The sequence below is a fragment of the Streptomyces sp. NPDC005181 genome (assembly GCF_040608395.1).
In the GTDB taxonomy this organism is placed as follows: Bacteria; Actinomycetota; Actinomycetes; order Streptomycetales; family Streptomycetaceae; genus Streptomyces.
In genome coordinates, this window is sequence record NZ_JBEXID010000008.1 from 1 (window position 1) to 56,259 (window position 56,259).

At 70.0% G+C, this 56,259-nt stretch carries 51 protein-coding genes, 1 tRNA gene and 2 pseudogenes (1 of these 54 only partly in view); 24 read left to right on the top strand and 30 right to left on the bottom strand.

From position 1 onward, the window contains the following. Positions 1-650: 650 nt before the first annotated feature. Both ABZV38_RS07800 and ABZV38_RS07805 read left to right on the top strand, forming a co-directional pair. Entirely contained in the window at positions 651-911 is a 261-nt protein-coding gene (locus ABZV38_RS07800; RefSeq protein WP_356325671.1) for a winged helix-turn-helix domain-containing protein, read from the top strand. A 111-nt stretch (positions 912-1,022) separates the two neighbouring features. Then, positions 1,023-1,814, top strand: coding sequence for a DMT family transporter (locus ABZV38_RS07805; protein ID WP_356325673.1), 792 nt, complete (start codon positions 1,023-1,025; stop codon positions 1,812-1,814). 64 nt (positions 1,815-1,878) lie between these two features. Here the strand turns inward: ABZV38_RS07805 and ABZV38_RS07810 are convergent, their stop codons facing one another. The 5 genes from ABZV38_RS07810 to ABZV38_RS07830 all read right to left on the bottom strand — a co-directional run bounded on the left by ABZV38_RS07810 (position 1,879) and on the right by ABZV38_RS07830 (position 6,685). Next, the gene (locus ABZV38_RS07810; RefSeq protein ID WP_356325675.1) at positions 1,879-2,673 is read right to left on the bottom strand and encodes an SDR family NAD(P)-dependent oxidoreductase; all 795 of its coding nucleotides are present in this window, start codon (positions 2,671-2,673) and stop codon (positions 1,879-1,881) included. After that, on the bottom strand, positions 2,670-3,833 hold the full coding sequence (locus ABZV38_RS07815) for a serine hydrolase domain-containing protein (protein ID WP_356326060.1): 1,164 nt from the start codon (positions 3,831-3,833) through the stop codon (positions 2,670-2,672). The genes ABZV38_RS07810 and ABZV38_RS07815 overlap by 4 nt, the downstream gene beginning before the upstream one ends. A 277-nt stretch (positions 3,834-4,110) precedes the next feature. Further along, a complete protein-coding gene (locus ABZV38_RS07820; RefSeq protein ID WP_356325678.1) occupies positions 4,111-4,878 on the bottom strand; it encodes an ABC transporter ATP-binding protein in 768 nt (255 codons plus the stop codon). After that, entirely contained in the window at positions 4,875-5,636 is a 762-nt protein-coding gene (cbiQ, locus tag ABZV38_RS07825; RefSeq protein ID WP_356325680.1) for a cobalt ECF transporter T component CbiQ, read from the bottom strand. Before cbiQ ends, ABZV38_RS07820 begins: the two co-directional genes overlap by 4 nt. Continuing rightward, positions 5,636-6,685 carry an energy-coupling factor ABC transporter permease gene (locus tag ABZV38_RS07830; protein ID WP_356325682.1) on the bottom strand — a complete coding sequence of 350 codons (1,050 nt, stop codon included), beginning with the start codon at positions 6,683-6,685 and terminating at the stop codon, positions 5,636-5,638. The genes cbiQ and ABZV38_RS07830 overlap by 1 nt, the downstream gene beginning before the upstream one ends. 203 nt (positions 6,686-6,888) lie before the next feature. On the opposite strand from ABZV38_RS07830, the gene ABZV38_RS07835 reads away from it, so the two are divergent. Next, on the top strand, positions 6,889-7,254 hold the full coding sequence (locus ABZV38_RS07835) for an SsgA family sporulation/cell division regulator (protein ID WP_356325684.1): 366 nt from the start codon (positions 6,889-6,891) through the stop codon (positions 7,252-7,254). A 130-nt stretch (positions 7,255-7,384) separates the two neighbouring features. On the opposite strand, the gene ABZV38_RS07840 is transcribed toward ABZV38_RS07835, so the two are convergent. Both ABZV38_RS07840 and ABZV38_RS07845 read right to left on the bottom strand, forming a co-directional pair. Beyond that, entirely contained in the window at positions 7,385-9,616 is a 2,232-nt protein-coding gene (locus ABZV38_RS07840; protein WP_356325686.1) for an MMPL family transporter, read from the bottom strand. Between the two features lie 116 nt (positions 9,617-9,732). Beyond that, positions 9,733-10,305: a TetR/AcrR family transcriptional regulator gene (locus ABZV38_RS07845; RefSeq protein WP_356325688.1), complete on the bottom strand. Its 573-nt coding sequence runs from the start codon at positions 10,303-10,305 to the stop codon at positions 9,733-9,735. A gap of 188 nt (positions 10,306-10,493) precedes the next feature. Here ABZV38_RS07845 and ABZV38_RS07850 point away from each other — a divergent pair, with 188 nt between their 5' ends. Beyond that, positions 10,494-13,772: a S41 family peptidase gene (locus tag ABZV38_RS07850; protein ID WP_356325690.1), complete on the top strand. Its 3,279-nt coding sequence runs from the start codon at positions 10,494-10,496 to the stop codon at positions 13,770-13,772. Between the two features lie 265 nt (positions 13,773-14,037). On the opposite strand, the gene ABZV38_RS07855 is transcribed toward ABZV38_RS07850, so the two are convergent. The 4 genes from ABZV38_RS07855 to ABZV38_RS07870 all read right to left on the bottom strand — a co-directional run bounded on the left by ABZV38_RS07855 (position 14,038) and on the right by ABZV38_RS07870 (position 17,722). Next, positions 14,038-14,232, bottom strand: a complete 195-nt coding sequence (locus tag ABZV38_RS07855; RefSeq protein ID WP_356325692.1) for a hypothetical protein — start codon at positions 14,230-14,232, stop codon at positions 14,038-14,040. Between the two features lie 87 nt (positions 14,233-14,319). Continuing rightward, a complete protein-coding gene (locus ABZV38_RS07860; RefSeq protein ID WP_356325694.1) occupies positions 14,320-15,249 on the bottom strand; it encodes an SDR family oxidoreductase in 930 nt (309 codons plus the stop codon). Beyond that, positions 15,246-16,190, bottom strand: coding sequence for an alpha/beta fold hydrolase (locus tag ABZV38_RS07865; RefSeq protein WP_356325695.1), 945 nt, complete (start codon positions 16,188-16,190; stop codon positions 15,246-15,248). The genes ABZV38_RS07860 and ABZV38_RS07865 overlap by 4 nt, the downstream gene beginning before the upstream one ends. Next, on the bottom strand, positions 16,187-17,722 hold the full coding sequence (locus ABZV38_RS07870) for an NAD(P)/FAD-dependent oxidoreductase (RefSeq protein WP_356325697.1): 1,536 nt from the start codon (positions 17,720-17,722) through the stop codon (positions 16,187-16,189). The genes ABZV38_RS07865 and ABZV38_RS07870 overlap by 4 nt, the downstream gene beginning before the upstream one ends. 169 nt (positions 17,723-17,891) lie before the next feature. On the opposite strand from ABZV38_RS07870, the gene ABZV38_RS07875 reads away from it, so the two are divergent. Both ABZV38_RS07875 and ABZV38_RS07880 read left to right on the top strand, forming a co-directional pair. Continuing rightward, positions 17,892-18,554, top strand: coding sequence for a MerR family transcriptional regulator (locus ABZV38_RS07875; protein ID WP_356326062.1), 663 nt, complete (start codon positions 17,892-17,894; stop codon positions 18,552-18,554). Positions 18,555-18,617: 63 nt separating this feature from the next. Then, the gene (locus tag ABZV38_RS07880) at positions 18,618-18,899 is read left to right on the top strand and encodes a DUF2087 domain-containing protein (protein WP_356325699.1); all 282 of its coding nucleotides are present in this window, start codon (positions 18,618-18,620) and stop codon (positions 18,897-18,899) included. Here the strand turns inward: ABZV38_RS07880 and ABZV38_RS07885 are convergent. After that, complete coding sequence (locus tag ABZV38_RS07885) at positions 18,889-19,704, bottom strand: exodeoxyribonuclease III (protein ID WP_356325701.1); 816 nt, start codon at positions 19,702-19,704, stop codon at positions 18,889-18,891. The two genes, ABZV38_RS07880 and ABZV38_RS07885, sit on opposite strands and share 11 nt — an antisense overlap. A 50-nt stretch (positions 19,705-19,754) precedes the next feature. Between ABZV38_RS07885 and ABZV38_RS07890 the strand changes: the two genes are divergently transcribed. Next, complete coding sequence (locus ABZV38_RS07890; protein ID WP_356325703.1) at positions 19,755-20,240, top strand: GNAT family N-acetyltransferase; 486 nt, start codon at positions 19,755-19,757, stop codon at positions 20,238-20,240. A gap of 18 nt (positions 20,241-20,258) precedes the next feature. Here the strand turns inward: ABZV38_RS07890 and ABZV38_RS07895 are convergent. Continuing rightward, a pseudogene (locus ABZV38_RS07895) lies at positions 20,259-20,795 on the bottom strand (alpha/beta fold hydrolase); the annotation flags it as partial. On the opposite strand from ABZV38_RS07895, the gene ABZV38_RS07900 reads away from it, so the two are divergent. The 4 genes from ABZV38_RS07900 to ABZV38_RS07915 all read left to right on the top strand — a co-directional run bounded on the left by ABZV38_RS07900 (position 20,730) and on the right by ABZV38_RS07915 (position 24,487). After that, entirely contained in the window at positions 20,730-21,227 is a 498-nt protein-coding gene (locus ABZV38_RS07900) for a hypothetical protein (protein WP_356326073.1), read from the top strand. The pseudogene ABZV38_RS07895 and the gene ABZV38_RS07900 sit on opposite strands and share 66 nt — an antisense overlap. A 102-nt stretch (positions 21,228-21,329) precedes the next feature. Further along, the gene (locus ABZV38_RS07905; protein ID WP_356325705.1) at positions 21,330-22,376 is read left to right on the top strand and encodes a PP2C family protein-serine/threonine phosphatase; all 1,047 of its coding nucleotides are present in this window, start codon (positions 21,330-21,332) and stop codon (positions 22,374-22,376) included. 372 nt (positions 22,377-22,748) lie between these two features. Beyond that, complete coding sequence (locus tag ABZV38_RS07910; protein WP_356325707.1) at positions 22,749-23,174, top strand: hypothetical protein; 426 nt, start codon at positions 22,749-22,751, stop codon at positions 23,172-23,174. Between the two features lie 77 nt (positions 23,175-23,251). Continuing rightward, entirely contained in the window at positions 23,252-24,487 is a 1,236-nt protein-coding gene (locus tag ABZV38_RS07915; protein WP_356325709.1) for an IS30 family transposase, read from the top strand. Between the two features lie 358 nt (positions 24,488-24,845). Here the strand turns inward: ABZV38_RS07915 and ABZV38_RS07920 are convergent, their stop codons facing one another. Continuing rightward, the gene (locus tag ABZV38_RS07920; protein WP_356326064.1) at positions 24,846-26,351 is read right to left on the bottom strand and encodes an ISL3 family transposase; all 1,506 of its coding nucleotides are present in this window, start codon (positions 26,349-26,351) and stop codon (positions 24,846-24,848) included. Between the two features lie 137 nt (positions 26,352-26,488). Between ABZV38_RS07920 and ABZV38_RS07925 the strand changes: the two genes are divergently transcribed. Beyond that, positions 26,489-27,718: a site-specific integrase gene (locus ABZV38_RS07925; RefSeq protein WP_356325711.1), complete on the top strand. Its 1,230-nt coding sequence runs from the start codon at positions 26,489-26,491 to the stop codon at positions 27,716-27,718. A gap of 73 nt (positions 27,719-27,791) precedes the next feature. Here ABZV38_RS07925 and ABZV38_RS07930 read toward each other — a convergent pair. The 7 genes from ABZV38_RS07930 to galU form a co-directional block, all read right to left on the bottom strand. Continuing rightward, positions 27,792-27,865 (bottom strand) — tRNA-Ala (locus tag ABZV38_RS07930). Between the two features lie 88 nt (positions 27,866-27,953). Continuing rightward, a complete protein-coding gene (glpR, locus tag ABZV38_RS07935; protein ID WP_356325713.1) occupies positions 27,954-29,126 on the bottom strand; it encodes a gephyrin-like molybdotransferase receptor GlpR in 1,173 nt (390 codons plus the stop codon). 167 nt (positions 29,127-29,293) lie between these two features. Then, positions 29,294-29,896: a GNAT family protein gene (locus tag ABZV38_RS07940; protein ID WP_356325715.1), complete on the bottom strand. Its 603-nt coding sequence runs from the start codon at positions 29,894-29,896 to the stop codon at positions 29,294-29,296. A gap of 17 nt (positions 29,897-29,913) precedes the next feature. Beyond that, positions 29,914-30,531 (bottom strand): MogA/MoaB family molybdenum cofactor biosynthesis protein, encoded by a 618-nt coding sequence (locus ABZV38_RS07945; protein ID WP_356325718.1) that lies wholly within the window; start codon positions 30,529-30,531, stop codon positions 29,914-29,916. Then, positions 30,528-31,028 carry a cyclic pyranopterin monophosphate synthase MoaC gene (gene moaC, locus ABZV38_RS07950; protein WP_356325720.1) on the bottom strand — a complete coding sequence of 167 codons (501 nt, stop codon included), beginning with the start codon at positions 31,026-31,028 and terminating at the stop codon, positions 30,528-30,530. The genes ABZV38_RS07945 and moaC overlap by 4 nt, the downstream gene beginning before the upstream one ends. Before the next feature lie 124 nt (positions 31,029-31,152). Continuing rightward, a complete protein-coding gene (gene glp / locus ABZV38_RS07955; RefSeq protein ID WP_356325722.1) occupies positions 31,153-32,463 on the bottom strand; it encodes a gephyrin-like molybdotransferase Glp in 1,311 nt (436 codons plus the stop codon). A gap of 4 nt (positions 32,464-32,467) precedes the next feature. Next, positions 32,468-33,370, bottom strand: coding sequence for a UTP--glucose-1-phosphate uridylyltransferase GalU (gene galU, locus ABZV38_RS07960; protein ID WP_356325724.1), 903 nt, complete (start codon positions 33,368-33,370; stop codon positions 32,468-32,470). A 106-nt stretch (positions 33,371-33,476) separates the two neighbouring features. Between galU and ABZV38_RS07965 the strand changes: the two genes are divergently transcribed. Further along, entirely contained in the window at positions 33,477-34,058 is a 582-nt protein-coding gene (locus ABZV38_RS07965; protein ID WP_356326066.1) for a 5-formyltetrahydrofolate cyclo-ligase, read from the top strand. A 51-nt stretch (positions 34,059-34,109) separates the two neighbouring features. On the opposite strand, the gene ABZV38_RS07970 is transcribed toward ABZV38_RS07965, so the two are convergent. Further along, complete coding sequence (locus ABZV38_RS07970; RefSeq protein WP_356325726.1) at positions 34,110-36,863, bottom strand: penicillin acylase family protein; 2,754 nt, start codon at positions 36,861-36,863, stop codon at positions 34,110-34,112. Between the two features lie 216 nt (positions 36,864-37,079). Between ABZV38_RS07970 and ABZV38_RS07975 the strand changes: the two genes are divergently transcribed. The 6 genes and pseudogenes from ABZV38_RS07975 (at position 37,080) to ABZV38_RS08000 (ending at position 43,011) form a co-directional block, all read left to right on the top strand. Next, a complete protein-coding gene (locus ABZV38_RS07975; protein ID WP_356326068.1) occupies positions 37,080-38,609 on the top strand; it encodes a potassium/proton antiporter in 1,530 nt (509 codons plus the stop codon). A 312-nt stretch (positions 38,610-38,921) separates the two neighbouring features. Then, positions 38,922-40,205, top strand: a complete 1,284-nt coding sequence (locus ABZV38_RS07980; RefSeq protein ID WP_356325728.1) for an MFS transporter — start codon at positions 38,922-38,924, stop codon at positions 40,203-40,205. 66 nt (positions 40,206-40,271) lie between these two features. After that, positions 40,272-40,616, top strand: coding sequence for an FmdB family zinc ribbon protein (locus ABZV38_RS07985; RefSeq protein WP_356325730.1), 345 nt, complete (start codon positions 40,272-40,274; stop codon positions 40,614-40,616). 92 nt (positions 40,617-40,708) lie between these two features. Then, positions 40,709-41,542: an S-methyl-5'-thioadenosine phosphorylase gene (locus ABZV38_RS07990; protein WP_356325732.1), complete on the top strand. Its 834-nt coding sequence runs from the start codon at positions 40,709-40,711 to the stop codon at positions 41,540-41,542. Between the two features lie 238 nt (positions 41,543-41,780). Next, a complete protein-coding gene (locus ABZV38_RS07995; protein WP_356325734.1) occupies positions 41,781-42,359 on the top strand; it encodes a hypothetical protein in 579 nt (192 codons plus the stop codon). 141 nt (positions 42,360-42,500) lie between these two features. Continuing rightward, positions 42,501-43,011 (top strand): annotated as a pseudogene (locus ABZV38_RS08000) (MscL family protein). 1 nt (position 43,012) lies between these two features. Here ABZV38_RS08000 and ABZV38_RS08005 read toward each other — a convergent pair. Genes ABZV38_RS08005 through ABZV38_RS08030 form a run of 6 tightly spaced genes read right to left on the bottom strand, consistent with a single transcriptional unit; the run spans position 43,013 to position 48,266 of the window. Beyond that, the gene (locus ABZV38_RS08005; protein WP_356325737.1) at positions 43,013-43,240 is read right to left on the bottom strand and encodes a hypothetical protein; all 228 of its coding nucleotides are present in this window, start codon (positions 43,238-43,240) and stop codon (positions 43,013-43,015) included. Between the two features lie 21 nt (positions 43,241-43,261). After that, positions 43,262-43,648 (bottom strand): DUF6755 family protein, encoded by a 387-nt coding sequence (locus tag ABZV38_RS08010; RefSeq protein ID WP_356325738.1) that lies wholly within the window; start codon positions 43,646-43,648, stop codon positions 43,262-43,264. Further along, the gene (locus ABZV38_RS08015) at positions 43,645-44,367 is read right to left on the bottom strand and encodes a Rieske (2Fe-2S) protein (RefSeq protein ID WP_356325740.1); all 723 of its coding nucleotides are present in this window, start codon (positions 44,365-44,367) and stop codon (positions 43,645-43,647) included. Before ABZV38_RS08015 ends, ABZV38_RS08010 begins: the two co-directional genes overlap by 4 nt. After that, positions 44,364-44,966 carry a 4Fe-4S dicluster domain-containing protein gene (locus ABZV38_RS08020; protein WP_030926646.1) on the bottom strand — a complete coding sequence of 201 codons (603 nt, stop codon included), beginning with the start codon at positions 44,964-44,966 and terminating at the stop codon, positions 44,364-44,366. The genes ABZV38_RS08015 and ABZV38_RS08020 overlap by 4 nt, the downstream gene beginning before the upstream one ends. Before the next feature lie 7 nt (positions 44,967-44,973). After that, a complete protein-coding gene (locus ABZV38_RS08025; protein WP_356325742.1) occupies positions 44,974-47,283 on the bottom strand; it encodes a molybdopterin oxidoreductase family protein in 2,310 nt (769 codons plus the stop codon). Beyond that, on the bottom strand, positions 47,280-48,266 hold the full coding sequence (locus ABZV38_RS08030) for an MFS transporter (RefSeq protein WP_356326070.1): 987 nt from the start codon (positions 48,264-48,266) through the stop codon (positions 47,280-47,282). Before ABZV38_RS08030 ends, ABZV38_RS08025 begins: the two co-directional genes overlap by 4 nt. 336 nt (positions 48,267-48,602) lie before the next feature. Here ABZV38_RS08030 and ABZV38_RS08035 point away from each other — a divergent pair, with 336 nt between their 5' ends. The 3 genes from ABZV38_RS08035 (at position 48,603) to ABZV38_RS08045 (ending at position 51,844) form a co-directional block, all read left to right on the top strand. Then, positions 48,603-49,793: a low temperature requirement protein A gene (locus tag ABZV38_RS08035; protein WP_356325744.1), complete on the top strand. Its 1,191-nt coding sequence runs from the start codon at positions 48,603-48,605 to the stop codon at positions 49,791-49,793. A 10-nt stretch (positions 49,794-49,803) separates the two neighbouring features. Further along, positions 49,804-50,913, top strand: coding sequence for a P1 family peptidase (locus tag ABZV38_RS08040; RefSeq protein WP_356325746.1), 1,110 nt, complete (start codon positions 49,804-49,806; stop codon positions 50,911-50,913). Positions 50,914-51,070: 157 nt separating this feature from the next. After that, entirely contained in the window at positions 51,071-51,844 is a 774-nt protein-coding gene (locus ABZV38_RS08045; protein ID WP_356325748.1) for a DUF6227 family protein, read from the top strand. A gap of 130 nt (positions 51,845-51,974) precedes the next feature. On the opposite strand, the gene ABZV38_RS08050 is transcribed toward ABZV38_RS08045, so the two are convergent. After that, positions 51,975-53,531 carry an MFS transporter gene (locus tag ABZV38_RS08050; protein WP_356325750.1) on the bottom strand — a complete coding sequence of 519 codons (1,557 nt, stop codon included), beginning with the start codon at positions 53,529-53,531 and terminating at the stop codon, positions 51,975-51,977. A 61-nt stretch (positions 53,532-53,592) separates the two neighbouring features. Here ABZV38_RS08050 and ABZV38_RS08055 point away from each other — a divergent pair, with 61 nt between their 5' ends. Next, positions 53,593-54,564, top strand: a complete 972-nt coding sequence (locus ABZV38_RS08055; RefSeq protein WP_356325752.1) for a transcriptional regulator — start codon at positions 53,593-53,595, stop codon at positions 54,562-54,564. A gap of 101 nt (positions 54,565-54,665) precedes the next feature. Here the strand turns inward: ABZV38_RS08055 and ABZV38_RS08060 are convergent, their stop codons facing one another. Next, a complete protein-coding gene (locus ABZV38_RS08060) occupies positions 54,666-55,664 on the bottom strand; it encodes a sigma-70 family RNA polymerase sigma factor (RefSeq protein WP_356325753.1) in 999 nt (332 codons plus the stop codon). A gap of 148 nt (positions 55,665-55,812) precedes the next feature. Between ABZV38_RS08060 and ABZV38_RS08065 the strand changes: the two genes are divergently transcribed. Beyond that, on the top strand, positions 55,813-56,259 hold the 5' portion of the coding sequence (locus ABZV38_RS08065; protein ID WP_356325755.1) for an N-acetyltransferase family protein. It continues 93 nt past the right edge of the window; only the first 447 of its 540 coding nucleotides appear in the window; it begins with the start codon at positions 55,813-55,815; its stop codon lies beyond the right edge, outside the window.

Here is a 56,259-nt window from a genome sequence, read left to right on the forward strand (position 1 = left end):
ACCGCCGCCGCGACGACCCACTCCCCGCACGACTCCGTCCCTGGAAACACGCCGTCCAAGAACGATCACTCACTCAAGATCTGCTGCTGTAGTACGCGCTGGCCTCTACCAGCGGCGGAACAAGGCCGTGGCACGTTTCGCTCGCATTCCGGCCCCACCCCATGAACAGAGCCCCACCCTGGACACTCTCCGGGGCGGGGCTCTTAGTCGTTTACAGGGGCTATCGGCGCTTACGCACCAGCCACCGAATGAGCAGCACGGGCAGCGCAATTACTCCGGCTAGTACCGCCAGGCCGACGACTATCAAGATCAGTTCCACGAAGGTCATGCGCGCCGCTCCGTCTCTACTGCGGCGTGTGCCTGCTCGTCAGCGTCCCACACGGCACCTAGCGCGTTCCGGTGGTGTCCGCCATGCCCATTGCCCCGCATGCAGCTGTTGAATTCCGCCGAGTGGCCGGGGCGTACCGCTCCGCAGGTGTCGCTACTCTGCTCCATAGGTGATCCTCCGTTGATCACTTAGGCCCCTGGTTAGCGCTTTCATCGCTGCCGGGGGCCGCTTGGCTTCCCCACTACTTTATGCCGAGCTGGGTGCACCTGGGTACCCCAGGCTACGGCTCGCTCTACCCGCTGACAGCCCGCACGATGTGGGTATGTCCCGAGATCTCGACCCGACGAAAGCCAAATGGCCTCAGATCAGCGCAGCGATAGAGCGTGATATCCGCGCTGGAATCCTGGCACCGGCCGCCCAAATCCCCGGGGCGGTTGCGCTGAGCGGGTTGTGGGGCGTGTCGCTCACGGTGGCACGTAAGGCGCTGGCAGACCTGCGAGCGAAGGGGCTCATCCGTACTGAGAACGGTGTGGGGACGTTCGTCGCTGACACGCTGCCAGCCAAGGGCACGTACGTGCTGTGACGCGCTGACAGGCCCAACTAGCTTGCTGAGTACGGGAGTTGGGTCCCGCCGGCCGAGGGGCTGCGCTGCCCGTGCTCGGAACACTGCTATGGTCCGTGTTGGTAGTCCCCAGTGTTCGGACACGCCATCCAGGACCAGCTGCTCTCCTTCACCCTGATCTCCGGGGGCGGGGCACTGCTCGGCGCGGTCACCGCCTGCTTCGTACCGCTGCCGGCTGCGCAGGCGTGGCCGTATCTGATCGTCTCGGCGATCCTGCACGTCGCCTACATGGCGCTGCTGATGCGGTCGTTCACGCTCGGCGACTTCGGCCAGATGTATCCGATCGCACGCGGCACCGCGCCCCTGGTGGTGACGGTGCTCGCGGCGGTCTTCGTCGGCGAGCGGCCGGACGGCTGGGCGACGGCGGGGGTGGCGGTCGCCTGCGCCGGGCTCGTCGGCGTCGCGCTGTGGGGCATCCGGGGCTCGCAGACCCGCCCGCACTGGCCGGCGATCACCGCCGCGCTGGCGACGGGTCTGGCGATCGCCGGCTACACGACCGTCGACGGGGTGGGGGTCCGGGCCTCCGGCACCTCACTCGGCTACATCGCCTGGCTGATGATCCTGGAGGGGCTCGTCGTCCCGGCGTACACGCTCTACCTCCGCCGCGGGCAACTGGCCGCCCAACTGAGGCCGTTCGCGGTACGGGGGCTGCTCGGCGCGGCCCTGTCGGTGACCGCGTACGGGCTCGTCCTGTGGGCGCAGACGAAGGCCGCGCTGGCCCCGATCGCCGCCCTGCGCGAGTCGTCGATCATCGTGGGCGCGGCGATCGGGACGGTGTTCTTCAAGGAGCGGTTCGGCGCACCGCGCATCGCGGCGGCCGGGCTGATGGTCGTCGGGATCGGGCTGATGCTGCACACGAGTTGAGCGCGGCGGCCCGGGCACGCGGCACCGGCCCCCGCCGGACAGCAGCCCGGCTCAGCAGCCCGGTTCAGTCCTCCGCGATCGCCTTCAGGAAGCCTGTGTTCACAGCGAGCAGGCCGCCGTCCACACGCAGCGTCGTCCCCGTGATCCAGGACGCGTCGCGGGAGGCGAGGAAGGCTACCGCCGCCGCGATGTCGTCCGGTTCACCGACGCGGCCCAGAGGGTAGAGCGGGCTCACCCGGTCGAGCTCCGCGTCACGCCCCTCCCAGGCGTCCGTGCGGATCGTGCCGGGCATCACCAGGTTGACCCGGACCCCACGCGGACCGGCGTGGCCGGCGAGCGTACGGGTCAGACTGCCCAGGCCGGCCTTGCCGGCACTGTAGGCGTGGTTGCCGAAGCCCTGTTCGCCGTTGACCGAGCCGATGTTGACGATCGCACCCCTCCCCGACGCCACCAGATGCGGCAGCGCCGCGCGCGAGCAGCGGTACGGGCCGGTGAGCGTGGCGTCCAGATCGCCCTGCCAGACGTCGTCGGGCTCGTCCTCGAAGAGCGGGGTGTCGGGGGTGCAGCGGTACGCGTTGTTGACCAGCACGTCGAGCGTGCCGAACGCCTCGACCGCATGGGCCACCGCCGCCTCGACCGCCGCCCGGTCGCCCACGTCGCAGGGCAGCGCCTCGGCGGTGGCGCCCGTCTTCCGTATCGCCGCCGCCGTGTGCTCGGCGCGGTCACCGTCCAGATCGGTCACCAGGACGCGCGCGCCCTCGGCGGCCAGCCGGCGGGCCGTGGCCGCGCCGATGCCCTGTCCCGCGCCCGTGATGAGTACGCCGTATCCGTCGAACCTGGAATTGCCGGTAGGAGTCATAGCGCCGACCGTACTGCTCTGACCAGGGCCTGGGCACGGGGATCGGCGGTGACTCCCTTCTGCAGACCGTTCGTCACATAGCCGAGCGCGACGCCCGATTCGGGGTCGGCGAAGCCGAGCGAGCCGCCGCGGCCCGGGTGGCCGAAGGAGCCGGGGGCGAGGAGCGGGGCGGCCGGGCCGTGCAGCATGTAGCCGAGGCCGAAGCGGGTGTTCACGACGAGCACCCGGTCCGGGCCCGCGGACTCCTCGGTGCGGGCGAGGGTGAGCGTGGCCGGGGCGAACAGCCGGTGGCCGTCGACCGGGCCGATCATCGCGGCGTAGCAGCGGGCCAGGGCCCGGGCGGTCGCGATGCCGTTGGAGGCGGGGAGTTCGGCCGCCCGGTGGGCGGAGTCGTTCTCGTCGGGCGGCGGGTCGATCGCGCCGAACGCGCGACGGGTCAGCGACTCCGGGTCGCGGTAGGCATCCACGACCGACCGCTTGGCGCGCATCCGCAGGGCGCCACCGTTGTCCTGGAGGGCGGGCGGCTCGACCCGTCCGATCCGGCCCACCCGGTGCGCCTCTTCCGCCGGCAGCCCGAACCAGAAGTCCAGGCCGAGCGGGCGGGCGATCTCCTCGGCGACCCAGCGGCCCACGGTGCGCCCGGTGACCCTGCGCACCAGCTCGCCGACGAGCCAGCTGTACGTCTGTGCGTGGTAGCCGTGTGCGGTGCCCGGCTCCCACTGCGGGCGCTGCGCGGCGACGGCCCGCGGCCCGGAGATCCCGTCGACGGCCTCCTGCGGTGTCAGCGGCCGGTCGAGGGCGGGAACCCCGGCCCGGTGGGCGAGGAGGTGGCGCACGAGGACGCGTTCCTTCCCGGCCGTCTTGAACTCGGGCCAGTACGTGCCGACCGGTGCGTCCAGGTCCACCTGGCCGCGCTGGTGCAGCAGCAGCGGTACAGCGGCGGCGATGCCCTTGCACGCCGAGCGGACTATCTGCACGGTGTCGACGGCCCATGGTTCCGCGCCGTCGACGTCCCTCGTACCGGCCCACAGATCGACGACCTTGCGCCCGTCCCGGTAGACGGCGACTGCGGCCCCCCGCTCGCCGCGGTGCTCGAAGTTACGGATGAAGGCGTCCCTGACCGGTTCGAATCCGGCCGCCACCGTGCCCCGTACGTCCACGCCTGCTCCTGCACTCCCGCTCATCCCCCCATGGTGCACGGCGCCGCAGGTGAGCGGTACCGCGGGTGACGTTCAGCTCAGTACCTCGGCCCGCCGGCACCAGCGCGTTACGGAGCGCAGTGATCTTCGCCGGGTCGGCCGGGGTGGGGTCAGCGGATGCGGTCCGGCAGCGGCGGGCGGCAGACGGCGGTCACGGCCCGCTGCGCCGCGTACCGCACGAATCAGAGCTGTTCGTCGAGCAGCAGCGAGGCCGCGGGATGGCTGGTGGCGTCGTCGGTCACGCGTCCATGGTCACGGAGCGCGGGTCGAACCCGAAGGGCAGCTCCAGACGGTGGGCGCGCATCAACTCCTCGTCGCAGAGCAGGTCATGCGTACGGTCGTCGGCGGCGATGACACCGTCGCTGAGGATGACGGCGCGCGGACAGAGCTCCAGGGCGTACGGCAGGTCATGCGTGACCATCAGCACGGTGACGTCCAACGACCTCAGGATGTCGGCGAGTTCACGCCTCGACGCGGGGTCCAGGTTGGACGAGGGCTCGTCCAGGACGAGAATTTCCGGCCGCATCGCGAGCACGGTGGCGACGGCGACGCGGCGGCGCTGGCCGAAAGAGAGGTGGTGCGGGGGCCGGTTCGCGTACCCCTCCATGCCGACCTGCTTCAGGGCCTCGACGACCCGCTCCTCCAGCTCGGCGCCGCGCAGCCCGGAGGCGGCGGGTCCGAAGGCGACGTCCTCCCGGACGGTCGGCATGAAGAGCTGGTCGTCGGGGTCCTGGAAGACGATGCCGACGCGGCGGCGGATCTCGGCGAGGTTGCGCTTCTCCACCGGGAGACCGGCGACCCGGACAGTGCCCGCGCCGGCGTCGAGGATGCCGTTGAGGTGGAGGACGAGGGTGGTCTTGCCGGCGCCGTTCGGGCCGAGCAGGGCGACGCGTTCGCCGCGGGCGACGGTGAGATCGACGCCGAAGAGCGCCTGGTGACCGTCGGGGTAGGCGTAGGCGAGGCCGCTGACCTCGAGGGAGGCGGGGGGCGTCGGTGACATGCTCATAGGGTCCATCCCAGCAGACAGACGACGAGGGCGAGAACGGGGAGTGCCGAGGCGTACGCCCACTGGGCACCGGACGCCGTCACTTCGTCGATGACCGGCATCGAGCCGGTGTAGCCGCGGCTGACCATGGCGAGATGGACGCGTTCGCCGCGTTCGTAGGAGCGGATGAAGAGAGCGCCCGCCGAAGTGGCGAGAACCCCCCACTGCCGCACGCCGCGCGCCTCGAAGCCCCGGGAGCGGCGGGCGATCGACATCCGCCGCATCTCGCCGGAGACCACATCCCCGTACCGGATCATGAACGAGGCGATCTGCACGAGCAGCGGCGGCAGCTTGAGCCGCTGAAGGCCGAGCAGCAGGGAGCGCAGCTCGGTGGTGGAGGCCAGCAGCACCGAGGCGGCGACGCCCAGGGTGCCCTTGGCCAGCACGTTCCAGGCGCCCCAGAGACCGGGGACGCTGACCGGGACACCGAGGAGGTCGGTCTGCTCGCCCGGCACCACGAACGGCATCAACAGCGCGAACGCGACGAACGGCACCTCGATGAGCAGCCGCTTGAGGAGGAACCCGGCCGGGATCCGGGCCAGCGCGGCGACCGCGGCGATCAGCGCGGCGTACAGCGCGAACGCCCAGACCGCCTCGCGCGGCGTCGAGACGACGACCACCACGAAGCAGAAGACGGCGGCCAGCTTGCAGTGCGGCGGCAGATCATGGACCGGCGAGTGCCCGTGCCGGTAGAGCTTGTGCGCGTGCCCGGCGCCCATCAGACGGTTTCCTGGGTGCGGGCTTCGAGGGCGTCCGCCGTACGGCGGCGGCGCACGGCCCAGAAGACCCCGCTGCCGGCCACGACCGTGGCGCCGACCCCGATCACACCGGCGAGGCCGCCGGAGATACGGGTGTCGGAGATGTCCCGGACGCCGTAGTCGGCGAGCGGGGAGTCCTTGGACGCATGCGGCTCGGCCTTCTCGTCGATGCCCTGGTCGGCGGCGACCTTCTCCAGGCCGTCCGGGCTGGCGGAGGCGTAGAAGGAGACGAAGCCCGCGAGGACGAGGGCGGTGACCAGGCCGGTGGCCCAGACCTTGCGCGTCGACCGGGCGGCGACGGGGGCGGCCTCGCGCACCGGCGCGTCGACGAGCTCGCCGCCGACCCGGAGCTTGAGCGGCGCGGTCAGTCCCCGGGCGCCGTGCACCAGGTCGGGGCGGACGGCGATGACGGCGCCGACGGTCAGCGCGGTGATCAGGGCCTCACCGATCCCGATCAGGACGTGCACGCCGACCATCGCGGTGAAGACCTTGCCGATCGGGATGTCGGTGGTGCCGCCGATCCAGTAGATCAGCGTGAAGACGACCGCCGCGGCCGGGACGGAGACCAGCGCGGCGACGAACGACGCGGCCGTCATGGAGCGGCGGGTCCGCGGCAGCACGCCGACCAGGCCGCGGAAGAGGGCGTATGCGACGACGGTGGTCGTGATGCCCATGTCGAGGACGTTGACGCCCAGCGCGGTGAGCCCGCCGTCCGCGAAGAGGATGCCCTGCATGAGCAGGACGACGGATATGCAGAGCACCCCGGTGTAAGGACCGACCAGGATCGCGGCCAGCGCCCCGCCCAGCAGATGGCCGCTGGTACCCGCGGCGACCGGGAAGTTCAGCATCTGCACGGCAAAGATGAAGGCGGCGACCAGGCCCGCGAGCGGCGCGGTGCGCTCGTCGAGCTCGCGGCGGGCGCCCCGCAGACTGACCGCAACGGCACCCGCGGCGACGACACCGGCGGCGGCGGAGACGGGTGCGTTGATGAATCCGTCGGGTACATGCATGGAGGAGGCTCCGCTTCCTTCGTTACTGCATAGCTGCGCGGGGTCATGAACCTCTCGATAATAAGTCCTTGTTGCGAACCATTCGCAAGAGCGCATCCGTCACAGCTGCGCGCCCCACCGGTTGCCCCGGCACCCTCGCCGCGCCAACCGGCCAAAATATGGCACATTAGATGGCAAGACCGGGCAAACAGGAGGAGCTGGCCATGTCCCTCGTGATCGAAGAGCACACCGAAGCCCGGCTCATCACCGAGGCCACCGACACCTTCGCCGTCCCCGTCGACCTGCGGTACGACGCCGCCTCCGACCCGCGGATCGTCCATGTCACCTTCCCCGGCGGCACCGACTGGGCCTTCGGCCGCGACCTGCTGGAGGGCGGAATGCGCTCCCCCGCCAGTCGCGGCCCCATCCGGATATGGCCGTGCGGCCGGGCGCAGCTGGTCGTGGAGAAGCACTCGGCGGACGGCGTCGAGGTGGTGCAGTTCGACAACGCGTCGATGAACCGCTTCCTGCACCGCATCCACGACGAGAACAGGCCCGAGGCCGTGCGGACGCTGACCACCGGGGCGTGACGGCATGAATGAGCCCCCGTGCCGCTCGCACGGGGGCTCATCGTCGCCCCGGCCCCCCGTCCCCACAGGCAAACCGGCGCGGTCCGGGGCCGCGCTCCGCTCGAGCGCGAGCCCCGGGGCTCGTAAGAAATCAGACCCGGGCCAGCTCGCGCTCGCCCTGGGCGTCACGGCGGCCATCGCCGTCGGGCGGCGTCTCGCCGAGCTGCTTGCGCAGCCCCTCGCCCTCCACGTCGACGTTGGGCAGCAGCCGGTCGAGCCAGCGTGGCAGCCACCAGGCGCGCTTGCCGAGCAGGGCGAGGACGGCGGGCACGATCGCCATCCGGACGACGAACGCGTCGAAGAAGACCGCGATGGCGAGCGAGAAGCCGATCATCTTGATCATCGACTCGCTGGAGCCGATGAACCCGGCGAAGACCGCCATCATGATCACGGCTGCGGCGGTGACGACGCGGGCGCCGTGCCGGAAGCCGGTGACGATCGCCTGCGGGGGCTTCTCCCCGTGGACGTACGCCTCGCGCATCCGGGTGACGAGGAAGACCTCGTAGTCCATGGCGAGACCGAAGACCACACCCACCATGAAGATCGGCATCATGGACATGATCGGGCCGGTCTGTTCGACGCCGAAGAGCGAGCCGAGCCAGCCCCACTGGAAGACCGCGACGACCGCACCCAGGGCCGCGACGACCGAGAGCAGGAAGCCGAGGGCCGCCTTCAGCGGCACCAGCACCGACCGGAAGACCACCATCAGGAGCAGGAACGCCAGGCCGACGACGAGCGCCAGATACGGCAGCAGCGCGTCGTTCATCTTCTGCGAGAAGTCGATGTTCATCGCCGTGGAGCCGGTGACCAGGACCTCGGCGCCGGTGTCGGACTTGATGTCCTTGCCCGAGTCACGGATCGCGTGGACCACGTTCTCCGTCTCGGCGGAGCTCGGCCGGTCCTTCGGGACGACGGTGATCATCGCGGTGTCGCCGGCCTTGTTGAAGGTGGCCGGGGAGACGGCGACGACGTGCGGGATACCGGAGATGTCGTCGGTGACCCGGTCGACCGCGGACTTGCCGTCCGAGCTGTTCGCCGTGTCCACGACGACCATCAGCGGCCCGTTGAAGCCGGGGCCGAAGCCGTCGGAGAGCAGGTCGTAGGCACGGCGCTGCGTGGTGCTGGTGGACTGGGAGCCGTCGTCGGGCAGGCCCATCTCCAGCGAGACGGCCGGTACGGCAATGGTCCCGAGGCCGATGACTCCGACCAGCAGCACCCACACCGGCTTGCGCAGCACGAACCGCGCCCACCGGGTGCCCATGTTGGGCTTCGGGTCCGTCTTGATCTCCGCCTCGGCGGCCTTGCGCGCCTTGCGCCCCATCACCCGCTTGCCCGCGAAGCCCATCATCGCCGGGACGAGGGTCAGCGCGATCAGGACGGCGATGGCGACCGTGCCGGCCGCGGCGAAGCCCATCTTCGACAGCATCGGGATATTGACGACGGCCAGGCCGACCAGGGCGATGACGACGGTGAGACCGGCGAAGACGACCGCGGAACCGGCCGTGCCGACCGCCCGCCCCGCCGCTTCCTCGCGCTCGCGGCCCTCGGCCAGCTCGGCGCGGTAGCGGGAGACGATGAAGAGCGCGTAGTCGATGCCGACCGCGAGGCCGATCATCATGGCGAGGGTGGAGGTGGTGGAGCCCAGGTCGAGCACGTTCGCCAGCGCCGTGATCGTCGAGACGCCGATGCCGACGCCGATGAGCGCGGTCAGCAGCGGCAGCCCGGCCGCGATCAACGACCCGAAGGTGATGACCAGCACGACCGCCGCGATCGCCACACCGATGATCTCGGTGGCACCGGTCTCCGGCATCACCTGGAGCGCGTCACCGCCGATCTCCACGGTGAGCCCGCTGTGCTGTGCGGCCCTGCCCGCGTCCTGGAGGTCGTCCCGCGTCGCATCGGTCAGCTCCATCGAGCTGACCTTGTAGGAGACGGAGACGTACGCGGTGGAACCGTCCTTGCTGACGGCCTTGCCCGTGTACGGGTCGGTCACCGAGGCGATCTGGTCCGAGCCGGACTTCAGCTCGTCCGCGACCTTGCGCACCTCGGCCTTGTTGCCCGGGTCCGTCATCTTCTCGCCGTCGGGCGCCTTGAAGACGACCCGTGCGGTCGCGCCGTCGGCGCTGATAGCGGGGAAGCGCTGTTCCAGCAGGTCGAAGGCCTTCTGTGCCTCCGTACCCGGAATGGAGAAGGAGCTGGACGTGGCAGTGGACGCGGAGGCCGCGCCGAATCCGGCGAGCGCCAGCAGCGCCACCCAGACGAGGGCGACATAGCGGCGGCGCCGGAAGGCGAATCGTCCGATTTTGTAGAGGAATGTGGCCACGGGGGCGTACTCCCGGTCAGGTCGTGTGAGTGGAAAAGGGCATGAGGAACCAGCCCGACGACGAGAGCGGCGTGTCAGGTGGGGCTTGGGGAGGGGGCCGTACGGAGGGGACGGGGTCAGACGCCGAGAGCGGGGAGGATCACGGAGTCGACATAGTCGATGAGAAACGCCTGGTCGACGGCGCGGTCCTCGACCAGCTGCCGAGCGGTGAAAGCACCGATCAGCATGTGCGGTACATATTTCAGCGCCGGGTTGTCCGGACGCAGCTCACCCCGGTCCACGGCTCGGCGGAGCAGCATGTCGAGACCGGTCATCTCCGGCTCGATGAGCAGCTCGCGCAGGGCCTGGTAAAGATCGGGATTCTCGTGGACGGCATGCATCAGGCCCCGCATCAGCGCGGAGTCCTTCTCCATCTGACAGTCGTCGGTACGGCCCAGCGCGGCGTGGAAGTCGCCGCGCAGCGAGCCGGTGTCGACCTCGGCAAGGCCGCCCGGCTTGTTGTGCCGCAGCGCCTTGACGGCCAGCTCCGCCTTGCTCCCCCACTGGCGATAGAGGGTGGCTTTGCTGGAACGGGTGCGGGCGGCGACGGCATCCATGGTCAGGGCGTCGTAGCCGACCTCGCGCAGCAGGTCGAGCACTGCGCCGTATATCTCGCTCTCGCGCTCGGGCGTGAGCCTGGTGCGTGCCATGCTGCGACCTCCTGTTCTCTCGCTCGTACATCAGTCGCTCGTACGTCAGTCAGCCGAACGAAACTGTTTCGTACACATCGACGGTACCTCGCCGACTCAGCGAAACTAAATCGTTTCGCTTGTGTGCTGCACCACAAGGTGCCGCGCCACAAGTTGCCGGGGCCCTCTCGCGCGGAAAGCATTGGGGGGTGAGTGACGACGTCGCGTATCTCCGTTTCCCGCACCTCCACGAGGACCTGCTCTGCTTCGCGGCCGAGGACGACCTCTGGGTCGCTCCCCTCGTCCCCGAGGGGCACCGGCCGGGCCGGGCGTGGCGGGTGACCGTCGACCGGACCCGGGTCAGCCACCCGCGCTTCTCCCCCGACGGAACCCGTATCGCCTACACGACCTGGCGCAGTCTCGACCCCGAGATCCATCTCGCCCCGGTCGAGGGCGGGCCGGCCCGCCGGCTCACCTACTGGGGGGCCACCGACGCCCGGGTCCGCGGCTGGACGCCCGATCCGGGCGAGCAGTCCCACATCCTCGCCGTGTCCTCGCACGCCCAGCCGTTCTCGTACTTCTCCTGGGCCTACAGCGTCCCCACGGACGGCTCCCCCGGCGGGAAGCTCCCCTGGGGCCCGGTCTCCGACATCGCGGTCGCGGACATCGACGGCGAGCGGCGCACACTGCTGCTCACCGGGACGCCGCCGCACGAACCGGCCGCCTGGAAGCGGTACCGGGGCGGGGCGACGGGGCGGCTGTGGCTGCACGGTGTGCGGCTGCTGCCCGATCTGAACGGCCATCTGGACGCACCGATGTTCGTCGGCGGGCGGATCGCGTTCCTCTCCGACCACGAGGGCGTCGGCAACCTCTACTCCTGCCTGCCCGACGGCAGCGATCTGCGCCGCCACACCGACCACGACGCGTTCTACGCCCGGCACGCGTCCAGCGACGGGCGCCGGGTCGTCTACCAGTGCGCGGGCGATCTGTGGCTGGTCGACGACCTGTCGCCGGACGCGGTGCCGCGGAAGCTGGACGTGCGGCTCGGCGGGCCGCGGGCCGGGCGGCGTTCGTACCAGGTGCCGGCCGCCAGCCACGTCGACTCGCTGGCCGTGGACGAGACGGGCCGGGCGAGCGCCGTCACGGTGCGCGGCAGTCTGTACTGGCTCACCCACCGCGACGGGCCCGCCCGCACGATCGCCGACACACCGGGGGTCCGGGTCCGGCTGCCCGAGATGCTCGGCAGCGTCGGCCAGGTCGCGTACGTCACGGACGCGGACGGCGTGGACGCGATCGAGATCTCCTACCTGCCGCGCGCCAGTGGCGGCCGGGAGCCGCGCCGGCTCGCCTCCGGGCAGATCGGCCGGGTCCATGAGATGACCTCCGACCCGGACGGCGAACGGCTCGCGATCGCGACGAACGACGGCCGCCTGCTGCTCCTGGAGACCGCCGAGGAGTCCACCGGCGAACCGACCGAACTGATCCGCTCCATCAACGGCCCCGTCCGAGATCTGGCGTTCTCGCCGGACGGCGCCTGGCTGACCTGGTCGCATCCCGGAATCGGCCGCTCGCTGCGGCAGATCAAACTGGCCCGGATCATGGGGCCCGGTACGCCGGTGATCGTCGATGTCACCAACGGCCGCTTCGAGGACGAGAACCCGGTGTTCACGGGCGACGGCCGGTATCTCGCGTTCCTCTCCTGGCGCGGCTTCGACCCGGTGTACGACGTCCACACCGGCGACCTCTCCTTCCCGCTCGGCTGCCGCCCGTACCTGGTGCCGCTCTCCTCGGCCACGCCGTCCCCGTTCGCTCTCTCACCGGAGGGCCGCCCGGCGGCCGGCGGCCTCGACCCGGTCGACACCCCGGAAGCGACTCCGGTCGAAGGGGCCACGGTCACGGTCGAGTTCGAGGGGCTGGAGAACCGGGTGACGCCGTTCCCGGTCACCGCGTCGAAGTACTCGGCTCTCCATCCGGTCAGCGGCGGCGGGCTCGTCTGGCTGCGCTGGCCGATCTCCGGCGCCCTCGGCGAGACGTTCGTCAACCCGGCCGACACCTCGGGGCGCCCCACCCTCGAACACTTCAACATCACCAAGGCCAGGAAGACCGAACTCGTCGGCCATCTCGACTGGTTCGCCGTCAGCGGCGACGCGACACGGCTCGTTGTCATGGACGACGGCGAACTGCGGGCGGTACCGGCCACCGAGGCCGGCGACAGCGACTCGACGGTCTACCTCGACCTGCGGCGGATCCTGCACGACGTCGACCCGCCGGCGGAGTGGCGGCAGGCGTACGGGGAGGCGGGCCGCATCATCCGGTCCTACTTCTGGGAGCCGGACATGTGCGGCATCGACTGGGCGGGCGTGCTCGACCAGTACCGTCCGCTGGTCGAACGGGTCGCGACGCCCGACGAGTTCGCCGATCTGCTGCGCGAGGTGCTCGGCGAACTGGGCACCTCGCACGCGTACGTGGCACCCGCCCGCCGCAACGAGGGACCGCCGCACTACCAGCGGCCGATCGGGCTGCTCGGCGCGAACCTCGTGTGCCGGGACGGGGCCTGGGTGCTCCGGCGGATCCTGCCCGGCGACTCCTCGGACTCCAAGGCCCGGTCACCGCTCGCCGGTACGGGCATCCGGGAGGGCGCGGTCCTCACCCATGTCGACGGCCGCCCGGTGGACCCCGTCACAGGCCCCTACCCCCTGCTCTCCGCGGCAGGCGGCACCACGGTCGAACTCACCTTCCAGCCCGCCGACTGCGAAGGCCCCGCGCGCCGCGTCGCGATCGTGCCCCTGGTGGACGAGCGGCCGCTGCGCTACCAGGACTGGGTGGCCAAGCGCCGTGAAGTGGTGCGCGAACTGAGCGGCGGCAAGTGCGGCTACCTGCACATCCCCGACATGGGCGGCTCGGGCTGGGCCCAGTTCAACCGGGACCTGCGCCTGGAGGTCTCCCGCCCGGCCCTGATCGTCGACGTACGCGGCAACGCGGGCGGCCACATCAGCGAGCTGGTGGTCGAGACACTGACCCGCACGATCCTCGGCTGGGACCTGACCCGCAACGCCCAGCCGGTCTCGTACGCCTCCAACGCCCCCCGGGGTCCGGTGGTGGCCCTCGCCGACGAGGCGACATCCTCCGACGGCGACATGATCACCGCTGCGTTCCGCCTGCTGGAGCTGGGCCCGGTCGTGGGTCAGCGGACCTGGGGCGGCGTGGTCGGCATGACCGGCCGGCACCGGCTGATCGACGGCACGGTGATCACGGTGCCGATGAATGCGGCCTGGTTCGACGAGTACGGCTGGTCTGTGGAGAACCGAGGCGTGGAACCGGACCTCGAGGCCCTGCGCACCCCCCTGGACTGGGCGGAGGGCCGCCACGCGGTGCTGGACGACGCGGTGCACGTGGCCCTGGACCTCCTGAAGACCCAGCCGGCCGCTGCCCCGCCCACGTACGAAGGGGCGCCGAACCGGGCACGCCCACCACTGCCCCCCAGGTGACGAACGCCCCCGCCCCAGCCACCCGAACCTGACTCCGCGGTTCCGTCCTCAATCGCCGGACGGGCTGAATTGGCCCGGCCCTTCGAGGCCGTCCGGCGATTGAGAACAAAAGGGGGGCCGGGGGCTTGCCCCCGGGTTCGGGAAGGGGCGGGGTGGGGGGAAGAAAAACCCCACGCACGCGAAAGGCGCGCCCGGTCTCCCGGGCGCGCCCCTCATCCGCGCGAAGCCTCAAACCACGCCTCCGCGCAGGTCACCAACGATCAAGTCAAGACTCGTCGTCGATCCGGTCGTGCGTGCCCCGCGCCGCGCTCCGCGACGTGTTCTGGGCCTTGTCACGCCCGCGCTCCGACGCCTCGGACGACGACCGCTGCCGCGCGTCGCCCTTCTTGTCGCCGACGTTCTTCTTCGCCTGCTCGGCGAGCTCCTGCGCCTTGTCCTTGAACTGGTCTGCAATACCCATGCTGTTCACTCCTAGTGGGGTGCTTGGGGATAGCCCCCGGAGGGGCCTCGACCAGACTTACACGGCAGGACATTCCACGCATTTCGATCAGTCACGCTGCGTGCCCGCACCCCGCGTACCTCCCGTACCCCCCTCGCCGCCCACACCGCGCGCACTCTCGTCCGCCGCACCCCCGGCCCCCACGAGCCCCTTGCTCACACCCTCCAGCCGCGGCCCGAACCGTCTCATCTCGCGCTGTCCGACCACCCCGATGACCGCCGGCAGGTAGCCCCGCACCGACTGCATGCCCCGCAGCCACCACTGCGCGTACACATGCGCGGAACGCCGTTCGATGCCTGCCACGATCCGGTCGATCGCCGGGCCCAGCGGATACGTACGGTTCGCCGGCCACGGCAGCCGCTGCCGCAACTCCCGCATCACGCCGTCCTGGTCGGCGCCCCGCACCATGTCGGTGTCCGTCCAGGACAGATAGCCGACGCCGACCTTCACCCCCCGGTAGCCGACCTCCGCCCGGAGGCTGTGCGCGAACGCCTCCACGCCCGACTTCGACGCGCAGTACGCGGTCATCATCGGCGCCGGAGTGATCGCGGCGAGCGACGCTATCTGCAGGAAGTAGCCGCGGCTCTCCATCAGTACGGGCAGGAACGCCCGCCCCGTCACCGCGCCGCCGATCAGATTGACCTCGATGACCCGCCGCCACGAGTCCGGGTCGGAGTCGACGAACGGCCCGCCCGAGGCGACCCCCGCGTTGGCGACGACGACATCGACCTTGCCGAACCGCTCCTCCACCTCCTGCGCGACCTGCGCCATCGCCACATGGTCGGTGACGTCCGCGTACCAGTGGTGGCTCTCCGAGTGCAGCCGCTCGGCGACCTTCTTCAACTCATCCGGCTCCAGGCCGACCAGCGCCAGACTCGCGCCGCGCGCCGAGAGCTTGCGGGCCAGCAGCTCGCCCACGCCGCGCGCCGCGCCGGTGACGACCACGACCTGTCCTTCGAGACTGCGCCTGCCGCTCATACGACCTCCTCCTCAACGCTGCCACTGACGGTGCCGGTGGCAGGAGTGACATACCCGGCGACCAGTTCCCGGATTTTCGCGGTGACCGCCTCCGGCGCCTCCACCGGTGTCATGTGGCCCATGCCCGCCAGTTCGGTCAGTCCCAGGCAGTCGGGCAGCGCGGCCGCGAGGGCGCGGGCGTGGACGGGCGGCGTCAGCCGGTCCTCCGTGCCCGCGAGCACGGCCGTGGGCACCCGCAACTCCCGTACCGCCGCGTCGAGATCGAGCTCCGCGAGCACATGCCCCCAGGCGACCCGCGGCGCCCGCGGACAGGCGTGCACGATCCTGGCACAGGACTCGACCCGCTCCGGCGCCGAACCGGCGCCCATCGTCGCGTACTTGAGGATCCGCTTCGAGACGGGTGTGACCGGCCCGAGCGGGGCCCGCGCCCCGAGGATCGCGCGGGTCATCCGGGTCCGGACGGTACCGGCCCGCATCGGTACGACGAGCGACTCGGCGATCAGCCGCGAACTGCCGGTGCTGCACAGCAGCACGGCTGCCGCGTGCTCACGCAGCCCGGCCCGCCGCGAGGCGGCCATCAGCGTCATGCCGCCCATGGAGTGTCCGGCGAGCACCGCCTGCTCGCCGGGGGCGAGGGCGGCGGCCAGCACCGCTTCGAGGTCGTCGGCGAGCGCGTCGGTGCTGTAGCACTCGGGGCGGACGGCGGGCGTACGGCCGTGGCCGCGCTGGTCGTAGGCGACGACCCGGTGGTCCACCGCAAGGTCCCGGATCTGTTCGGCCCAGAAGTGGGTGTTGCACGTCCAGCCGTGCGCCAGCACCACCGCGGGGGCGCCGTCCGGCCCGTGCACCTCGACGTGGATGCGGGAGCCGTCGGCGGAGACGGCGGTCAGTTCACGCACGGGCACCGGCGGGGCGTCCTCGCGCCGCAGCAGCCGGCTCATCGCGCGACCTCCCCGGCGACGGCCTTCCCGGCGGCGACGGTCCCGTCGGCTTCGGTCTTCCGGGGCCGGATGACCTCGTACTCCCCGAGGTCCACCGTCTGCGTCGCCCGGCGGAACTCCCCTGTCGTTCCCGGCCAGACCGTGGTGTTGCGCCCGTTGGCGTCCAGATACCAGCTGGTGCAGCCACCGGTGTTCCATACGGTCCGCTTCATCCGCTCCTGGACCCGCCGGTTCCACGCCCCGACCGCCGACCTCCGCGCGCCGAGCGCGGCACGTCCGCCCAGGACGTTCAACTGGCGCAGATAGTCCGCCATGTAGTTCAGCTGGGACTCGATCATCAGGATCATGGAGGAGTTCCCGAGCCCCGTGTTGGGGCCGATGATCGTCATCCAGTTGGGGAAGCCCGCAGCGGTGGCGCCCCGCAGCGACTGCATGCCGTCCTTCCAGGACTCGGCGAGCGTGATGCCCTCTGCGCCGACGACCCGGTCGGCGATCGGCATGTCCGTCACATGGAAGCCGGTGCCGAAGATGATCGCGTCGACCTCGGTCTCCGTACCGTCGGCGGCGACGACGGTGGAGCCGCGCACCTCGGTCAGCCCGGAGGCGACCACATCCACATTGGGCTGGGCGAGAGCCGGGTAGTAGGTACTGGAGAGCAGGATCCGCTTGCAGCCGATGCGGTACGAGGGGGTGAGCTTGGCCCGCAGTGCCGGATCCTTGATGGCCCGCGCGATGTTGGACCTGGCCATCTTCTCGACGAGACCGAGCTCGTTCGGGTGCTTGGTGAAGGCGCCGACCTGCAACTCCCGTATGCCCCACAGCAGTCCGCGGCGCGCGGCGCCGGTGAACGGCAGCGTGCGGTGCAGCCACCGCTCGACACCACTGATGCTGCGGTCCATGCGCGGCATGACCCACGGCGGAGTGCGCTGGAACAGGGTCAGTTTCCCGGCCTTCGGCTGGATCGACGGCACGATCTGGATGGCGGAGGCGCCGGTGCCGATCATGGCGACGCGCTTGCCGGCCAGGTCGTAGTCGTGATCCCAGCGGGCCGAGTGAAAGACCTTGCCGGGGAAGTCGGCGAGACCGGGGATGTCAGGCATTTTCGGGTCGGAGAGCGGGCCGGTCGCGGAGACGACGACATCGGCGACGATCGTGGTCCCGTTCGCGGACTCGATCGTCCAGTTCAGCTCGTCGGTGTCCCACCGCATCATCGTCACTTCGTGGCCCAGCCTGATGTGCGGACGCAGCCCGAAGGTGTCGGCGACGCGCTCCAGGTAGGCACGGATGTGCTCCTGCCCGGAGAAGGTGCGCGGCCAGTCCGGGTTGGGGGCGAACGAGAACGAGTAGAGGTGGGACGGTACGTCGCAGGCACAGCCCGGATAGCTGTTGTCGCGCCAGGTGCCACCGACGGAGTCGGCGCGTTCCAGGACGACGAAGTCGGTGATGCCTTCGCGGCGCAGCCGGACCGCGGCGCCCAGGCCCCCGAATCCGGATCCGATCACCGCCACGCGCACATGCTCGTGCTGGGCCATGCTGCCGCCTCCCGCGGTACGTCACACGACTCTGCCAGCAATCACTGGCATTGTGGGGAGAGTAGAGCAGGCTCCGTACCGATGGGTAGGGGTCGGGCAAGGGAAAGTTACTGGCGGTACAACATAGGGTTCCGTTGTGGCTGAAGGACGCGAGCACCGCGAATACCGCATGGAGGAGCTGGCCAAGGAGGCCGGCATCCCCGTACGGACCGTGCGCTTCTACCGGGAGCGCGGGCTGATCGCGCCACCGCGCCGGGAGGGGCGCATCACCTGGTACGACGACCACCACCTGGCGCGGCTGCGGACGATCGCCGGCCTGCTGGAACGCGGCCACACCCTCACCGGAATCGCCGACCTGGCCCGGACCTTCGAGAGCGGCCGCGATGTCGCCGAAGTCCTGGGGCTGGGCGAACCGACCGAGGAGACCCCGGTCCGTCTCACACCCGAACAGCTCGCGGACTACTTCGAGGGCGAGGTCACCCCGGAGAACCTCGCCACCGCCCTGGACCTGGGCTATCTCGCCACCGACGGCGACGAGATCGTGCACATCAGCCGCCGCCTCCTGGAGGTGTCGGCGGAGCTGGTACGGGAAGGGGTGCCGCTCTCCACGGTGCTCTCGGCGGGCCGCCAAGTCCGCGAACACGCGGACGCGCTCGCCGAACTCTTCGTCGGGGTGATGCGGGCCCACTCCACGGAGCCGGAACCGCCCCAACTCCGCCCGCTCGCCCGCGCGGTGGTGGACGCAGAACTCTCGATGGCCTTCGACCGCAGGCTGCGCCGCGACAACGCCACCCGGCCGAAGCCCTCGGAGCCGGAGGCACCGGAGACGTAGCCCTTGGAGCCTGCACCCGAAATTGCGTTGCCCGCACCCCTCCCGTGCGCCAGGCTTCCGCTCATGCCCGACAACGATCAGAGCAGCTCACACGGGGTTGCCGCCCTGTTCTCCCGCGGTCGGCTGACCGCGATCCCCCGCAAGCCGGCCCGTCGCGAACAGCTGCTCGTCCACCTCACCCGGACGCTGTTCGAGCCGGACCGCACGTACAGCGAGCGCGAAGTCAACGAGGCGCTGCTGACGGTGCACGACGACTACTCGGCGCTGCGCCGCTATCTGGTGGTGGCGGGCCTGCTGGCCCGCCCCAGGGACGGCAGCAGCTACCGCCGCGCCCTTACAGGTTGAAGACGGCCGTCACCGGCGCGTGGTCGCTCCACCGCTCGTCATGTGTGGCGGCCCGCTCCACCCATGCCTTCACCGCACGCCCGGCGAGACCGGGCGTCGCCACCTGGTAGTCGATGCGCCAGCCCGTGTCGTTGTCGAAGGCCCGTCCCCGGTAGGACCACCAGGAGTACGGCCCTTCCTCGTCGGGGTGGAGCGCCCGCATCACATCGACGTACGCAGCCTCGCCGAAGACCCGGGTCATCCACTCCCGCTCCTCCGGCAGGAAGCCGGAGTTCTTCTTGTTGCCCTTCCAGTTCTTCAGGTCGGCCTCCTGGTGGGCGATGTTCCAGTCGCCGCACACCAGCACCTCGCGGCCGTCGGCCGCGGCCCGCACCCCGAGTCCCTTCAGGTACGGCAGAAAGGCGCCCATGAAGCGCTCCTTCTCGTCCTGTCGCTCCGTGCCGACCTCGCCGGAGGGCAGGTACAGGCTCGCCACCGTGACACCGGGCAGGTCGACCTCGACGTACCGGCCGCTGTCGTCGAACTCCTCGCTCCCGGCGTCCCCGAACCTGCCGAACCCGATCTGCACCCGCTCCGGCGCCCGGCGCGTGTAGAGCGAGACCCCGGCCCGCCCCTTGGCGGCGGCCGGTGCGTGCACGGTGTGCCACCCGTCGGGCTCACGCACCTCGGCGGCGAGCTGCTGCGGCTCGGCCCGCACCTCCTGCAGGCAGATCACATCGGCATCGGTCTGCGCCAGCCAGTCGATGAAGCCCTTTTTCGCGGCGGCGCGGAGCCCGTTCACATTTACGCTGGTCACGGTGAGCATCCCGGCACAATACCGACAAGCAGTCTCCGCATACATGTACCATATTCCGTATGCATATCCAGCCACGGTCGTTCGACCATCCCGACGCCGTCAAACTCAACGACGAGGTGCAGCTCGAGTATGCCGAACGCTACGGGGACGAGGGCGATGTCACACCCCTTGAGCCGTCGATGTTCCGGCCGCCGAACGGTCTGTATCTGCTCGCCTACGACGAGTCGGGCGCACCGGTCGCGACCGGCGGGTGGCGCGCGCAGGACCGGAACGGGGAGGGCTACTCGGACGGCGACGCCGAGCTCAAGCGGATGTTCGTGATCCAGGAGGGCCGCGGACAGGGCCTGGCCCGCCGCATCCTCGCCGCCCTCGAAGCGGACGCACGGGCGGCGGGCCGCACCCGGATGGTGCTGGAGACCGGTAACCAGCAGCCGGAGGCCATAGCGCTGTACACCTCCAGCGGCTATGCCCCCTGCGAGAAGTTCGGCTACTACCGCACGTACGAGAGCAGCCTCTGCTTCGCCAAACCGCTCCAGGAGTCGTGAACCAGGCCCTGCCCCGGCCTAGGGCCTTCCGAGGAACCCGAGCAGCGCGGCGTTGAACCGCTCCGGCTGCTCCACATTCGGCGGGTGCCCGGCGCGGTCGACGACGAGCGCGGAGTGCGGGATCATCCGGTGCATGGCCTCGGCGTCCGCGACCGGCGTGTACGTGTCGTCCGCGCCCACGACGATCAGCACCGGCACCTCGGCCCCGGCGAGCGACTCCCGGTAGTCGGGCCGCTCGGCCCGGCCCCGCAGTGCCGCCGCAGCCCCTTCGGGCGCGGTCGTGCGCATCATGGCGAGGACATGCGCGGCGACGTCCGGCAGCCCGGTGACGTGGTACGGGGCGATCATCTTGTCGATCACCTCGTCCGCGTACCCGTCCAGCCCCTCGGCGAGCAGCCGGTCGGCCATCCGATTCCGGAAGACCTTGCCGTCCTCCGTCTCGGCGACCGGGGAGGTGTCGGCGAGGACCAGCGCGGAGACCCGGGCCCGGTGCAGACGGTGGAACTCCATGGCGATCTGTCCGCCCATGGACAGCCCGACGACCACGGCCCGTTCGCCGACTGCCAGATCGACGTCTCGTACACCGACAGTGACCGCGACGCCGACGACAGGCGCGAGACCCGGCGATGCTGGGGGGACTTCAGCGCCGCCGATGGCTCGGACACCGACCCGCAGCACTGGCTCGCCAGCGACGAGGCACAGCCGGGAGACCGGATCGAGGTCCGGGACAACGGCACCATCTACATGGAGCGAGATGCAGGATCGGTGGTGGGCGCCGCCACCATCATTTTCATCGCGCTCGGCATGTCGTCGATCGGGTGGCTGATCCTCGCCACTGGTCGCTACCCCTCTCCGGGGAGGATCGAGCAGAGTCAGCGCTTCAATGCCGCGGTGCGCGCTCTTCCGTACGGCCGGCCCGCTTTCTGGACCTGCCTCGGGTCCTGGGCCGCGGGGCTGCTCGGCTTCGGACTCGCCGAGCTGCTCTGAGCGGCCTGCGCCGACCGACAGGGCGGAGGTGGCGCCACCGGCGTCCTGTTCGCACTTGTCGACGACGGCCGGCTGCGCGTGTCCACCGATGCCGGGATATCCATGCGGGAGGCGCAGGCCTTGCACGGCATGTCGCTGGACCATCCGAGCCCGCTGCCGGAGGCGATCCGCACCGGCAAGCCGCAGTTCGTCCCCGACCAGGAGGACTACATCCGTCGCTGGCCGCACGGGGCATCTTTGCCGTGGCTCGCCCGGCTCGGCTCCGACTACACCATCTCCATCACGCCCCTCAGCGAGAGCGGCAATCTGACACTCGGAGCGTGGGAGATGACGTACCGCAGCGGATACCGGCCGTCCCTGGATGAGCGGACCCTCATGGGCACGCTGGCCGACCTGGCAGGCCAGGCACTGCGGCGCATCAGGTTGCAGCAGGCACGAGTCGAGCTGGCCACCGCGCTGCAGAAGACCATGCTCCCCACACTGCCCGAGCACCTCCCGGGCCTGGAGGTCGCCGCCCGCTACCGACCAAGCCGCGACGGGCTGGACATCGGCGGAGACTGGTACGACACCTTCGTCACGCCCGACGGCGCGATCGCCCTGGAGATCGGCGACGCCCAAGGGCACGACGTGGACGCCGCCGCAGCCATGGGACAGGTGCGCGCCTCCATGCGCGCGATCGCCGCCCGCGAACCGGATCCCGCAACCGTGCTGACGCGCACCAACGAACTGCTCGTCACGATGGGCGCGGCACGATTCTCTAGCTGCACCATGCTGCATATCGACCCGGACGACGGACAGGTCACCGGCACCAGCGCCGGCCATGTGCCGTTGCTGTGCGCGCGCAAGGACGGCAGCCACAGCATCCGCGAGCTGACGGGCGGGCCGGTACTCGGAGTCCTGCCCGGCACCGAGTACGACGAGGAGACCTTCACCCTGGACAAGGACAGCGCGCTGGTCATGGTCACCGACGGCGTGGTCGAAGGACCGGGCCTCACGTTGGAAGCCGGACTGGAGCGAGCCGGAACCCTGGCTGGCGCGGCCCTCCACGACGGACTGAACACCGAGGAGACCGCCGACCGCATCCTCGACGCCGCGGTGGCGGTAGACCACCTCGACGACGTGGCGGTGCTGGTCATCCGACGCACATGACGGCCCCTCCAAGCCAGCCGCGGAAGGACCCTCCGGCTCCAGTCACCCAGAGCCCCAGTTTGGAAGACCACGTATGCGGATGCGGCCTGACCTGGGACATGGCCGACCTGCCGCTCTGTGGCGTGGCGCCCGTGATTCGCCGCTAGTCCCCGTGATTTCCCGCCCTGTCGGGCACGCGAGGGGCACACAATGACCTCATTGGTGGGGGGGTGGGCGCGGGTTCGGTCGTCGTCGGTGACGCCCCGGTGAGGAATAGCCTCGATCGGATCGCCCGGATGGCGGTTGCGGAGAGCGCCCGCGGGTGCGCTTGTGCGCGCCGCGTGTTCCGATCGGATCGAGGGGGGCCCTGTTCGTCAGAAAGGCTGGAATTTCATGTCAAAGTCGACCGACCGCATGGCGGAGCTCTCGGAGAAGGCGCACGAAGCGCAGGACAAGGTGCAGCACGCGATCTCCGAGGACAGGAAGCGACTGTCGGACTCGGTCACCAAGGCCAAGCGGGACTCGATACAGCGGGCGGACAAGCTCCAGCGCGACGTGTCGGCGAAGAAGGCTGAGGCCTCCGCCTCGCTGGCGGATGTGGGCACCAAGTGGCAGGAGCACGTCCAGTCCGTGAAGTCCGACATCGGGGACCGGAAGGCGGAACGCGACATGAAGCGTGCCGACCGTGCGGCGGACGATGCGGAGTCCTACGCGTTGGACGCGATCGACTTCGCCGGCGCCGCGATCGAGGAGGCCGAGTACGCCACGCTCGACGCGGCGCTGGCCCGGACGGATGCCGACGCCAAACACACGAGGTAATCCGAAACATCAAAACGCCCCCTCCGAGAATCCTTGGGTTCTAGTGATCGTCGCAACACCCCAGCTCAAGGGGTGCGATGGACTTCAAGATCCGGGAAAACCGGGGGCCGCAGGGCTCGAAGAAACTGACGCGTGAGCGGGAGGCATACTTCCTGCTCATGCGTCAGGGCGTGAGCAACAGCGAGGCCTGTCGAATCCTCGGCATCAACCGTCGGACCGGGAAGCGCTGGCGCCACGGAACCAATCCGACCGGGAACCGGAAGGGGGCACCGCCCGCGATGCGGCCGACGGTGCACCCGTGCGGACCGTCGCGCTATCTGCGTGACGCGGACCGCATCCACATCGCCGACCGGCTGCGTGAGAAGGCGTCGATTCGGCAGATCGCAGCCGAACTTGGTCGTAGCCCCTCCACCATCAGTCGCGAGATACGCCGCAATGGCGCGCTCTGGCGAGGCATCGAGTGGACCTATCGCCCCTACGCGGCTCAGCGCCGTGCGGACCAGCGCCGGCCCCGCCCGAAGCCTGGCAAGATCGGCCAGAACACCGAGTTGCGGGACTTCATCCAGTACCACCTGACGATGCGCTGGAGTCCCGAGCAGATCGGCCAGGCTCTGCGGGCACGCTTCCCCGGCCGGCCGGAGATGCACGTGGTTCACGAGACGATCTACCAGGCCCTCTATGTCCAAGGCCGCGGAGAACTGCGTCGGGAATTGACCCGCGCGCTACGGACCGGGCGAGCCGTGCGCAAGCCCCGCCGCCAGGTGCAGCAGCGTCGGCCGCGCTACGCGCACCCCATGGTCATGATCAGCGAGCGTCCGGCAGGGGCTGCCGACCGGGCTGTCCCGGGCCACTGGGAACACGACCTGATCATCGGCAAGGACAGCGGTTCGGCCATCGGCACCCTCGTTGAGCGGAGCACCCGCTACCTCATGCTGGTCCACCTGCCCAACGGCCGCGCCACCGACCTCGTCCGCGATGCCTTGGTCGAGACGGTCAGCCGCCTCCCCAGCCACCTCAAACGGTCCCTGACCTGGGACCAAGGCAGCGAAATGGGCCGCCACCACGAGTTCACGATCGCAGCCGGCATGCCGGTCTACTTCTGCGAACCGGCCAGCCCCTGGCAACGCGGCTCCAACGAAAACACCAACGGCCTGCTGCGGCAGTACTTCCCCAAGGGCACCGACCTGTCCCGGCACAACCGTGAGGACCTGGACGCCGTGGCCGCTGAACTCAACAGCCGCCCGCGCAAAACGCTCGGCTGGGAGACCCCAGCCGAGCATCTGCATAAACTGCTCGCCGCCACACATCAGTGATCACGTGTTGCGACGATCCCTGGAATCCGCCATCCTCGGAAGAGGCGTTTTCCCTTTTCAGGGCTGGGCCTGGGGTCGAACCGGCGACCTTCCGCTTTTCAGGCGAGTCCATCGTGCGGAGTGGATCATGATCCGCCCCGGCAACGACCGACGTCGACAACCCGTGGCATACCACTGCGTACCGTGGCGTCCGTCGTCGTTGCCGCGCCTGCGCGGCCACATCAACCACCACTCACCCCTGCTCCCATCCCGTCCGCCTTCGGCCCACACACCGTGGAGCGGGCGTGGTTCAGGGCGTCAAGGGGGACTGTCCAATCAACGGCTCTGTCCCGTAATCGGTGGTAGCGCTATGTGGTGGTCATTGGAGGAGGATGCGGTGGCGGAGTAGGGGAAATCCGGCTCGGCCGTGGATTTGTCTCATGATCCTCTTGGTGCGTGTGTTGACGCCCTCGGTGCGGCCGTTGTGGTGGGGGTGAGTGAGGCCGGCGTTGACCGCGGCGCGGTCGAGTTCGAGGCCGTTCGCGAAGGCGTGCAGGTGGGACAGGTCGCAGGCACGGACGGCCGTGATCCACTCGGTGAGCTTGGTGTCGTTGCCGGTGGCGGGGGTGAGGAGTTCGGCGAACTCCTTGACGAGACACGCGAGTTCGGTCATCTCGGGGCAGGCGGCAGTGAGTTCGCACAGAAGTTCGGCGTCCTTGTCCCGCAGGTCGTCAGGGCGGGTGAGGAGAAGGCGGGCGAGGCGGCGCGGGGTGATGACGGGCCGTTCGCCCTCAGCCCGGCCCTGGGTGATGTAGCGGTAGAGAAGATTGAGGCTGCCGGTGTAGCCCAGTTCCTTGATCTCGCGGAAGAGCTGAAGCACGGGGACGGCGGGGTCCGCGGCCCGGCGGGCGCGCAGGTGGTCGCGGTAGGGGTCGACGAGGGTGGGCCGGTACTGCGGGGCCCGGCGCAGGGCGTTGGGCTCCTGGGTGCGGGCGTAGCGCTTGACGGTGTTGAGGGCGAGGTTCAGGCGGCGGGCGCATTCGAGCAGGCCGACGCCCTTGCCGAGGAGGTCGTGGACCTGGTGCCAGCGTTCGCGGGTGGTCTGACCGCGTGTTCCCTCGGGGCGGGGTGGGTTGACGGTGGCCCAGCAGGAGCTGTGGGAGCGGACCTCGGCCAGGGCCTTGTCGCAGAGGTTGTGCCACAGGTGCCACCGGTCGCTGACCTGCACCGCGGCGGGCAGGGCCCGGCGTATGGCCTCGCCGTAGGCGCCTGAGCCGTCCCGGCAGACGATCTCAGCGCCGGGATGCTCGCGCAGCCACGCCTCAAGGGTGTCCGCGCTGCGGTCGGGGAGTACGTCGATCCGCTCGCCGGTCTCGGCGTTGATCACGATGGTGGCGTACCGGTGGCGGCGCTTGAGCGCGAAGTCGTCCACGCCCAACACCCGCGGCACCCAGCGCGGAGGCAGCGGCAGTCGCATGAGCATCCGAAGGGCGGTCGAGCGCGACACCGCAGTGGCCAGAGCCCGGGAGAGGCGGGCGCCCGCCCGGCCCGCTAACTCCTTGACTACGCTGCCGAGTTGCTCGGTGAGCCGGTTCGTCCGGCGCTGGTAGCGCCTCAGCAGGCCGGGCACCTGCTCACGAAACGTCTGCCGCGGACAGTTCAGCACCGGGCACACCAGGCGTCGCACCCTCACCGACACCACCACCCGCCTGCCGTCCACCGCCACGTCCGCCACCGTCCGGCCGTGCAAGCCGTGCACCCGCCCGGTCGGCGTCCCGCACACCGGACACGGCACCGGATCATCGCGGGTACGCGCCACCACCCGGACCAGCTCACCCTCATCCGCCACACCCTCGATGACCAGGGCAGACAGACCCGAAAACACCACACCCACAAGGGCGTTGACCTCAGGCACGCCCCAGCCTGACACACAGTGACGTACGGTCACCACCGATTGCGGGACAGAGCCGTTCTTCTTACAGTCCCCCAGCGCATCACCTCGGGCCCTGAGAGGTGGTCGGCATGAGCGGTAAGCACGGCAACGGCGAAGGCTCCATCTATCCGTACCGGAACGGCTTCGCCGCGTACGTGTGGGTAGACACTCCCGAAGGCAACCGAAAGCGGAAGTACGTCTACGGGCCCACAAGGGCTGCCGTGCATGAGAAGTGGGTCAAGCTCCATGCTGAAGCGAGCAAGGGACCGGTGGCCACCAGCTCGCCGACGCTCGCGCAGCACCTCGTGTACTGGCTCAAGGACGTGGTGCAGGCAGATCTGAAGCCGAAGACCGCCGAGACCTACGCCATGCATGTCCGCCTCTACATCGCCCCTGGCCTGGGAGAGAAGCGGCTCGACAAGCTCACCGTCCGCGACGTGCGCACTTGGATCAATGACCTGCTGGAGCAGTGCCAGTGCTGTGTTCAGGGCAAGGACGAGAAGCGGCCTGCTGATCAGCGCCGCTGCTGTGCCATCGGCCAGTGCTGCGGTCAGACCCCGTCACGACGCACCGTCCAGGACTCCCGGACAGTTCTCCGATCGGCACTCACCAGCGCTATGACGGAAGAACTGATCACGAAGAATGTCGCCGGACTGGTCAAGGTCCGATCGGGCAGGAAGCGCAAGCCCGAACCCTGGTCGGTCGAGGAGGCGCGGACCTTCCTGGAAGCCGCACGGAAGGCAGCTGACCCGCTATACCCGGCCTATGTGCTGATCCTCGTACTCGGCTTCCGGCGTGGGGAAGTGCTGGGCCTCACGTGGAAGAACGTGGACCTGGGCGCGGGGGAGATCACGGTCGCGCTTCAACTCCAGCGGATCAACCGTCAGCTGGTGCATGACGAGACCAAGACCGAGGCGTCGTCGGCCACCCTGCCCTTGCCTGAGATCTGCGTCACTGCGCTGCGGCTCCGCCGGAAGGCTCAGGAGATCGCCAAGAGGGCGGCTGGTGAGCTGTGGACCGATTCGGACTTCGTGTTCACGACGCGGTACGGAACCCCGATCGAGCCGCGGAACTTCAACCGAGCCTTCGCCGCGCGGTCGGCTGCTGCCACTGTCCGCAAGATCCGCTTGCACGACACCCGGCACACCTGCGGGTCACTGTTCGCCGCCCTCGACGTGCACCCCCGCACCGCAATGCAGATCCTTCGTCACAGCAAGATCGCGGTGACGATGGAGGTCTACACCCATATCCCGTCCGAGGCCACGCGGCGGGCTCTCAAGAAGCTGGGCAAGCACCTCGGTGCACAAGATCAGACGTAATTGCTGTACTTCGCTGCTGTACGACGCCAAAGAGCCCCTACCGGGTTTCCCCGGTAGGGGCTCTGAGCTGCGGTGGACCTGTGGGGATTTGAACCCCAGACCCCCTCGATGCGAACGAGGTGCGCTACCAGACTGCGCCACAGGCCCTTGCAACGAGTGAAACTCTAGCACCCTCGGAGGGGTGCTCGGAAATCCGCTCCCCCGCTGGTCAGCCGGGTCGGCATGGCATCGGGTCTCACTCGTTGGCGGCGCGGGGCCGGTCGCCGTCCTCGTACTGGTCGAAGAGCGGGGTCCGGCCGCGGTCACGGGTGCGGCGGGACTGGTTGGTGCGCTGGCGCGGGGCCGGGTCCACGGGGGGTGCGGTGGGAGTCGTGGTGCCCGGCTGTGCCGGTTCGGCGGTGCTGGAGCGGGCCGCGCTCCAGGTCTCGGGGTTGCCGACCTCGACGCCGCCCGTGGTGCGCGGGGCCACGGGCGCGGTGACGTAGGTCGGCAGCGGGACCGGGACCGGCTCCCAACTGTCACCCTGGGCCCGGTCGCGTTCACGCTGCTGGTCGACCCATTCCGCGTGGTCCGTCTGCTCGACCAGCGCGCGGCGGCCCGCTTCCTGCGGGGAGACCGTGGCGGCGGGCTCGGGCTCGGGGTGGCGCGCTTCGGGCTCCTCGTCGGGCTCGGCAGGGGCCGTGACCGCGGGCTGGTGCCTGCGGTGGCGGTTCTCGCGCAGGTGCTGCGCCGCCACCTCCGCCCTGCGCCGGTCCATGGTGAAGGCGAACCGGCGTCGTTCCTGGGCGCGCAGATGCACGATGTACGTGCTCAGCAGCACGGCGGGCACCGCGGGGGCCCACAGGAAGTGGAGGCCGCCGACCGCCGCGACGACCGCGCCGAGGGTGAAGGCGAGGAAGAGGACCGAGGTGGTGCGCCGACGGCGCGCCAGCACCTGCGAGCGCTGGGCACGCCGGGCGCGCTCCGCATCGATCCCACCCGGACGCGCACGCCGTGCGGGCACGGGCGCGGACGCGTGTGCCGGCCCTTCCTGAACCTGCCGCTCCTGGGAACCCTGGGACGCCCGCGCCGTGGAAGCCGCACGTTCCGGTGCGCGCACCGGAACGTGCAGACGGGCTTCGGTATGCGCCGGCGGCGCGGCGAAGGCCCGGACGTCCACGGAATCCACTCGGTCCGTGCCCACGTCCGGGTCGGCGTCGGGCTCCGCCTCCTCGGCAGTGCGCTCCCGCAGCTCCTTGGCGTACCGGCGCTCCATCGCCGCCCGTCCGGACAGCAGCCGGATGGCGGTGCTGAAGCGTTCCGTCGGACGGGCTTCATTGAGCTCGTCCTGCCTGCGGAGCCACATCGGCACCAAGTAGGCGGCCCAGGCCCCGACGATGACTGCATAGATGAGGCCGCTGCTGCTCACGTCTCACACCGTAGAGGGGTTTGCACGGAGGCATCCGCCAATTGGCCCGGTGTGTCGCACGATCTGGCTGATATCACGGACTTTTTTTGTGATTGTTCGGATCAACAGTCGGCGATTGCACGTTCGTTAGCGGTCACACGGCGATCAATTTCGAACATTCATTTTATTTAGCGCGGCGTCCCGGGTCGTGCCTGGTGCCAGCGCCGGAGCAGCCCGTCCGGCACCTCCTCCGCGGTGAGCGCGAAGATCAGATGGTCCCGCCAGGCACCGTCGATGTGGAGATAACGTGGCCGCAGCCCTTCCTCGCGGAATCCGAGTTTCTCCACGACCCTTCGGCTGGGCCCGTTCTCGGGCCGAATGCACACCTCGATGCGGTGCAGTCCGACCGACCGGAAGCAGTGATCGACGGCGAGAGCGACCGCGGTCGGCATCACACCGCGGCCTGCCACGTCCTGGTCCACCCAGTAGCCGATATGGCCCGAGCACATCGAACCCCAGGTGATCCCGGCGACCGTCAACTGCCCGACCAGGCGCCCCTCGTACTCGATGGCGAAGGGCAGCATCCGGCCGGCGTTCGCCTCGGAGCGCAGGTGGCGGACCATCTGACGGTACGTGGGGCGCCGGGCCACCGGACCGCCCGGGCCGGGCGGGGGGACGGTCGCCTCCCAGGGGCGCAGCCAGTCGCGGTTGCGCCGGTTGACCTCCCGCCACTCGCGCTGGTCGCGCATCTTTATCGGCCGGAGGGCGATCGCGCCGTCCGTCAGGATCACCGGCCAGGTCGGGACGTTCAGCTCGGGCTCCCGGGTCGGGGGTGGTCGCCGCCGCGGAGCTGATCGACGGCGTGCACCAGAAGGCGTTCGAGGACGGCGAGGCCGTCGCGCACCCCGCCGGTGGAGCCCGGCAGGTTCACGATGAGGGTGCGGTCCGCGACTCCGGCGAGCCCACGGGAGAGCGCGGCTGTGGGGACCTTGTCACGGCCCTCGGCACGGATCGCCTCGGGGATGCCGGGGATCTCGTGGTCGAGGACGCGACGGGTGGCGTCGGGGGTGCGGTCGGTCGGTGAGATACCCGTTCCGCCGGTGGTGACGATGACGTCGTACGCGGCTGCCACCCCGGTCCGCAGAGCCTGCTCGACGGGGTCACCGTCGGGGACGACCTGCGGCCCGTCGACGGCGAAGCCGAGAGCGGCGAGCGCCTCGGCGATGAGGGGGCCGCCCCGGTCCGCGTAGACACCGGCCGAGGCGCGGTTCGACGCGGTCACGACGAGCGCGGTGCGGGGGGCGGGCGGCGCACCGTCGAGGGGCGCGCCCTGCGCGTGCGGGTCCGGAAGCGACGCCGCATGCTCGCCGCCGGCCGCCGCCGTCCCGTCCGGGCCACCGGGCGCCACCGCGTCGGGCGCCGTCATGCGTCCGCTCCCTCTGTCGCGGGGCGCCGGTAGTCGCCGGACTTGCCGCCGGACTTCGACTCGACCCGGACATCCGTGATGACCGCGCTCTTGTCGACCGCCTTGATCATGTCGATCACGGTGAGCGCGGCGACCGAGACGGCCGTCAAGGCCTCCATCTCGACGCCGGTGCGGTCCGTCGTCTTCACCGTGGCGAGGATCTCCACCGCGTCGTCGGCGACTCTCAGGTCGATCTTCACGCCGGAGACGGCGAGCGGGTGGCAGAGCGGGATCAGCTCGGGGGTGCGCTTGGCGCCCATGATCCCGGCGATACGCGCGGTGGCGAGGGCGTCGCCCTTGGGGACTCCCTCGCCACGGAGCAGTTCGACGACGCGCGGCGAGACGAGGACCCTGCCGCTGGCGCGGGCGACGCGCGCGGTGACGTCCTTCTCGGACACGTCGACCATCCGGGCCGCACCCGCCTCGTCGAGATGCGTCAGCCTGTTCTGCGTACTCACTGAACTCCGCCTAGCGGTAGGGCGCCCGTTGCCCGCTCGGCCTGCACCGGAGTGCGGCCAGGGGTCCGGGGGGTGTCCCCCGGTAAGGCACAGCGGCAGATACCGTACCGCCACCGGGTCGCGTTCAGCGGAGCAGGATCACCTCGGTGACCGTGCCGGGCTCCGCGGAGGTGACGTCCTCGGGCAGCACGATCAGCGCGTCCGCCTGGGCGAGGGCGGCGATCAGATGCGATCCGGAGCCGCCGACGGGGGTGACGGTGCCCTCCTCGGCGTCGTACGTGCCACGCAGGAACTGGCGCCTGCCGGATGGCGAGGCGAGCGCCTTGTCAGTCTTCAGCGTGGCGCGGACCGTCGGGCGGGTCACGTCTTTCAGGCCCATCAGCGTGCGGATCGCAGGCCGTACGAACAGCTCGAAGGAGACGTACGACGAGACGGGGTTGCCCGGCAGGGCCAGCAGGGGTGTGTGCTCGGGGCCGATCGAGCCGAAGCCCTGCGGCTTGCCCGGCTGCATCGCGAGCTTGCGGAACTCGATGCCGCTGCCCGGCTCGTCCGCGTCGCCGACGGAGGACAGGGCCTCCTTGACCACGTCGTACGCGCCGACGCTGACGCCGCCCGTGGTGACGATGATGTCGGCGCGGATCAGCTGGTCCTCGATCGTGGCGCGGAGCATGTCGGCGTCGTCGGTGACGGCGCCGACCCGGTAGGAGATGGCTCCCGCGTCGCGCGCGGCAGCCGTCAGCGCGAAGCTGTTCGAGTCATAGATCTGGCCGCCGGCCAGTTCCTCACCGGGCTGCACCAGTTCGCTGCCGGTGGAGATGACGACGACGCGCGGCCGGGGCCGCACCTTCACGGTGGAGCGGCCGATCGCGGCGAGCAGCCCGATCTGCGGCGGTCCGATGACCGAACCGGCCCGCAGGGCCAGATCGCCGGGCTGCACATCACTGCCGCGGTCCCGGACATGGGCGCGGGCCGCGACGGGGCGGTGGACGCGGACCTCGCCGCCCGCGTCCTGCGGGGCATGGCTGTGGGCGCGCATGGTGCCCGCCGCGCCGCCGCCCGTACCGCCGTCGGTCCACTCGACCGGGACGACGGCCTCCGCACCGGCCGGCAGCGGGGCGCCGGTCATGATGCGGGCGGCCTCACCGGGGCCGACGGTCTGGCCGCCGGAGAGTCCGTCGCTGCCCGCCGCGACATCACCGATGACCGTGAGCACCGCGGGGAACTCTTCGCTGGCGCCCTCGAGATCGGCGGTGCGGACCGCGTATCCGTCCATCGAGCTGTTGTCGAAGGGCGGCAGGGCGATCTCCACCATGACGTCCTCGACGAGGACGCAGCCCTGGGCCTCGGGCAGTTGCAGCTCGATGGGTTCGAGCGGCCGTACCGCGGCGAGGATGTCCTTCAGGTGCTCGTCCACCGACCAGATCGTGCTACTCAAAGTGCTACATCTCCTCGGTGACGTAACTGCGGAGCCAGGTCCGGAAGTCCGGGCCCAGGTCCTCACGTTCGCACGCGAGTCTGACAATGGTGCGGAGGTAGTCGCTCCGGTCGCCGGTGTCATAGCGGCGGCCCTTGAAGACGACACCGTGCACGGGGCCGCCGATCTTCTCGTCCTCGGCGAGCAGCTGCAGGGCGTCGGTGAGCTGGATCTCGCCGCCGCGGCCCGGCTCGGTCCTGCGCAGTATGTCGAAGACGGCGGGGTCGAGGACATAGCGGCCGATGATGGCGAGGTTGCTGGGCGCGTCCGCCGGGTCGGGCTTCTCGACCAGGCCGGTGACCCTGACGACATCGCCGTCCGTGGTCGCGTCGACGGCCGCGCAGCCGTACAGATGGATCTGCTCCGGCTCGACCTCCATCAGCGCGACGACACTGCCGCCCTCGCGCTCCTGGACCTCGACCATGCGGGCCAGCAGCGGGTCTCGGGGGTCGATCAGGTCGTCACCGAGGAGGACCGCGAACGGCTGGTCGCCGACGTGCGGTGCGGCGCACAGCACGGCGTGGCCGAGGCCGCGCGGGTCGCCCTGGCGGACGTAGTGCATGGTGGCGAGGTCGCTCGACTCCTGGACCTTCTGGAGCCGTTCGGCGTCTCCCTTGCGGGTGAGCGCGGACTCCAGTTCGTAGTTGCGGTCGAAGTGGTCCTCGAGGGGGCGCTTGTTGCGACCTGTGATCATGAGTACGTCGGAGAGGCCGGCCGCCACCGCTTCTTCGACGACGTACTGGATCGCGGGCTTGTCGACGACAGGCAGCATCTCTTTGGGAGTGGCTTTGGTGGCCGGCAGAAAGCGCGTACCTAGCCCTGCGGCCGGAATGACAGCCTTGCTGATCCTGGGGTGCGACTGAGTCATGCGCGCAACCCTAACCGGTACCCATGGGCGGAAGATGAGCGTCCGGTTAATTTTGTACTCATATATGTACACACGAGAGATTCGCAGGTGCCCGTTGAACACCAACATGCCCCAAAAGGCCTCCCTGCGGCGTGAACTGCTTGCCGCGCGATCCCTCCTGAACAGGGAAGACGTGAACAACGCCGCGATGGTTCTGTCCCGTGGTGCAGTAAATCTCCCGGAGTTGGCCGAGGCCCGGACCGTCGCCGCCTATGTCTCGGTGGGACGCGAGCCGGGCACCCGCCCACTGCTGGATGCGCTGCACGCGCGGGGCGTACGGGTGCTGCTGCCGGTGCTCCTCGCGGACAACGACCTGGACTGGGCCGCGTACGAGGGTGGCCACAGCCTCGTTCCGGCAGCCCGCGGACTGCTGGAGCCGGACGGTCCGCGGCTCGGGCCGGACGCCGTTCTCGACGCGGACGTGGTCCTGCTGCCGGGCCTCGCGGTGGACGGGCGCGGGATGCGGCTCGGCCGCGGCGGAGGTTCGTACGACCGGGTGCTGGCCCGGCTCGCGGCGGCCGGGGCGCATCCGGCGCTGGTCGTCCTGCTCTACGACAACGAGGTGGTCGCGCAGGTTCCTGTGGAACCGCACGACCACCCCGTGGATGCCGTGGTGACACCGGCCGGAGCGCGGCGCTTCACCGTCTGAGCCCGGCCGGAACCGCCCCGGGCCCGCCGTCTTCCTATGACGGCTTGAGCGTCAGGACGGCTTGAGCGTCAACGTGTCCTTCGTCGCCTTCGCCACCGCATTCGTCCCGAAGGACCAGTCGAGCAGTTCGCCGTTGACCCACTTGTCGGTCTGATCGGTGTAGTGCGCGCTGAACGCGTGCCCGGAGGCACCGGTGAGGTTGACCCAACGGGACTTGTCCCAGTCCCCCACGTTGAGGACCATCCGCATCGACGGGACCCAGATGACCTCGTAGCCGCCCGCCGCGTTCCAGCCGGAGGCGTTGACCGCGGCCTCGCCGCCGCCGAGGTTCCACGGGCCGCGGTTGAGGGCCCGCTGGAGCACATCGGGGCCTTCGGTACCGAGGGTCTGGTTCTTCAGGGTCAGCTGGTGCAGCCGGCCCCAGCTCCACGTGGAGATGTCCTTGCCGAGCTTGGCGGTCAGCTCCCAGCGGGCATCCTCCATGGCGCGGCCGAAGAGCTCGTCACGGGTCTCGGTCGCCTTGTCCTTGCGGCTCTCCGGCGACTGCCACCAGTCGTTCTTCTCGTCGTCCATGAGACCGGCGACCACCTGGTACCAGCGGTCGCCGCCGTCCGGCTGCGCCGAGTCCGTGTCGCGCTGGCCGCACTCGCGTACCGGCTTGTCCTGCTCGTCGACCGGACCTGTGCTGTCGGCCGGGAGCACGGTGAGGCACTCGCCCTTGACCCGCAGCTCCTTGGGGAGCTTGTCACCGAAGGCCAGCTTGAGGATGTTGCGCCAGACCGCATTGAAGTAGGCGGCGGCCGCCGAGTCGGGCTCCTGGGTGTAGTCCCAGCCCTCCAGGAGCTTCTGTGCCTCGCGGACGCTCTTGTCGGAGACATTGATCTTCATCAGCTCGGGCACCAGCAGTGCGGCGATCTCGCTGGTGTTGTCCATCTGCATCTTCTGCATGTCGTCGGTCGAGATCTTCCCACCGCCCTTGATCTTCGACTCGATGAGGTCGTTGATCCGCTGGCTGCGGGTGCCGTAGCCCCAGTCCTTGGTGAGCATGGGGCGGTACTTCTTCTCGTCGATGACGGCCTGGTTGGCGGTGACGATGTAGCCGCGCTTCGGGTTGTACTCGTACGGCAGCTTGTCGAACGGGATCGGGTTCTTCTCCCAGCCGTACGACGACGCCCAGCCGGGGCTCGGCATCGTGCCGTTGCCCGCCTTGCGGACCGGGATCTTCCCCGGGGCCTGGTAGCCGATGTTGCCCTTGGTGTCGGCGTAGATGAGGTTCTGCGAGGGGACCTCGAAGTGCTCGGCGGCGGCTCGGAAGGTCTTGAAGTCCTTGGCGCGGTTGAGCTCGAAGACGGCGTCCATGGAGTGACCCGGTTCCAACGCGGTCCACTTCAGGGCGACGGCGTAACCGTCGCCGCGGTCCGGCGCGGCGTTGGTGACGGGGGCCTTCTGGCCGACCTTCTCCAGCTCGCCACTGCGGTCGGAGACCAGCGGACCGTTGTTCGTCTCGCGCACGGTGATGTGCCGGCTCTCGCCGCCCGCGACCTTGATGGTCTCCTTGCGGGTGACGAAGGGCTTCACCTTGCCGTCGTACTGGTAGCCCTCGCCGGAGACCTTCTCAAGGAAGAGGTCGGTGACGTCCGCGCCGAGGTTGGTGAAGCCCCAGGCGATGTCCTGGTTGTGACCGATTATCACACCGGGCATGCCGGAGAAGGTGTACCCGGCGGTGTCGTACCGGCAGGTCGCCGAGAGCTGCCTGCAGTGCAGCCCCATCTGGTACCAGAGCGACGGCAGCTGCGGCGCCAGGTGCGGGTCGTTGGCGAGCAGCGGCTTGCTGGTGGTCGTGTAGGCGCCGGAGACGACCCAGGAGTTGGATCCGATGCCGTTGCCGTTCGGGCCGAGCAGCGCGGGGATCTCGTCAAGGGTGTCGGAGAGCGAGGAGAGCTGGGTGTTCAGGCCCTCGGTGGCGCCCTGCACGGTGTTCGCGCCGACGCCGGTGGACGACGTCGCGGCCGGGTCGAACGCGCCGGTGACCGGCGAGATCGCACCCTGGTCGACAATCGGCCGGTGCTTGTCGTACGGGTACGCGGGGTAGAGGTCCTCGATCTGCTTCTTGCTGAGTCTGCTGGTCATCAGCGAGCGGTCGATCTCGTCCTGCATGTTGCCGCGCAGGTCCCAGGCCATCGCCTTCAGCCAGGCGACCGAGTCGACCGGGGTCCACTTGGTCGGCTTGTAGTCGTTGGTGAGGCCGAGCGCGGCGTACTCGACGGCGATGTCCTTGCCGTCGCGCCCCTTGAGGTAGGCGTTCACCCCGTCCGCGTACGCCTGGAGGTTCTTCTTGGTGTCCGCGGACAGGACGGTGTCGTACTCCTTCTGCGCGACCTTGCGCCAGCCCAGCGTCCGCAGGAAGGCGTCTGTTTCGACCTGCCCGGAGCCGAACATCTCGGAGAGCCGGCCGGCCGTCATGTGACGGCGGACGTCCATCTCCCAGAAGCGGTCCTGAGCCTGTACGAAGCCCTGGGCGCGGAACAGGTCGGTGTCGGAGTCCGCGTAGATCTGCGGGATTCCATAGCTGTCGCGCTTGACGTCGACGTTGGCGGCGAGGCCGTCGATCTTGACCGACCCGTTCGTCTGCGGGTACGAGGCGCGCACGGTCGCTACGGACCAGTACGCGCCGTAGCCGATACCCGCGACAAGCGCCAGCACCAGGACGATCACGATCAGGCGGGCGCGTCGCCCCTTCTTCTTGCCGGTCTTCGCACCGGCAGAACCGGAAGAGCCGGAAGAGGCGGTTGTGTTGGCGGGCATCGCTGTCCTTCGAGGGGCAGGGTGGTCCTGGGAGTGCAGGAGCAACCATAGGCGCAGCACCGAAGCGGGTCCGACGCGGTATCGGGATGCATCGAATCGGGGAGCGATCGCACGAGCACTCGAACGCGTCAAGAAAGCGTTAAAGATTAGGTAAGGTAATGAAGTACCGGCCGCCGGAGAACGATTCGGCAGGCGTACGCAGGGAAGGAACGGCCACTGACTGTCCACGCGCTCAACGAACTCCTGCTCGTCTGCTCGCTCGTCCTGCTCGTCGCCGTCGTGGCGGTGCGCATCTCGTCCCGCAGCGGGCTCCCCAGCCTGCTCCTGTATCTCGGCATCGGGATCGCCATCGGGCAGGACGGGATCCTCCACATCAAGTTCGACAACGCCGAACTGACCCAGGTGTTCGGCTATGCCGCCCTTGTCGTGATCCTGGCCGAGGGCGGCCTCGGCACGAAGTGGAAAGAGATCAAGCCGGCGTTGCCCGCCGCCGCAATGCTGTCGATCGTCGGCGTCGCGGTGAGCGTGGGCGTCACCGCGGCCGGGGCGCACTATCTGGTCGGCCTGGACTGGCGACAGTCGCTGATCATCGGCGCGGTCGTCTCGTCGACGGACGCCGCCGCGGTCTTCTCCGTGCTGCGCAAGGTGCCACTGCCTGCCCGGATCACCGGTGTGCTGGAGGCCGAGTCAGGATTCAACGACGCCCCCGTGGTGATCCTGGTGGTGGCCTTCTCGACCAAGGGGCCGGTGGACAGCTGGTACGTGCTGGTCGGTGAGATCGCCCTGGAACTGGCGATCGGCGCGGCCGTCGGCGTCACCGTCGGCTGGCTCGGCTCGTTCGGACTGCGTCATGTGGCACTGCCCGCGTCCGGCCTCTACCCGATCGCGGTGATGGCGATCGCCGTGTCCGCGTACGCGGCGGGCGCCCTGGTCCACGGCAGCGGCTTCCTGGCCGTCTATCTGGCCGCGATGTTCCTCGGCAACGCCAAGCTGCCGCACTGGCCGGCCACTCGCGGCTTCGCCGACGGGCTCGGCTGGCTGGCCCAGATCGGCATGTTCGTCCTGCTCGGGCTGCTGGTCACCCCGCACGACCTGCTCGACGACTTCTGGCCCGCGGTCATCGTGGGTCTGGTGCTGACTGTGGTGGCGCGCCCGCTGGAGGTCTTCATCTCCCTGATCCCGTTCCGGATGCCGTGGCGGGAGAAGGCCTTCATGTCATGGGCGGGACTGCGCGGCGCCGTCCCCATCATCCTGGCGACCATTCCCATGGTGTCCGGGATCGAGGGCTCCACCCGCGTCTTCAACATCGTCTTCGTGCTCGTCGTCGTCTACACACTGATCCAGGGGCCGACCCTGCCCTGGCTGGCCAGGGCCCTGAAGATCGCCGAGGACCCTTCCGAGGCCACCGACCTGGGTATCGAGTCGGCGCCGCTGGAGCGACTGCGCGGGCATCTGCTGTCGGTGGCGATCCCCGGGAGATCGAAGATGCACGGCGTGGAGATCGCCGAACTGCGGCTGCCCGCCGGAGCGGCCGTCACCCTCGTCGTACGGGACGGGAAGAGCTTCGTGCCCGGACCGGCAACCATGCTGCGGCGGGGCGACGAACTGCTGGTCGTCGCGACCGATCCGGTGCGCGACGCGGCCGAGGCCCGGCTGCGGGCGGTCGGCGAGGGCGGCAAGCTGGCCGGATGGCTGGGGACCGACGGCGGCGCCGATGGGATCGGCAGGACGAGGACGCACCACTGATCCGAGGCTACGAAGGTCTGATCGCGCGCAATCACAGGCACGCACCGCATCCTGACCTGTAGCATGAAGGAAACGTGATCGACAAAGATCGATAGATCCGGTCAACACCGGATCGACCAACTCTGCCTGACGCAGAGCTGGCGCGACCGTATGGCGGTCGTGGCGTCCTCCGCCTCTGCTGCGAGCGCCCGGCATCTACCGCAGTTCCGCGCGAAGAGGACAGCTCTCGGCAGCTCCCGTCCAAGGCCGGCACCCACAGGTGCGGACCGCCGGACGGGAGCATGGCTACCAGGCGGCAGAAAGGCATGGACCGTGGCGTCCACGGTCTCCGACCGCCCCGGTTACGGGCAACTGCTGCGCACCCCCGGTGCGTGGACCTTCCTCCTTCCGGGCTTCGCCGCACGGCAGCCCTTCGCGATGCTGACCATCGGCATCGTCCTGCTGGTGCAGCACATCACCGGTTCGTACGGCAGCGCGGGCGCCGTCGCCGCTGTCACCGGTGTCTCCATGGCGCTGTTCGCCCCGCAGAGCGGCAAGCTCGCCGACCGCATCGGCCAGCGCGCCGTACTGCTGCCGGGAGTCCTCGTGCACGCGGCGTCCGTATCGGTGCTGGCGGCACTCGCACTCGCGGACGCACCGCTGTGGCTGCTGTTCCTGGCCGCCGTGCCGGCGGGTGCGTCCGTCCCGCAGATCGGCCCGATGGTGCGGGCCCGCTGGGCGGCCCTGCTGGGCGCGGCACCCGGCCGGAAGGCCTCGCCCCTGATGCCGACCGCCGCCGCCTTCGAGTCGGTGACGGACGAGTTCACCTTCGTCATCGGCCCGGTCCTCGCCACAGCCCTGTGCACCGGGGTGCATCCGGCAGCCGGACTGATCGCGGAGGCCGCACTGACGCTGGTGGGCGGCCTGCTCTTCGCGGCGCAGCGCCGGACCCAGCCCGCGGTCCGCGCCACCACGTCCGACGCCTCCGGACGGCACACCTCCGCCCTGTCCGTACCGGGTGTACGCGTGCTCGCGGTGGCGTTCCTCGGGATCGGCGCCGTCTTCGGCGGCATGCAGGTCTCCTTGACCGCATTCGCCGAGGAGATCGGCCGGCCCGGTGCGAACGGCCTGCTGTACGGGATCTTCGCGGCCGGCAACATGCTGGCCGGGATCGCCTGCGGTGCCATCGCCTGGAAGAGCGGACCGCGGCGCAGGCTGATCGCCGGGTACGCGGCGCTGACCCTGACCGCGTCCGGGCTGTGGGCCGTGCACTCCGTGCCGCTGCTGGCCGGGCTCGGGCTGCTCGTCGGACTCTCCATCGCACCCGCGCTGATCAGCGGATACACGCTCGTCGAAGCGTTGGTTCCGGCGTCCGCGCGGACCGAGGCGTTCACCTGGCTGACGGGTGCGGTCGCGCTCGGACAGGCGGCGGCGGTGACGGTCGCCGGACGGCTCGCGGACGCCCACGGCGCGAGCACCGGATTCGTGGTGCCGCTGGTGGGGACCGTACTGGCGCTCGTGACCCTGGTGACGCTGCGTTCGCGGCTGACACCGAGAGCTCCGGGACGGACCGTGGCACGTGGTGTCGCTCACCGAGAGCCGGTCACGGTGGACTGATCCAGCGGAATACGTCAGTATGGAGCGTCGTTAGCACTCATTGAGTCAGAGTGCCAGGAGGATCAAGTGCCGACCTATCAGTACCAGTGCACCGAGTGTGGCGAGGGCCTCGAGGCGGTGCAGAAGTTCACCGATGACGCTCTGACCGTGTGCCCGAACTGCGAGGGACGCCTGAAGAAGGTGTTCTCGGCGGTCGGCATTGTCTTCAAGGGTTCCGGTTTCTACCGGAACGACAGCCGCGGCTCCTCGTCGAGCAGCGCGCCGGCTTCGGCGGCCGCGAAGGCATCCGGTTCCGCTTCGTCGACTTCCTCGACGGGGTCGGACTCGAAGTCGCCCGCGTCTTCGTCCGCTTCCTCCTCTTCCTCGGCGTCGTCCTCCGCGTCGTCGTCGAGCGGTACGTCGGCCGCCTGAGCCGAGGTACCGCATCTTCACACTTCGTCCGAAGGCCCTGCCGATCCGATCGGCAGGGCCTTCGGCATTTACAGCCCCGCTAGTGTGATCGCATGGTGAACGCAGAGATCGGTGTCATCGGCGGCTCGGGCTTGTACTCCTTCCTGGAGGACGTCACCGAGGTTCGCGTGGACACCCCGTACGGACAGCCGAGCGATTCCCTCTTCCTCGGCGAGATCGGCGGCCGCCGGGTCGCTTTCCTCCCCCGCCACGGACGCGGCCACCATGTGCCGCCGCACCGCATCAACTACCGCGCCAACCTGTGGGCGCTGCGGTCCGTGGGCGTACGTCAGGTGCTCGGCCCGTGCGCGGTCGGCGGACTGCGTCCTGAGTACGGACCGGGGACGCTGCTCGTACCGGACCAGATGGTGGACCGCACCAAGGCCCGCACGCAGACGTATTACGACGGGGAGACCCGGGCGGACGGGGTGGCGTCGAACGTGGTGCACCTGGGCTTCGCCGACCCTTACTGCACCGCGGGGCGCAAGGTTGCCCTGGCCTCGGCCCGCGCCAGGGGCTGGGAGCCGGTGGACGGCGGGACGCTGGTGGTCGTCGAGGGGCCGCGCTTCTCGACCCGGGCCGAATCGCGCTGGCATGCGGCGATGGGCTGGTCGGTGGTCGGCATGACCGGGCATCCGGAGGCCGTGCTCGCCCGTGAACTGGGGCTCTGCTACACGACGATGACGCTGGTGACGGACCTGGACGCGGGCGCCGAGGCGGGCGAGGGTGTCTCCCACGGGGACGTACTGAAGGTGTTCGCGGCCAATGTGGACCGGCTGCGGGCGGTGCTGTTCGACGCGGTGACGGCGCTGCCTGCGGAAGGGGAACGCAGCTGTCCTTGTGCGCATGCGCTGGACGGGATCGAGACGGGGATCGAGCTGCCGTAGGGGGTGCGGCCCGGGCTCGGTCCAGGCGCCGGTCCTGGCTCCGGCTCGGCTCCGATCGTGGCTCTGCGAGAGGGGCGGGGCGGCCGGGGCGCTGGTGGGTGACCGGCTTGTCCACAGCGCGTGTGCTGTCCACAGGGCCCGGCGGGAATCGCGTGGACAGTGGACCGTGAGGGGTGTCGGTGTTCGTCCGAACACCGGACTTCGCGCTCCTCACTCCTCACGGCAGGTGGTGTCGGCCATGTTCTCGCCCGTTTCTCCGACCACGTCCCCGTCCGATGTCCGGCCGACGGTCCCCGGTCCCCCGGTGGCTGCGCCGCCGCCCTGTGGGGTACCCGCGTTCGCGCCGCTGCGGGTTCGCGGGGGTGGTGGGCGTCGGTTACGGCGGGCGGTGTGGCGGCAGCGCCGCGCCATGGCGGCCGGGCTGGCGCTGACAGCTGCGGCGCTGGCCGCGGCGGGACTGACCGGTGGAGACGGTGGCGGCGGGGCGTCGGACCGCCCGGGAGGCGCGGCGCCGGAAGAGGAGCGGCGGCCGGTTCAGCTGGTGTCGGCGCCGGTCCGGATCGCGGATGCCGCGACGGTACGGCTGCTGCGGCCGGGCGACCGCGTCGATGTGATCGCGGGCGGGGGCGCCGGGGCGGACGCCAGGGTGGTGGCGAAGGGGGCCCGGGTGGCGGCGGTGCCGCGGACGGCGGCCGATGGTTTTGCCGGAGACCTCGCGGAAGGCGGCGCGCTGGTCGTGCTGTCCGTGCCCCGGAGCACGGCGGCGTCGCTGGCCGGCGCAGGGATCTCGGCCCGGCTGGCGGTGACGCTGTGCTGAACCGGACACGCCAGCTCATTTGCGCTGACGAGCTGCCAAGCCACCGACGGAAAGGTGCAGATTGGGTGGTTTTGCCTCGTACTGCCGTAGGTTGCGGACCAGTTCGCTCCCCCTACGGCGCAAGCGGAGGAAGACTCACCCGTGAGCGAGAAGAAGAAGGTCAGTCTGCTGGAAGGCTTCAAGGCCTTCCTGTTGCGCGGCAATGTGATCGACCTGGCGATCGCTGTCGTCATCGGCGCCGCGTTCACCGACATCGTGGACGCGTTCGTCAAGGGCGTCATCAATCCGCTCGTCGGTGCGTTCGGCAGCAAGGATCTGGAGAACTACAGCTCCTGCCTCAAGGGCCCGTGTCACGGACCCGAAGACGGGCGAGGCGACCGAGGGCATCCGGATCCTGTGGGGCTCGGTGGTCAGCGCCACGCTCAGCTTCGTGATCACGGCAGCCGTCGTCTACTTCATGGTGGTGCTGCCGATGGCCAAGTATCCGGCCGGGCGAGCGGCGATGCAGGCTGCCGAGGACGGCGTGCAGGAGACGCCGGAGGTGAGCGAGCTGGAGGTGCCGAAGGAGATCCGCGACGTGCTCGTCTCGCAGCGCAGTGGTCCGACGGGCGAGGGCCGCGGCCAGGACCCGGGCCGCGGCCACGACGAATAGCTCAGACGTGGTGGGGTGGCTTCTCGTCGAGGAAGCGCGCGAGGTCGGCGGCGCTGCCGCCGGCCGGAGCCCGCTCGCCCCACCCTCGGTCCGTATCGTCCGCGGACTGCTGGTCCAGCGGATCGTCGAAGATCAGAGCCGGCTTGGGCTTCCTCTGCTCCGGCTGTGTCGGGTTTGTCGGCTGCGTCGGTTTCGAATCGCGCGGTCCGGGGGCGGGGGCGGTGCTCATACCACCAGGGTACGGCGGCGGTCAGCGATCCTTCGGGTCGAGCATCCAGAGCCCCAGGGCGACGAGGAACGACAGACAGAGGAACCCCGCACCCCACCAGGCCGTTCCGGTGTTGCCCTCCATCCATTCGTCGACGACGACGGTCAGACCCCAGAGCTGGCCGATGACGACGGTCATGGCAAGGGCCAGCCGGGCCGTCAGTTTCGAGGAGCGCTCGGGTTCCTGGTCGGTGCCCGCTCCCGGGCCCGGACCGGTGCGGCGGACCCGGGGGTCGCCGTAACCACTGGTGGAGCGGATCTGCGGATAACGCTCACGGACGGGGCGGTTCAGCTCCGGCCGGGCGCTGCCGGCGTGGTACTCCGGGTAGCCCTTGCGCTCCGGGTCGGCGGGCTGCTGGGCGCCGGTCATGGCCGCCTGCCGGGGGTCTCGGCTTCGGTTGCCCCGGTACGGGGCGCCTGCGCTCCGGGAGCATGCGCCGGGGGTGCCTCCACTCCGCCGCCCCGGACCGAGAGGCAGCCGATCCGCGCGGCGAGGTCCGGCCGTTCCTCGCCGATCTGGCGGCACAGACCGTGCTCGATGCTCTCGCCGGACCGGGTGGTGCCGACGGCCCAGACGCTGCCGTCGGCCTCCTCGGTGAGCGCCACCTTGGGCAGGGGCCGAGGCGGCGGTCCAGCGGTGACCTCTCCGGTGCGGGCGTCGAAGACGCCCTCGTGGCAGGGGCAGTAGAGCTCCCCCTCCGCGCCGCGGTCCTTGCGCCAGAGCACCGCGCAGGCGAGATGGGTGCAGATCGCGGAGTAGCCGACGAGGGTTCCGTCGTCCAGCCGGACGGCGACCGCCTTGTCCTCCTCCTCGGGGTAGCTGAAGGCGATGGACTCGCCGGGCAGGAGCTGAGCGGTGATCCTTCTCGGCTCGGGGGCCTTGCCGTCGTCGGGCTCCCCGTGGCGCGGGAGCATCCCGCCGGCTACACCGAGACCGCCGATGGCGAGTCCGCCGGAGACAGTGGCGACGATCCGGAGATAGTCGCGCCGGGTGGTGAGGGAGTCGGCGGCAATCCGGTCGTGCAGGGCCTCGCGTGGGTCTCCGTGGGAGCCCCGGTCCCCGGCCGGCAGCTGTTCGGTGACGCTCATCGGCGGACGTCCTTCCCGTTGATCTCGACGACGGGAAGACCGCCGGGCACCGGCCACTGGACCTTGTCCGCGGGGACGACCATGGCCACGCCGGTACGGACCTCGGTCTCGCCGAAGGTGAAGGTGTCGGCGATCTGGACGCCGGGCCGCTCCGCCTGGAGCTCCTCGGCCGTTCCGTAGAACAGCGCCCCGGTCGGGCAGACGGTGGCGCACATGGGGGCGAGACCGTAGGCGGTGCGGTCGTAGCAGAGGTTGCACTTCATCTGCAGCTTCGCCTGGAGGTCGATCTTCGGGACGCCGAAGGGGCAGGCGTTGACGCAGTTGGCGCAGCCGATGCAGCGGGTGGTGTCGGCCTGCTGCACCACACCGTCGGCGGTGACCAGGATCGCGTCGGCGGGGCAGACCTCGGCGCACGGGGCGACCGGGTCCTCGCAGTGCATACAGACCGTGGGAAGGGAGGCGACGGAGTGACCCTCGTCGGTGTAGTCGAGGTGGATCATCGACTTACCGCGGTGCGAGTCGCATTCCCGGCAGGCGGAGACACAGGCCTGGCAGCCGATGCAGCGCCCCGGGTCGATGAAGATCGTTCTGCCCATCATGCGGGCCTCAGCTCCTCTCCGAGGTGCCACGGCCCTGCGGGGCGGTGGGCGGCAACGGGTCGGTACGGGAGACCTGGGCCTCCGGGTAGGCGACATGGCCGGGTGCGACGGGAGGTGCGGGGACCTCGTCGATCTTTTCGGCGTGCTCGATGCGGCAGGCGCACACCTTGTACTCGGGGATCTTGGAGCGGGGGTCGAGGGCGTCGATGGTGAGGGCGTTGGCGGCGGTGGGGACCGGCCAGTGGTACGGGACGAAGACGGTGTCGGGACGGATCGCCTCGGTGACCAGGGCGGGGAAGACCGCGCTGCCGCGCCGGGTGACGACGCGGACCGGTTCGCCGTTGCGGAAGCCGTGGGAGGGGTGGACCTCGGCCCAGGGCCGCGGGGTCTGTTCGACGAGGGCTCCCAGGCGGCGGGTCTGGTTGCCGGACAGGAAGTGGGCGACGGTGCGGCCGGTGGTGAGCGACATGGGGTGCTCGTCGTCGTACGGGTCCATCGGCGGGTGCCAGTCGACGACCTGCAGATGGATCTTGCCGTCGGGGTGGTAGGTCCTGCCGTCCTCGAAGAGCCGGGGGGTGCCGGGGTGGTCGGTGGACGGGCAGGGCCAGGCGATGCCGCCGGTCTCCTCCAGCCGTTCGTAGGTGATGCCGTAGTAGTCGTTGACGGTTCCCGCGGAGGCGATCCGCAGCTCGTCGAAGACCGCGCGCGAGTCGGCGAACGCAAATTTGTCGCCCGCGCCGAGCCGCCGGGCGAGTTCGCACATCACCCAGGTGTCGGTCCGTACCCCGGGGGGCGCGTCCTGGGCCTTGTTGTGCTTGACCACGCGGGCCTCGGCGTTGGCCATCACCCCTTCGTCCTCGGCCCAGGTGGTGACGGGGAAGACGACATGTGCGTTGGCAGCGGTCTCGGAAAGAAAGAAGTCGAATTGGGCATGGAATTCGGTGGCGTCGTACCCCTCCTTGACCACCCGGTAGTGGGGCAGGGAGACGAAGGGGTTGTTGCAGATGCCGATCAGGCCGCGGATCTCGCGGCGCTGCATCTGCCAGACCATTTCCATCATCGAGGTGCCGGCGGGCGGGAGTTCGGACTCCTCGATGCCCCAGATCTCGCAGATCTGCCGGCGGTGCTCCTCGTTCATGATCGAGCGGCCGCCGGGGAGGAGGTCGGACTTCTGGCCGTGCTCGCGGCCGCCCTGCCCGTTGCCCTGGCCGGTGATGGTGCCGTAGCCGGCGCCGGGCTTGCCGATGTGGCCGGTGGCAGCGCAGAGGTTGATCACGGCGAGGCAGTTCTCGACGCCCTGCGAGTGGTGTTCGATGCCGCGGGCGTGCCAGGCCATGGCCTTGGGTGCGCGGGCGAAGGTGCGGGCGACCTGGACGATCTGTTCCGCGGGGATGCCGCAGATCTCGGCGGCGCGGGACGGTGGGTACTCGGCGGCTTTGGCCTTGACCTCGTCCCAGCCGGTGGCGTGGGCGGCGAGATACGCCTCGTCGGTGAGGCCCTCATCGATGACCACGTTCAGGACGGAGGTGAAGAAGGCCGAGTCGGTGCCCGGCTTGAGGGCGACATGGATGTCGGCGGTGCGGGCGATCGCGGTCTCGCGCGGGTCGACGACGATCAGGCTGGCGCCGCGGTCCCGGGCTCCCCACACGTACTGGGTCATCACGGGGAAGCATTCGCCGACGTTGGAGCCCGCGATCAGCAGGCAGTCGGTGAGCAGGCAGTCGGAGAAGGGGTTGCCCGCCCGGTCGATGCCGAAGGCGAGCTTGTTGGCACCCGCGGCGCTGACCATGCAGAGCCGGCCGTTGTAGTCGACATGCCGGGACTTGAGGGCCACCCGGGCGAATTTGCCGACGAGATACGTCTTCTCGGAGAAGAGGCTGGCGCCGCCGAGGAGCCCGAAGGCGTCGTTGCCGTGGGCCTGCTGGATGCGCTTGATCTCGGAGACCGTGAAGTCGAGCGCCTCGTCCCAGGAGACCTCGCGGAACGCCTCGTCGCGGGAGCGGCGCATCAGCGGGGCGGTGAGCCGGTCGGGGTGGTTGACCTGCTGATACGCATTGATGCCCTTGGGGCAGAGCCGCATCCGGTTGATGTCGTGGTTCCGGGGTTCGACGCCGAAGACCTTGCCGCCGCGGTCGACGCGCAGATACATCCCGCACTGGACGCCGCAGAAGCAGCAGTGGGTGGGGACGAGCGTCTCGCCGTTCTGGTCGGCGTGCCACTGGTCGGCCGGGATGCCGCCGGCGTCCCGGAAGGCCCGGGTGCCGGGTGGTGCGAGGGAGGGGTCGAGCGGGACGACCGGACGGGGGTCGGCGGTCACTTGAAGCCCTTCTTCACATGGGAGAGATAGGCACTGCCGCGCAGCACCCGTTTGCAGCGCGGGCAGTATTCGGCCCACTCGTCGAAGCCGAGGCTGAGATCGCGCATGGTGCCGCGTAGGTTCTCGACATACGGCCCGGTGTCGATGGGTTCCTCGCAGCGACGGCAGCTGAAGATCTCCTGGTCCTGCCGGCCGGTGTACTTGAACAGCTGCATACCGACCGCGGCCGGGCGCTGCACGATGTGGAAGAACTTCCCGAACGGGATGTAGATGAGGGTGAAGACCACCGACACCATGTGGAGGATCCCCAGGAATTCGTATCCGCCGCCGTGCAGGAAGATCGACGAGAAAGTGAGCAGCAGACCGGTCACGGAGATGACGATCAGGGCGATCAGTGGCACCAGGTCGTAGCCGAAGCGCTGGCCGGTGATGGCGCCGCGGTCCTTCATTCGGCGCCAGAGGAAGTAGGAGGCACCGGGGATGACAAGCACGGCGGCGATGTCCAGGCCGTGGAACATCAGCCAGCCGAGGACGTTCAGCGAATCGAAGCCGATGATCTTGAAGCCCCAGATGCGCATCTCGTAGCCGGGGCCCGAGCCGGTGCCGGAGGTGAAGGTGAACCAGCCCCAGGTCAGCGGGAAGGTGATCAGGGAAGCGAGGATGCAGCCCCAGAAGATCAGCTGGTGGGCGCCCCAGCGGGCATACGAGCGGGCGCCGAGGAACTTCTGGAAGCCCAGATAGGTGGCGATCATCCTCGGCAGGGCGGTGGGGGCGCTACGGAAGTTGGCCATGGAGAAGAAGCTCCGCCAGCCCTGCTTGAACAGGCGCCGGGCGCCGGGCGCGGAGACCCAGACCGTGTAGCGGTAGGCGACACCGAAGGCGAGGAAAACCGTGGCGACCGCATACGGGAGGAGGGCGGAGTCGAAGTTCTCCAGAAGCCGGCTGCCGCCCACGATCGCGAGGACCAGCAGGACGGAGACGATGACGCCGGCCGCGGTCGCGCGGGAGGTGACGGACCGGAGGACCGCGGTGCGGGCGCTGCCGGGGGCGGGCGGTGCGGGCGTATTTGTGGCCGGGTTCGGCGCGGTGGCGGCTGCGCCTTCGTCTACGGCTTCTGGGGGCTCGGTCACCGGGCCACCGTAGGGCTGAATGAGGTGGTTGGTCATGATCTGGCGTCCGGCTGGGTGAGCGCGTCACCCAGCGGCACGAAACCCGGGCGCGCGACGGTCCGCTGTGCAGGACGTGAAGCGGTGCGCTTTCCCCGTGCGATCTGCGCGTCCCGCCACCCGCCACCCGAGTGGTCTGCTGTGCTGGGGCCCATGCCCCGGATGATCGCTCGCAGCCGCACCGACAAGCACCGCTCCTCGACTCCGCTGGAACTCTTCTTCGACCTCTGCTTCGTTGTCGCCGTCGCCCAGGCGGGCGGCCGTCTCGTACATGCAGTCGCCGAGGGACATCCCGGCACCGGGATCGTCGGCTATCTGACCGTGTTCTTCGCGATCTGGTGGGCCTGGATGAACTTCTCCTGGTTCGCCTCCGCGTACGACACCGACGACACGCTCTACCGCCTGGTCACGTTCGTCCAGATCACCGGTGTGCTCATCCTCGCCGCCGGAGTGCCGCGCGCCTTCGACGACGGGGACTGGACGCTCGGCGTCATCGGCTACGTGGTGATGCGGCTCGCGCTGACCAGCCAGTGGCTGCGGGTGGCCCGCTGCACCGAGGGCGCGGAGCGCAGGGTCGCGCAGCGGTACGCCATCGGGATCGTCCTGGGCCAACTGGGCTGGATCGGCATGCTGTTCGTGCCTGTCGGCATGAACAGCACCCGTATCGCGGTCTTCGTGGTGCTCGCCCTGTGCGAGCTGTCGATTCCGGCCGTCGCCGAGCGCGACCGCGGGACGAGCTGGCATCCGCACCACATCGGCGAACGGTACGGCCTGTTCACCATCATCGTGCTCGGCGAGACGATCGCCGCGGCGACGGTCGCTGTCCAGGAGGCCGCCGACGAGCACAAGGCCCTCGGCGAACTGCTGCCGGTCGCCGCGGGCGGGCTGCTGATCGTCTTCGCCGCCTGGTGGATCTACTTCGCCGTGCCGATCCACGACTATCTCCGCGGCAGCAGGCAGGCGTTCGTCTGGGGATACGGCCACTACGCGATCTTCGGTTCCGCCGCCGCGATCGGCGCGGGCATCGAGGTCGCGGTGGAGCAGGCCACCGGAAAGGCCCACGTGTCGACGGCGGCCGCCTCGGCCGCCGTGACGGTCCCCGCAGCGATCTTCCTGCTGGCGGTGTGGCTGCTGCACGTCCGCCACTTCAAGCGCGACCGCGCGGAGCAACTGCCCCTCCCGCTGGCCTCGGTGGCGATCCTGGCGTGTACGTTCGCCGGGGAGTGGGCGGTCCTCGCGGCCGGTCTGGTGGCGGCCGCGGCCGTGGCGGCCGGGGTGGCACTGTCGCGGCGCCCGGCACCGGGCGGGCCGGCGTCCGCCTCCGTCCCGCCGACCCACGCGTGAGGAGCACCCGATGGCCGGACAGCACACAGGACAGGGCCCGGAACAGGGCGCGCCGCAGCCGCCGACCGCCCGCCCCGCGGCCGGGAGGGACGCGCTGACAGATGTCGCCGGGCTGCGGGTCGGTCATGCGCGGGTGCCCGGTGACGCCGCGCTGAGCGGCACCACCGTCGTCCTCGCCCCCGAGGGCGGCGCGGTCGCCGCCGTCGACGTGCGGGGCGGCGGCCCGGGCACCCGGGAGACGGACGCGCTCGACCCCCGCAATCTGGTGCAGCGCATCGACGCCGTCGTCCTGACGGGCGGCAGCGCGTACGGACTGGACGCGGCGTCCGGCGTGATGGCCTGGCTGGAGGAGCAGGGGCGGGGCGTGCGGGTCGGCCCCGATCCGTCGCAGGTGGTGCCGGTGGTCCCGGCCGCGTGCATCTTCGACCTGGGGCGGGGCGGCGACTGGCGGGCCCGCCCGGACGCCTCGACCGGCCGCGCCGCGGTGGAGGCCGCGGCGGGTACGGAGTCGGGGGCCCTGGTCGCGGAGGGCGGGGTCGGCGCCGGTACGGGAGCGGTCGCCGGTCAGCTCAAGGGTGGTGTGGGCACGGCGAGCGTGCGGCTGCCGTCGGGGATCACGGTCGGCGTACTGGTCGTGGTGAACGCGGCAGGTTCGGTGGTCGATCCGGTGACCGGGGTGCTGTACGGGGAGTACGGCGCCGCCGAACCGCCCGTACACCCCGCGGCGGAGGTCCACAGGGCCGCCGGGCGCCGACTGGCCGAAGCGCGGGACGCCGGCGGCAGCCCCCCGCTCAACACCACGCTCGCCGTCGTCGCCACGGACGCGGATCTCACCCGGGCGCAGGCGCAGAAGCTCGCGGGCACGGCGCACGACGGACTGGCGCGCGCCGTGCGTCCCGTACATCTGCTGAACGACGGGGACACGGTCTTCGCGCTCGCCACCGGCGAGCGGCCGCTGCCACCGGAGAACCCGATCGCGCTGAACGAACTCCTGGCGGCGGGCGCCGATGTGCTGACCCGCGCCGTCGTGAAGGCCGTACGGGCGGCCGAGAGCGTCGAGGCCCGCCGCCCCGGCGCGGGTACGTACCCCGCGTACAGCGATCTCTACGGCACCCGCTGACCGCCGACTCGCCATGCGCACAAGGAAGTTCGGACGAAACGCCAGGAACTATCTGCGTGTGCCGTACGTTTTCCGGAACCCCGGTCTCAATGTCAGACCCAGGGACTACGTTATGCACGCATCATGTAACGCGCGGCGACGGCCTGGAGACAGCACCTTGAGCGATCCGTACGAGACAACCGAGCAGCACCTCGAGCGACTCCTGCGACGGGCACTCAACTCTTTCGACCTGCCCGACTGCACGGTCGAGCGACTCGGCACGGCACTGGCCCACAGCAGTTCCCTGCACTCCTCGCACCACAGTTCCGTACTGCACCGCGAGACCTACCGGCATACCTTTCTGCTGGCCGACGGCTCGGCCCTGACCCTGTGGGAGCTGGTCCACGGCGGCGCCAGGGACGCGACGGGCGCCCGGTCCCGGACGCAGCCCGACCTCCAGCACCACGAGCTGTACGACGACGAGACCGACGCCCATCTCGCCGCCGCCCGGCTGGCCGGCGGCTTCTCCGACATGCCGGCGTTCGGTGACGACGGCCCGCAGGCGGACCTGGAGATACTCACGGTCCTGACGGCCGCGCCGCCGGCCCCCCCGCTGCCCCGGATGTACGCGCCGGACAACTCCGCGGACCACGCCCGCCGCGTGCTGCGCCGCGCGGAGAACGGCGACGTGCCGGGAGAGGAGACCGCGCGTCTGCTGCGGGCCGCCTTCGCCCACCACATCACGCAGATCTTCGGCCGGCAGTGCCAGGTCGACGGGCGGGACGCCGGTTTCACGCTGTACGAGCACGCGTTCCTGCTGCTCGACGGCAGCGAGACGAGCCTGTGGGAGGTCGAGCACACGGCGACGCCGGACGGCCGCCACATGTGCGAGGTGTACGGGGACGAGCAGACGGCGCGCGAGGCGATGGAGCACCGTACGCGCATCTGCTGACGGGCGACGGCGCTCACCCGCCGAAGCCCGCGAAACAGGCCCGCTCCTCTCCTGGCACGCAAAGGTGCCCGCACCCCCCGAGAGGTGCGGGCACCGAGCCGGCAGGCACGCGGCCGGCCGGCAGACACACTCAGCGCGTCAGCGCGGCCTCCTTGGCCACCTCGCCCGGCGTGGCGTCGGCGTCCTGGACATCCTCGTCCTCGCCGCCCTCCACGTGCTGCCGCGGTCGCGCCGGCAGCGCGAACATCACCAGGAAGATCAGCGCGAGCACCCCGGCCACCCACCACAGCGAGTGCTGGAACGCCTCGGCGAACGCCGGGCCCACCGCGTCCCGCGGCAGCCGGTCGCTGATCGACCCGAAGAAGACGACCGAGACGAGTCCGAGCCCCAGCGCGTAGCCCATCTGCTGCACGGTGTTGATCAGCCCGGACGCCGATCCGGAGTGCTCCTTCGGCACCTCGGACAGCACCGCGTCCGTCAGCGGGGCCACAATCAGCCCCATCCCGATCCCCATGACGACCAGCGGCGGAGCCATCTGCCAGGAGGTGATGCCCATGCCGTACCGGTCGGACTCCCAGATGTAGAGCAGCAGCCCGGCGACCATCAGCAGCGCGCCCGCCTGCAGGACCTTGCGGCCGAACCGGGGTACCAGCTTCTGTACGGAGATCCCGGCGGCGAACGAGACGGCAATCGAGAACGGAATACCGGTCGTGCCCGCCCGCAGCGCGCTCCAGCCGAGGCCGTACTGCATGTACAGCGTCCAGACCAGGAAGAAGATGCCGAGGCCGATTCCGAAGGTCAGCTGGACGGCGATGCCCGCCGCGAAGCTCCTGACCCGGAACAGCGAGAGCTCGACGAGCGGCGAACCGTCCTTGCATGCCTTCTCCCGCTCGAACAGCACCAGGGCCGCGAACACCAGGACACTGCCGGCCATCAACATGTACCCCCACAGAGGCCAGCCCAGTTCGCGCCCGCGGGTCAGCGGGTAGAGCAGCATCAGCAGTCCCAGCGTCACCAGTGCGACACCGACCAGGTCGAGGCGGAGCGCCTTCGGGGCCTTGGACTCCGTGATGAACTTCCGGCCCAGGACCAGTCCCGCGATGCCGACCGGCAGGTTGATCAGGAAGATCGGCCGCCACTCCAGGCCCGCGATGTTCCACTCGGTGAGCAGCGCACCCAGCAGCGGTCCCGAGACCGCGCCGAGGCCGACGATCGCACCGAAGAGACCGAAGACCTTGCCGCGCTCGTGCGCCGGGAACGTGGCGTGCACGATCGACAGCACCTGCGGGACCATCAGTGCGGCGGTGCCGCCCTGCAGGATGCGGGAGGCGACCAGCATCTCCGGGTTCGCGGCGAAGCCGCAGAGCGCGGAGGCCAGCGTGAAGCCGCCGATGCCGATGAGGAAGAGCCGCTTGCGACCGTAGATGTCGCCGAGCCGGCCGCCCGTGATCAGACCGGCCGCGAAAGCCAGGGCGTATCCGGCGGTGATCCACTGGATCGAGCTGAACGAGGCACCGGTGTCGCGCTTGATGCTCGGTATGGCGATGTTGACGATCGTGACGTCGACCAGGTCCATGAAGGCCGCGGTCATCACGATGGCGAGCGCGAACCACCGGCGCCGGTCCGACGGGTCCGAGGACACCGTGGGAGCGGCCGCCGTGGACGGCAGAGATACGGAAGAAGTCATATGAAGAAGTTAGAGGCCCATTAGGTCAGGTCATGACCCAATGGATGGGCATCCTGGATCCATGACCGACACCCCGGCACGACTGCTGAATCTGCTGTCGCTCCTCCAGACGCCGCGCGAGTGGCCGGGCAGCGAGCTCGCCGAGCGGCTCGACGTCAGCCCGCGCACCATCCGCCGCGACATCGACCGGCTCCGCGACCTCGGCTATCCGGTCGAGGCGTCGCGCGGCTCGGTCGGCGGATACCGCCTGGTCGCGGGCACCGCCATGCCCCCGCTGCTCCTGGACGACGAGGAGGCGGTGGCGATCGCGGTGGGGCTGCGGGCCGGGGCCGGGCATGCCATCGAGGGGGTCGACGAGGCGTCCGTGCGGGCCCTGGCGAAGCTGGAGCAGGTGCTGCCGTCCCGGCTGCGGCACCGGGTCTCGACCCTGCAGAACGCGACCATGCCGCTGACCCGCGGTGACGGTTCGACCATCGATCCGCACACGCTGACGGTGATGGCGGCGGCGGTCACCGGCCGGGAGCGGCTGCGGTTCGCGTACCGGGCGGGGGACGGCACCGAGACGAAGCGGCAGGTCGAGCCGTACCGCCTGGTGAGCACGGGGTGGCGTTGGTATCTCGTCGCGTACGACCTGGGGCGCGAGGCGTGGCGTACGTTCCGCGTCGACCGGGTGAGCGAGCCGTTCGCCACGGGGGCCCGCTTCACACCGCGCGAGCTGCCCACGGGAGACGCCGCGGCGTTCCTCAGCGGCTCCATCCGGCGCCGGCAGCCGGAGCTGGCGGTCGAGGTGAGCTTCGCGGCCCCGGCGGAATTCGTGTCCGCTCGGCTGCCTCCGGCGTTCGCCCCGCTGGAGCCGACCGGCGAGCACAGCTGCCGGCTGCGTGCGGTCATGGCGGACTCGCTGGAGTGGGTGGCGCTCCGACTGTCACTGGTCGACTGCGAGTTCACCGCGCACGAGCCACCGCAGCTGGTGGAGTTCCTGAGCGATCTGGGCGCCCGGCTGACGCGTGCGGCAGCACTCTCCTCACCCTGACGGCAAAGAAATGAGCCCCGGCGCCAGGGGGGGTGGGCGCCGGGACTCAGCTCATGGGGTCCGCACGAAGCGGCCTATATCGGAGGCTACTGGACTCGGGCTCACGCCGCAGCGTCAAAACCCGTGTCGTGGGCCATTCGCTTCAATTCGAGCAGCGCGTGCTTCTCGATCTGCCGGATCCGCTCGCGCGTCAGACCGTGCTGCTTGCCGACCTCGGTGAGAGTCCGCTCACGGCCGTCCTCGATGCCGTAGCGCATACGGATGATCGACGCGGTGCGGTTGTCGAGCTTGCCGATCAGGTCCTCCAGCTCCTCGCTGCGCAGCAGCGTCATCACGGACTGCTCGGGCGACACCGCGGAGGTGTCCTCCAGCAGATCGCCGAACTGGGTCTCGCCCTCGTCGTCCACGGACATGTTGAGGCTGACCGGGTCGCGGGCCCAGTCCAGGACGTCACCGACGCGCGTGGCCGTGGAGTCCAGCTCGGCGGCTATCTCCGCGTGATCGGGCTCGCGCCCGTGCTCACGGTTGAACTCGCGCTGGACACGGCGGATCCGGCCGAGCTCCTCCACCAGGTGGACGGGGAGCCGGATCGTACGGGACTGGTCGGCTATGGAGCGAGTGATGGCCTGACGGATCCACCACGTCGCATACGTGGAGAACTTGAAGCCCTTGGCGTAGTCGAACTTCTCGACCGCGCGCACCAGGCCCGCGTTCCCCTCCTGGATCAGGTCGAGCAGGGGCAGCCCTGCCCGCGGATAGCGGCGGGCGACAGCAACCACGAGTCGAAGGTTGGAACGGATGAAAACGTCCTTGGCGCGCTCGCCCTCGGCGACCAGCGCCTCCAGCTCCTCACGCGTCGCTCCACCGGCTTCGCTCTCCACCACACCGTCGAGAACCTGCCGGGCGAATACGCCCGCCTCGACGGCTTGCGACAGCTCGACCTCCTTGGCGGCGTCGAGCAGCGGCGTACGCGCGATCTCGTCCAGGTACATGCCGACCAGGTCGCGATCGGCGATTTCCCCGCCCACGGCGCGAACACTGCTTGCCCGGCTGCTCCCACCAGTGGTGGACGAACGACGGGCGACGGCACGGGTTGCCATGCGTGCTCCCTTGCTGAGTAGGTCGCGACACCCTCTCGGGTGCCCTGCATCCGATGGAAACAACGACTGGAATCCAGACAGAATTCCCACGTCCCGCATTCATTTTCGCGATCATGCAGTACCCTGTCGCGCCGAGACGGGAGGATTCATGCCGGAACTCCGCACAGAGCTGCAGGTCAGGCCGGGCGTCGCAGGCGATTTGGCGACGCTCACGGACATCTACAACCATTACGTACGCGAGACGGCGGTCACATTCGACACCGCCCCCTTCACACCCGAACAGCGGATGCCGTGGCTGCTCTCTCACCCTGAAGACGGCCCGCACCGCCTTCTGGTTGCTCAGGATGTCCGCATTGTCGGCTCCGCATCGGTACTGGGCTACGCGACCAGCAGCGCCTTCCGCCCCAAAACGGCGTATGCGACGTCGGTGGAGGTGAGTGTGTACTGCGCGCCACAAGCCGCCGGCCAGGGCATCGGCACACTCCTGTACGAGTCGCTCTTCGCCGCGCTCGCCGACGAGGATCTGCACCGCGCGTACGCGGGCATCGCCCTGCCCAACAACCCCTCGGTCCGGCTGCACGAGCGTTTCGGCTTC

Bases quoted from the DNA above. Each gene is read 5' to 3' on its own strand.
- ABZV38_RS08050 (WP_356325750.1), bottom strand. From the start codon at position 53,531: ATGACTTCTTCCGTATCTCTGCCGTCCACGGCGGCCGCTCCCACGGTG.
- ABZV38_RS08020 (WP_030926646.1), bottom strand. From the start codon at position 44,966: ATGATGGGCAGAACGATCTTCATCGACCCGGGGCGCTGCATCGGCTGC.
- ABZV38_RS07830 (WP_356325682.1), bottom strand. From the start codon at position 6,685: ATGCATGTACCCGACGGATTCATCAACGCACCCGTCTCCGCCGCCGCC.
- ABZV38_RS07870 (WP_356325697.1), bottom strand. From the start codon at position 17,722: ATGGCCCAGCACGAGCATGTGCGCGTGGCGGTGATCGGATCCGGATTC.
- ABZV38_RS07860 (WP_356325694.1), bottom strand. From the start codon at position 15,249: ATGAGCGGCAGGCGCAGTCTCGAAGGACAGGTCGTGGTCGTCACCGGC.
- ABZV38_RS08010 (WP_356325738.1), bottom strand. From the start codon at position 43,648: ATGACCGGCGCCCAGCAGCCCGCCGACCCGGAGCGCAAGGGCTACCCG.
- ABZV38_RS07810 (WP_356325675.1), bottom strand. From the start codon at position 2,673: ATGACTCCTACCGGCAATTCCAGGTTCGACGGATACGGCGTACTCATC.
- ABZV38_RS07845 (WP_356325688.1), bottom strand. From the start codon at position 10,305: ATGGCACGCACCAGGCTCACGCCCGAGCGCGAGAGCGAGATATACGGC.
- ABZV38_RS08035 (WP_356325744.1), top strand. From the start codon at position 48,603: ATGCCCCGGATGATCGCTCGCAGCCGCACCGACAAGCACCGCTCCTCG.
- ABZV38_RS07905 (WP_356325705.1), top strand. From the start codon at position 21,330: ATGCGGGAGGCGCAGGCCTTGCACGGCATGTCGCTGGACCATCCGAGC.
- ABZV38_RS07990 (WP_356325732.1), top strand. From the start codon at position 40,709: ATGGTGAACGCAGAGATCGGTGTCATCGGCGGCTCGGGCTTGTACTCC.
- ABZV38_RS07925 (WP_356325711.1), top strand. From the start codon at position 26,489: ATGAGCGGTAAGCACGGCAACGGCGAAGGCTCCATCTATCCGTACCGG.
- ABZV38_RS07890 (WP_356325703.1), top strand. From the start codon at position 19,755: ATGCATATCCAGCCACGGTCGTTCGACCATCCCGACGCCGTCAAACTC.
- ABZV38_RS08015 (WP_356325740.1), bottom strand. From the start codon at position 44,367: ATGAGCGTCACCGAACAGCTGCCGGCCGGGGACCGGGGCTCCCACGGA.
- ABZV38_RS07875 (WP_356326062.1), top strand. From the start codon at position 17,892: ATGGAGGAGCTGGCCAAGGAGGCCGGCATCCCCGTACGGACCGTGCGC.
- ABZV38_RS08040 (WP_356325746.1), top strand. From the start codon at position 49,804: ATGGCCGGACAGCACACAGGACAGGGCCCGGAACAGGGCGCGCCGCAG.
- ABZV38_RS07880 (WP_356325699.1), top strand. From the start codon at position 18,618: ATGCCCGACAACGATCAGAGCAGCTCACACGGGGTTGCCGCCCTGTTC.
- ABZV38_RS07970 (WP_356325726.1), bottom strand. From the start codon at position 36,863: ATGCCCGCCAACACAACCGCCTCTTCCGGCTCTTCCGGTTCTGCCGGT.
- ABZV38_RS08055 (WP_356325752.1), top strand. From the start codon at position 53,593: ATGACCGACACCCCGGCACGACTGCTGAATCTGCTGTCGCTCCTCCAG.
- cbiQ (WP_356325680.1), bottom strand. From the start codon at position 5,636: ATGGGCGCCGGGCACGCGCACAAGCTCTACCGGCACGGGCACTCGCCG.
- ABZV38_RS07910 (WP_356325707.1), top strand. From the start codon at position 22,749: ATGTCAAAGTCGACCGACCGCATGGCGGAGCTCTCGGAGAAGGCGCAC.
- galU (WP_356325724.1), bottom strand. From the start codon at position 33,370: ATGACTCAGTCGCACCCCAGGATCAGCAAGGCTGTCATTCCGGCCGCA.
- ABZV38_RS07995 (WP_356325734.1), top strand. From the start codon at position 41,781: ATGTTCTCGCCCGTTTCTCCGACCACGTCCCCGTCCGATGTCCGGCCG.
- ABZV38_RS07945 (WP_356325718.1), bottom strand. From the start codon at position 30,531: ATGACGGCGCCCGACGCGGTGGCGCCCGGTGGCCCGGACGGGACGGCG.
- ABZV38_RS07820 (WP_356325678.1), bottom strand. From the start codon at position 4,878: ATGAGCATGTCACCGACGCCCCCCGCCTCCCTCGAGGTCAGCGGCCTC.
- ABZV38_RS07800 (WP_356325671.1), top strand. From the start codon at position 651: ATGTCCCGAGATCTCGACCCGACGAAAGCCAAATGGCCTCAGATCAGC.
- ABZV38_RS07915 (WP_356325709.1), top strand. From the start codon at position 23,252: ATGGACTTCAAGATCCGGGAAAACCGGGGGCCGCAGGGCTCGAAGAAA.
- ABZV38_RS07965 (WP_356326066.1), top strand. From the start codon at position 33,477: ATGCCCCAAAAGGCCTCCCTGCGGCGTGAACTGCTTGCCGCGCGATCC.
- ABZV38_RS07865 (WP_356325695.1), bottom strand. From the start codon at position 16,190: ATGAGCCGGCTGCTGCGGCGCGAGGACGCCCCGCCGGTGCCCGTGCGT.
- ABZV38_RS08060 (WP_356325753.1), bottom strand. From the start codon at position 55,664: ATGGCAACCCGTGCCGTCGCCCGTCGTTCGTCCACCACTGGTGGGAGC.
- ABZV38_RS07835 (WP_356325684.1), top strand. From the start codon at position 6,889: ATGTCCCTCGTGATCGAAGAGCACACCGAAGCCCGGCTCATCACCGAG.
- ABZV38_RS07885 (WP_356325701.1), bottom strand. From the start codon at position 19,704: ATGCTCACCGTGACCAGCGTAAATGTGAACGGGCTCCGCGCCGCCGCG.
- ABZV38_RS07855 (WP_356325692.1), bottom strand. From the start codon at position 14,232: ATGGGTATTGCAGACCAGTTCAAGGACAAGGCGCAGGAGCTCGCCGAG.
- ABZV38_RS08005 (WP_356325737.1), bottom strand. From the start codon at position 43,240: ATGAGCACCGCCCCCGCCCCCGGACCGCGCGATTCGAAACCGACGCAG.